A 57,671-nucleotide genomic window follows, 5' to 3' on the forward strand; every position below is an offset into this window, starting at 1 on the left:
AGCGCTTAAATACTATTTGTTCTTGGAGGATAACATGCGAGAAATAGATTATAGTCAATATTTTTGGCAGGATGAGGAGATTAGATTGCGAGCCATTCAGGCAGAAGATTGGGAAGGTCATTACATCAATCGATTCGATACCCCAGCGCGGCGTCTGTTAGAATGTACGGTTGAATTGCCGCCAACGATTGGTGAAGCGACAAATTTCGTAGAAACGTATGTTGGTTTTTCTACTGATAATCGACGAATTATGTTTACGATTGAAAATAGGAACGCTGAAAATGTTGGCGGCGTTAATCTGAACAGCATCGATGAGAAAAACGGTACGTTCAGTATTGGTATACAGATTGATAGAGACCACCGTGGCAAAGGGTATGGAACAAGAGCTATGACCATCCTATTAAAGTATGCTTTTTTTGAACGGCGCCTTAACAAATTCAATGACTATGTGCTTGAAGGAAACGAAGGTTCTGCCCAAATGATGAAAAAACTTGGCTGTGTGCAAGAAGGTGTACGACGAAAAGTAATATACACAGACGGGCAGTATAAAGATTTGATTTTATTTGGACTAACGAAGGATGAATTTGTGGAACAGCAGAAGCTTTAAGGAGGAGGAGCGAAAAATATGAATATTCGGCTCTTTGAAAACAAGGATCAACAAGAAGTAATCCGTATATTTATGGAGCATCCGCTGCAATTCCCAGATTTCGTTATTGAACGATATACTACTCGGTGGGAGGGATTTGTGAAAACTCCAGCGGGTAAAAGTCAATACTATGTTACCTTTAACGATTCTGATCAGATTATGGGTCACGCAGGATACCTATTCAATGAAGAAGTAGGCTTATATGAAATAGTAGGCGTAGTCGTGAAAAAGGAATTTCAACGTGAAGGTGTAGGAAAGGCTATAATCTCTACAATTTGCAGCAAAATTAACGAGTTGAATGAGAATAAAATCATACTTTATACGTTAGGACATTCAGAAAATAAAGATTCGCTAACTTTCTATCAACGGATAGGCTTTGAAGTAAGCAACAATGAAAAGGATTTTTTTATGAGCGGCTTTGATCGAGTGACATTTACGAAAGTATTGGGAAATGGTGATTGTTGAAGGTGTGATGCTGGAAGGGAAAAGTTTTCGACGAGTAATAATTGGGCGGTTTGGGTTCCAGACATAATGAACCAATATGAGCCTGACTCTATCCGTTACTTTCTAATCGCATGATTATTTTTAACGTTGTGGCTGATTTGGTTGGCAAATTGGCTGATGGCGGGAAGAGTTTGTTGTACAAAAATAGTAACGATGAATCATTGCAGTTAGTTTTTACGAAATTAGAAGATATTGATATTGAAGGCATTAGCAGTGTGAAAAGACAACTATTTAGGGATCAGCTAGAAAATAAAACGGAAATATTGAGAGGCTGATAGAATCAGTAAAATTCACCTGCTACATTGCACTTCCTGCAATGGAACTCGGATTAGAAGATGGCGAGTGCAGCTACGTTGTAGTTAATGCAATAGAAAACCCCTTTTTCAGCTAATATGATCTATTTTCGAGAGATTCAATTGCATTTTTACAATGTAGCTCCGCTGCCCGAGTGCCATGTTAGGTTTCTATTGTAGTTTCTGCAGCGTAGGAGAGGAGTAGAGTTTTCTAATATCCATTAAATCCAACATTTCAGACTTAGTAGGAATATGGAGGGACTACATCTGCCTAGAGTTGACTATTAAACGTTTTTTACCTTTAAACGATACAGCAGCGAAGCTAAAATGAATATATCACTGTTAAGGAGCTGCTGTATTGCCTAATAAAAACGATCTTATTTCTCCATTATTATCTATGGTCAATGAATGGGGTTTAACGAATATTACACCTCATGTGCTTAGTGAGGGTGGGAATCTAATTATTCACTTGGCTCCTTACCCTATTGTGGCACGAATAGCGATTGTCCTCTCCGAAGCAGATGAAGAGTTTGCACGCAAAATACTTGATCGAGAACTTCGGGTAGCACGTTATCTCCATTCCAAAGATGTCCCCGTGCTGCTGCCAACTAACCTTGTTGATGCAGGACCTCATAACGCGGCAGGTACATGGCTGACGCTGTGGACTTATGTTCCTCCTACAGCATTACAACCTCTACACCCAAGCGAAGCTGTTACGCTGATAAACAAACTTTCCATAGCAATGAAGGAATTCAAAGATGAGCTTCCTATATTAGGGGTATGGGAGCGCACTCGTCAGTCAGCACATAGATTAAGACAAAACCCAGATGAGCGAATAAAAGCTTTATTGCAGATGTTTCAGAAATTGGATGAGCAGATGCGGGAGGAACCAGACTTGTTACAACCAAGTCATGGAGATGCCCATGCAGGAAATTTGATACCGAGTCCAGAGGGCTGGCTCTGGATGGATTTTGAGGATGTATCCTTAATGCCCGCCTACTGGGATTTCGCCTCTTATGTCGCTAATCTTGTATTGTTCAGTGGAACAGATGAGCCCGTCTTCCAATACATGTTGAATCAATCTGATCTGATTTCTGATCAAAAAGCATTTGGATTTGCAGTTGCTGCACGCATACTGATGTCTACCTTAGGCAATCTAGATTTTGCTCTCAGAGGTCATGGTGATTTGGAGTTTGCTACGAGACAATTGGAAAAGGCTGAAATTACTTTGCGGCAGATCAAATGGACTTGATCATTCTGTAGTTGGATGTATGTTATTCTGATGCTTGTGAATTACTAGTTCAGGGGGGCTATGATGATTAAGTATCCGAGGTTTGAAGAAGGAGCCGCAATAGGCGTAACAGCACCATCGTATGGTGTATCTGCTCATATGCATGATGCGTTTAAGCTGGCATGCAATCGTATGGAGATGAAAGGATATTCGATCATTTGTGGGGAGACGGTTTGGTCGCAAAATAAAGCCAAATCATCGTCTGCCAAAAAACGAGCGAATGAGTTTAATGAAATGATGAACAGTGATCACATCGATATCATCATTCCTCCATGGGGAGGCGAGCTGTTGATTGAGATGCTTGAGTATATCGATTTCAACCACTTAAATGATAAATGGATAATGGGCTATTCAGATATAAGTGTGTTGTTATTAGCGATTACGTTAAAGACAGGGATAGCGACTGCGCATGGTGCTAATTTATTTGATTTAAGAGGCGAATATTCGGATGAGACGACTGCCATGTGGCAAACCGTATTGTCTACCAAGGCGGGAGAATCAGTTGTTCAGTATTCGTCTAATAATTATCAAAAAGAATGGCAGCACGATAACCCTACACCCTATGTGTTTCATTTGAACGACCCTACCTATTGGAAATCTACCTCTAAACAACAGGTGAAAGCCAAAGGACGTTTACTTGGAGGCTGCATTGACGTGATCAGACATTTAGTTGGCACACCGTATGGTGATGTGGCTGCTTTTCGGAAGCAATTTATCGATGGGGAGCCTATATTGTGGCACCTCGAAAATTGTGAGCTATCAACAGTAGATGTACGCAGATCATTGGTCCAAATGAAGCTAGCTGGATGGTTCGAACAAAGCCCTTGCATCTTATTTGGACGAAGCCCTGCGAATCAGCCTGTGAATGGTTATACCATTGAAGATGTGTATAATGAGCTCTCTGAGGAGCTTGGAATTCCGATTGTTTATGACATCGATTGCGGGCATGTGCCGCCACAAATTACTTTCATAAATGGTGCCTATGCAGAAGTGGAAGTTGATGAAGGGAAAGGTATAGTAAGGCAGCACTTTATTTAGCTGAGACTGAGGTAGATGATGTTGATTTATGTAAAAAGATGACTCTGAACGGCTAGGGGTTATCTAGATAAAACGGAATGCTTTTGCCGATGAATCTATTGTAAAATGGTTCTTAGATAAGGATGCATCGGTATTTACTACATAGTTATACCCGTCACCTGACAGCAACGGACTCGAGCTTTTTTTACGAGCGGAGGAGCAGCTCTGTTTCAAGAGATAAGCAATGATTAGATGAGAATTGATTTGGCATGATAAAAATGACGAGCGAGGATAGGTGAGCGGGTTGGGGAATACGACAAGCAAGCATGATGTTCATCAGGCTTTTATCGCAAAGGCTGATGAAGCGCTGAAAGTGAATGTGAAAACGATGGATAGTACGTACCGGCTTCATTATCACATGATGCCGCCCGCAGGCTGGATGAACGACCCGAACGGTATGATTTATTTTGACGGACATTATCATCTATTTTATCAACATGATCCTTATCAAGCGAAACAAGGGCCAATGCATTGGGGACATGCTAGAAGTAAGGATTTAGTTCACTGGGAGCATTTGCCGGTTGCGCTTGCACCATCTGAGGATTACGACAAAGGGGAGCATGGCGGACAAGGGTGTTGGTCAGGAAGCGCCGTGGATAACAACGGGGTATTAACGCTCATTTATACTGGACATGTTGATGGTAAAATACCAGAAGAAGTTCAATCTCTGGCGACTAGCACGGACGGTGTGACGTTCCATAAGTACGAAGCTAATCCGGTAATCGGCGATTCACCAGATGCGCAGCGGGTTGGCTTCCGTGATCCGAAGGTGTGGAAGCATGAAGACAAATGGTATATGGTTGTAGGTTATGGTAAAGACGGACTTGGCAAAGGAATCATCTACACGTCGAGTGATCTGCTGAGCTGGGAATATCAAGGTGCGGCGGCCCAGAGCGATGGTACGATGGGGGATATGTGGGAATGCCCAGACCTATTCCCGCTTGGAGAAGGAAATCAGCATACACTGATTATCTCCCCAATGAATATTGCGCCTATCAAAAACTTGTATTTGTCAGGTACTTTCGATTACGATAGCTGCCGCTTTGAGAAGCAACATGTTGGGCAAATCGACTACGGCTTCGATTTCTACGCGCCGCAGACACTTATAGATGCTCTAGGCAGAAGAATTATGATTGCTTGGATGAACATATGGGGGGCAACGATGCCGGAGCAGGCACATGGCTGGCTTGGCGGAATGACGCTTCCGCGCGAGTTGACGCTGGCAGCAGATGGTTCAGTGCTAAGCAATCCGGTGCCGGAACTCGCCGCGCTGCGTAGACAACATGTTACTGCTGCTGATGTAGCTCTAGCAGATGATAATCTCGTAATGATAGATGGCGTTCATGGAGATTCAATTGAAATGGATATCGTTTTTGATTTGGCTGGCACTGTTGCGACAGAGGTTGGCATTCGTGTTCGCAGCTCAGAGGATGGGACAGCTTATACGGAAATCATCTATTCCATAAGTGAGCAAAAGGTATATATGGACCGCAATCTTGGCGGAGAAGGCGATGGCGGAATTAGCGCAGCACCGCTGGAAATGGTGGAAGACGGACGCTTGCAGCTTAGGCTGTTCCTTGATCGTTCCTCCATTGAGCTATTTGCAGGGGAAGGTCGTATCGCGATCACAAATCGGATTTATCCGAGACCAGATGATGTGGGTATCTCCTTCTTCGCTCGGGGCGGTGCGGCGAAGATTGAAAAGTTAAATGTTTGGGAGTTGAGTTCGATTTGGTAACAAATACTAATGCTGAAATCGTTAAATTATTGGATGTTATTGCACTTGGTGAGCTGCTGATTGATTTCACGCCGCATGGTGTATCGGATCAGGGACAGCCGTTGTTTGAGCGCAATCCAGGCGGAGCACCAGCGAATGTGCTGGCTGCCTTGGCTAAGCTTGATCGCAGCACCGCTTTTATTGGAGCGGTAGGCGAAGATGCATTCGGCCATTATTTGAAAGATGTGCTGGAGCAAGGAGGTATTGGGACGGAAGGGCTTAAGCTTACGTCAGAGGCAAAAACGACACTTGCTTTTGTCCATTTGGATGCAAGCGGTGACCGTTCCTTCTCATTCTACCGTCAACCCGGTGCCGACCATATGCTGCGTGAGGAAGATGTAAACCGCGAGCTGATTGATTCCGCAAAGATCTTCCATTATGGCTCAATCTCGATGACGCATGAGCCGTCTCGGACAGCAACGCTTAGTACTGCTGCTTATGCGAGAAGCCAAGGGCTGCTCATCTCTTATGATCCCAACCTGCGTATGTCGCTTTGGGAAAATGAACAAATCGCGAAAGAACGTATCATAGAAGGGCTTCAGTATGCAGATGTAGTGAAGCTTTCGGAGGAGGAGCTTTTGTTCTTAACAGGAACGAGCGACCTTGATGCGGGAACGAAGCATCTGGCAGAGCAATTCCCATCACTGCGACTGCTGTTTGTTACACTTGGACCTGATGGGAGCTATTGTCGAGCAGGCGAAGCAACAGCTTCACATGGAGGCTATAAAGTTGAAGTACAGGATACAACGGGTGCTGGTGATGCCTTCTTGGGAGGTATTCTGTATACCCTTCTTAACGAGGGTGGAGCTGCACAAACCGAGTGGACGGCAGAGCAGTTGGAATCGATGCTCGCATTCGCCAACGCAATGGGCGCGCTAGCTGCGACCGGTAAAGGCGCAATCCCTTCCATGCCGTCACTGGAAGCAATAATGTCCCTCGCGAATGCATAAGTGATGGATTAGTCTAACTCCGAAACGCTATCGGTAACGAATCGCGGTTTGGCTTATATCGTATGTAGTTCATGTTTATACTATAATGATAGTCATGCGTGATTGAGTGAAATGGGATGAATTGTGATTCGGGATAGATAGAGTAAGAGGAGGTTTTTCGTTTGACGTTAATTGGTGAAATCAGTGGTATAAACCGTTATCCCATTAAATCATTTGCCGGGGAGAGCCTGGATATAGGTGAAATAGATACTTACGGTTTAGTCGGCGACCGCTGTTTTGCTTTTTTTGACGAAACCAAGGAAGGCTGGGATAGCTTCTTTACGGCAAGAGATATCCCGACAATGCTTGCATACAAAGCGGGGTTCGTTGAAGAGAATAAGGATTCAGAAAATCCCCAAGTCAAAGTGACTTCTCCAGAAGGTCAATCTTTTAGCTGGGATGATGATTTGTTAGTAGAAATGCAGAAGTATTCCAAGAAGAAGATGCGGATGCGCAGCTATCAAATAGAAAGTCCAGACCTTAAAGCAGTAGATGAAGCCAGCATCCTCATCATTACGAACACTAGCCTGAATAAGCTTGAAGAGCTATGGGGAAAGCAGCTCGATGAGCGGCGCTTTAGAGCCAATATACTAGTGACCGTAGACGAGAACGCTTTTGGCGAAAAGGATTGGATCGGTAAACGTATTGCTGTGGGCAGCGCGGAATTGCAAGTGGATAAGTACTGCGATCGCTGCTCTATGGTTACGCTTGATCCGGACACGCTTGAACGTGATGCTTCTTTGTTGAAGAAAATTAACACTGAGATGAATTTAAACTTTGGGGTTTATGCTTCTGTTAAGAAAACGGGGCAGATTCGTGTTGGCGAGAAGCTAGTTCTGATTGACTGACCGACATGCGAATATTGTAGACAGACAAAAGATCGCTAACTGAGTGCCTTAGGGCAAAAGTTAGCGATCTTTTTCAGTATTCGAATGTTTACAGCCGTTTGCGTTTGTAAAAGACGATGAATGCGCAGGAGAGAAGCAGGATGATAAGCATCATACTTGACCTCAAGAATGATCAGGTCATTATCGAGGGCGCGAATAGGCTCCAGGCTTTGGTCAAAAATATTGACAGCATGCAGCCCGGTTCGCAGCTCCTTGTCGAATGTGATCCGTACATTGCCATTATCGCAAACGTAAGGCTCCCGGACATAATCGACGATGACCTTCGGCCGCAGCAGATTATGGATCATTTCATTATGAATTTCGTTTAGTAGCGGTTTGTTCGGCCTTTTAAGCACATCGTAATCGCCGGCCATCAGCATGTCGTACATGTCTCTGGTAAGCGGCTCCTTCACTTTGGCGATGCAGTCTTTAAATTTAATTTTTTTCTCAAAGTGAATGACGTTATCTTGGCCGTTGTATATGCGGATGCGGTACTTGACCCGGTCCCGAACGCCGCCCAGCTTCTCATGGAGCGCCTTGTTATTAATATCATCAAAGTACAGGCTCCGAATATGGTACTCTCCAGTCGGGCCGACGTGCTTGTCTTGCAGCATCAGAGCTTTCAGCCGCTGTCGTATGATGAAGTATTGATGATAATTAATGAAAAATTTCAATTCGTTGCGATAGCTCAGATTTTTATTCATTTCACACCTCTTTTCTTGTTCAGGCCACTTGTTGCTTACAAATGCTATTGTACGGGCCTTTACTTATTCTTAACTTAAGGCTGGCTGAAAGATCGCTGAACGCAACGGTTCAGACGTTTTTGCAAAGAACATCGATAGGGGATTGACTTAATTTCAATTTTCCGTATACTGAAAATATGAAAAATTTAAACTCCAAATCAGCTGATTTAGTCAAAAGCATCGCTAGAGAGTTGATGACGTGCAAGGTAGGTACGAAGATTCCAACTACGCCTCAATTGGCGGCTAAGTTTTCCGTCGGCTTCGGCACTGTGGATAAAGCGATGAGCGCGCTTAAGGAAACGGGCGCGATCAAACTGCAGTCGAAAGGACAGCTTGGAACCCTTCTCTTGGAGAAGGATATGTCAGCGTTATGGGGCATGACGGAACAAGGACCGCTGGTCGGATCATCACCGCTTCCGAATACGATTGAATTCGCAGGTCTTGCATCCGGACTGATCGAGATGTTCATGGAACAGGGCATCACATGCAGTCTGACATACAAAAACGGCGGGACCATCAGAGTAAAGCAGTTGCTCGGAGGGCAGTGTGATTTTGTGATTATGTCGCATTTGTCTGCGGTGCAAGTTTGCGCGGAGCATCCGAATTTACGGATTGTGTCGATCATGGAAAACAACAGCTATTATATGGATCTGATTATTTTACGGAGAAAGGATGTAACTTCGGACATAACAAAATGGAGGATAGGCCTCGACCCGACTTCTTACGATCACATTACCTTGTCGGACGAAATATTCTCAGGCAACGAGAAAGCAAATGTTCATTACGGAAACATTCCTTATCTAATTGCGGACGGCGTTATCGATGCCGCCATTTGGCACAGCACCCAGCTCGTTCCGGCTGCTCTGATCGATATTCTTGCAGTCCAGCAGGTGGAAACGCCGAGAACGGAAAACGATAAAAATATGGCAGCTGCGTTTGTAGTCGACGGAGCTCGTGAGGAAATCATTGCGCTGTTCGAGGATCAGTGCGATGCCGTGAGGATCGGAAAGATCCAACAGGAGGTTATTACGCGCAAACGTTCCCCGGCGTATTGATCAGGCACCGTCAGATTCGGAACTTTAGAGAATCGGCAAACCTTTCATCAAGCGGAGAATAGAATGGAGGCATTCATGATTAGGCGACATACGGAAGAAGCTGACATTGTAGTTTTGGGCGGGGGTGCTGCGGGCGTTATGGCGGCGGCAGCGGCTGCGAGAAACGGCGCAAACGTATTGCTCGTGGAGAGTCAGAATTGTCTTGGAGGCTCCCGGACAGCAACGGGTGTAGATACCTTTTACGGATTTTATACGCCGGGCGAGAGCTCGAGAAAAGTCGTGGGCGGCATCCCCGACGAGATTGTGGAACGGCTGCGCGGGGAGAACAAGCTATTTGAGAGGCTGAATACATACGGCGCTGGAACGGGGCTGACCTACGATGTGGAGGCGCTGAAGATCGCTTACGAGGATCTGATTTTGCAATCTGGCAGCCGGCTTCTGTTTCATACGACGGCGTGTCATGTGGAAGCTTCGGATGGCCGGGTGAACAGCGTCTGGCTTGCTAACAAGGCTGGACTGACGGAAGTAAAAGCGACTGTTTTTGTAGACACGACGGGAGACGCTGATATTGTAGCCCGTGCGGGAGGAGGCTTCAACGCAGGATCGGAGTCCGAGCCGAACCAGTCACTGAGCACGATTTTTTTCATGGGCAACGTCGATCTGGAGCGTGCGGCTGCGATAAGCCATAACGAGTTGGCGGTGCGGATGCAGGAAGCGAATCGAAGCGGTAAGTTTACGCTCCCCCGTGAAGACGGCTCGTATCACCGGACGCCGAATCCTGGTGTCATTCAAGCGAATATGGTACGGGTGAAAAACATTGACGCCACCGATGCCTTTGCGCTGACGAAGGCCGAGATCGAAGGCAGGAAGCAGGTGCAGCAGTATGCCGCTTTCCTGAAGTCACAGATTCCGGGATTTGAAAGCGCCTTCTTGATCGGTACAAGCCAGTATATAGGCGTACGCGAAACGCGCAAAATCGAAGGACATTATACACTGACCGAGGAAGACGTCATCAACGGCCGCAAGTTCGCGGATTCCATCGCCTGCTGCGCTGCTCCGGTCGAGGATCATCATCCAGGCGAAGGCACACGTTGGGCTTATGTGTTGGACGGCGGGCATTATCATATTCCGTTCCGCTGCCTTGTCCCAACCGCGCTGCACAACGTTATTGTAGCTGGACGATGCCTCTCCGCAACACACGGCGCGCAGGCATCCGCGAGAAATTCAGCGCAGGCGATGGCCATGGGCCAAGCGGCGGGTACGGCAGCTGCGCTCGCAGCGAAGGCTAAATCCGATTTCGCCGATTTGGATATTGAGGCGGTCAGGCGCATCCTTAAAGAGCAGCATGCTATTATCGATTGAAGTTAATCAGGTGTTCGAGTGGGAGGGACAAAATTGGGAAAAGTCAGAACGGTGCTTGGCGATGTCGATTCCGCTAATCTGGGCATGGTGTATTCACATGAGCATCTTATTATTTCCGGTGGTCTGGGAGTGATGAAGAAAAGCGACTTGCTGCTAAACAGTGTAGAGGCGGCTTGCAAGGAAGTGGAGGAAGTAAAGCTGCACGGCATTAAAACCTTTGTCGACATGATGCCGCTCGATTGCGGGCGACATCCTGAGAAACTCGTTGAAATCGCTTCAAACACGAATACGCATGTCATAGCCGCAACGGGATTCCATAAGCCGATGTATTACGACGATATTCACTGGATTTACCACTACTCGGAACGTCAAATCTGCGACCTGCTGGTAGCAGAAGTGATGGAAGGGATGGACCGTCACAGCTACAACGGGCCGATCGTGGAGCGCATATCGGCGCGTGCAGGACTGCTAAAGGGTGCATCGGACTATAATCGGATCAGCACCGTATCGCAAAAATTATTCAATGCCGTCGCAGAAGCTCAGAGATTAACCGGGGCACCCATCTCGACCCATACGGAAGAAGGAACGATGGGGCTGGAACAGATTCGGCTTCTGACCGATCTGGGCGTTCCGGCGGACTCGATTATTATTTGCCATACGGACCGAAATCCGGATCTCGAGTATCACATCGCCATGCTGGAGAGCGGCGTCTTCCTGGAATACGACAATGCATCCCGGATCAAATATTGGCCGGATAGCATGATCATTGATTTGATCGTGAAAGTTGTAGAGGCCGGCTTCGGGAACCAGATCCTGCTCGGCACAGACTTTGCTCTTCGTTCCTATTGGAAAGCATACGGCGGAGGTCCAGGCATGGCACATCTGGCGGAATCCTTTATACCGCGCTTGATGAAGAACGGGCTTAACGCAGAAACGATTGCCAAGTTTATGGTTCATAATCCTGCACGGGCGTTTTCATTTTCGAAATAAGCGCAAAAGGAAAGATGCGGAGAGGACTAACGATGGATGAGGAAATTTTGCAATTAGACTATATTCCCGAGATGAGCGCGAACACCGATTACGGAATAGGCATTATTGGAAGCGGGTTTATTATTAAAGAATGTCATCTCCCCGCTTATCGGGAGGCGGGGTTCCGTGTTGAAGGAATCGCCTCGCGGACAAAAGCGAGAGCAGCGGCTGCGGCGGCCGAATTCGGCATCCCGAAGGTGTACGATTCGGTTCGAGAACTGCTTGAGGACCCTGCGATCGACATTGTTGATATTGCCGTTCCGCCTCATATTCAACCGGAATTGATCGTCATGGCGGCAAAAGCAGGCAAGCATATTCTGGCGCAAAAACCGCTCGCTTCGACTTATCAGGAAGCGGTTGATGTCGTGGGTATTTGCCATGAGGCGGGCGTTCGCCTGATCGTCAACCAGAACGGGCGGTTTGATCCGGCGGTTATGGCCACGAAAGATTTGCTTCAGAAAGGCTTTGTCGGCAAGCCGGTGTATGCCACGATCGAAATGCGCTATAAGCCGCATTGGCAGGAATATCAGAAGAAGTACGAACGATTGATGTTTCTGTTCATGAGCATTCATCATTTGGATCAATTTCGCTACTGGTTCGGGGCGCCGGAACGATTATTCGCCAGCGCGATTCCTCATCCGGAGGGCGGCTACCGCGGTGAATACGCATCTTCGTATATCTTGGAATACGACACCGGGATGCTGGCGTCGGCATGGGACGACGGGTTTACATGGGATAAGGAAGGGTTTGGTGTTTTCTATAAAATTGAAGGCACAGAAGGAGTTATCCGGCTTAACATGGGATGGCCTTCTGGCGGTCCAAGCCAGATTTCCTATCTATCCAGAAAACCGGATTCCAGTTGGCAATCGCCGAAGCTTGAGGGAAGCTGGTTCCCCGGAGCCTTCAAATATACGATGAACGAAATGTTCCGCTCGCTGTCGACAGGCGAGGAGTCGTTCATCAGTGGACGGAACAATCTGGTGACGATGGCTATGATGGAATCATGCTACATATCGCTTAAAGAAAAACGCTCGATTTCAATTGCGGAAACGGTTGCCTCCGCCGCATCGAATATAAGAAGGGGTGGGTATGATGCCTAAAAACGCCATAATCGTAGGGGGCACGAGCGGTATCGGTCTGGCGACGGCCAAGCTTTTTTTGGAAAAAGGTATAAATGTCGCCGTCATCGGAAGAGACGAGCAGAAAGCAAAAGCGGCCCAAGACGAACTGATGGCGCTTGCGCCTGAACACGCTTCCATCCGTGCGTTCAGCGGAGACGCCTCGGACTATGCTTCGATGGAAGCAATCTATGAACAATTGATGGAAAGCTGGGAGACACTGGACATTCTCGTTCACGTCGCCGGAATCAGCGGGCGAAGATGGGGGGACGGGCCGCTCCACGAGTGTACCGTAGAGGGCTGGAATGTGGTCATGAACAACAATGTGACCAGTGTGTACTACAGCAATCAGCTGGCTTTGCGAATTATGAAGAGACAGCAATTCGGATCGATCGTGAACATATCATCCATTCTCGGCATGCTGGGGACGCAGGATCATTTTACCACGCACGCTTACGCAGCGAGCCGAGGGGCGGTCATCTCGATGAGCCGCTCAGCAGCGGTCTATTATGCGAAGGACGGCATCCGAATCAACACGGTATGTCCGGGGCTTCTGGATACGCCAATGTCGCAACGAGCAGTCACGAATGATGAAATTCGGGATGCGCTGACGTATTACCAGCCGCTCGCCCCGCATGTGGGTTACCCGCAGGACGTTGCGGCGGCCATCGCGTTTCTCGCTTCGGACGAAGCGAAGTTCATTACAGGAATTGCACTTCCGGTGGACGGCGGATGGCTCGCCCAATAAGTTGATGTATATCCAGAAAGGGAGATGAAGAATGAGCAATACAAATCACGATTTTGAATATGTCACCAATTACTTGGACGGTGTTCGACAGGTCATCGAAAAAATCGAAACGTTTCAAATGGGCGCCATCGACCGGGCTGTCGACATTTGCATGAACAGTATGGTCAACGAAAATGTCGTCCATTTGTTCGGCAGCGGTCATTCCCGCATGGCAGTCGAAGAGATGTATCCACGGTACGGAAGCTTTGCCGGCTTTCATCCCATGGTGGAGCTGTCTCTTACGAATCATCATGCAGTCGTCGGATCTAATGGGCAGCGCCAGGCGATGTATTTGGAAAATGTGGAAGGCTTCGGGAAAGTGATTGCATCAAATTTTCATTATGGGAAGCATGACAGCATCATCGTGTTCTCCCACAGCGGGACGGGCAAAGTCGTCGTCGAAATAGCCCAGGAGATGAAAGATCGCGGCATTCCGATTATCGCCGTGACCTCCATGGCGCATAGTGAGTTGTCCCCGGCTAAACATTCTTCCGGAAAGAAGCTCTACGAATTGGCCGATGTCGTTATCGACAATTGTGCGATTCCCGGGGACGCCATGGTGAAGATCGAAAATCTGGAGACGCCGGTAGGCCCCGTTTCCACTATTGGCAACACCGTCATCGTCAATCTGATCAAATGCAAGATTGCAAGCAGGTTGACTGAGCTGGGCCAACCGCCGAAAGTGCTCACGAGCGCCCTTGTCGTCGGGGAAGAGAAGGCCAAGCAGTTGTTCGAAGGATCGTATGAAGATTATTGGGCGAAAACCCGCTATCTGTAAACGTAAGCGGGCTGGCGCAATCGGCGCAGCCATCTGAAGGCAAAACCACCGTTGTCAGTCATATTTAACGACACCATTCGAGGAGTGATGAAGGATGAAACTGGGTTGCATCAATTCGGCTTGGTTCGGATCGGACGTTGAATATTTTGAAGGAATCAACAGGATTAAGGAGATTGGCTTCGATACGATTGATATTTTTCCCAACTTTTCATTCAAGTCCTACGATTTGAAACGTATCAAGAAGATGTGCGAGGAGAGAAACATGCCGATTTCCTCGATGGTCTCTGCTTATCCGGAGCTGATCTCGCTGGAGGAGCATGTCCGCAGGTATGCGATCGATTCCTACAAGCGGCTGCTTGATATGGGCGTCTTTCTGGACGCCAAAAATCTACTGATCGTTCTCGGAGAATACATCTGGGAGAAAAATGTGATCAAACCCGAGCAGCAATGGCGGGAGGCCGTCGAGGCTGCGAAAGAATTGTCCGACTACGCGGCCAAATGTGAGATGAACGTGCTTGTCGAATTGGAGCCGTTTACCTATTCGCTGGTTAACGACATCGACACGATGGAGAAGTTTCTCCAGGACGTCGACAAGCCGAACTGCCTGGCCAATATTGATCTTGGCCATCTGCACGTTCGGGGCATTCCGGCTGCTGAGATCGCGCGGCTGAAAGGGAAAATCGGAGGCGTTCATCTGTCCGACAACGACGGCATCGTTCACAACGATTGGCCGACCGGACGAGGCAACGCGGATCTGGAAGGGTATTTGATGGTGCTGCACGAATGCGGATACGACGATGTGGTATCCATTGAGCTGGAATTTGCCGATGATCCAGATCGCATCATCGAATGGGTGACCGAAGCTTACGACCAGACGGCAGAATTAATGGATCAATTAGAGCTTCGATCGTTAGCAAAGATAAGGAAAGTAATGTGATGAAAAAATCATTTTACGTGTCGCTTGCATGGTCAGAACTACTATAAAAAATAAATGAGGTGCTTCATTATGCGTTTTTATTTGATTGGTGCGGGTGTAATTGGGCGTACCCATGCCGAAGCTATCCGTAAGCTTGCGCTCGAGGAGGGCTGCGAGATTAAAGTCGCAGACCCGAATCCACAGGCGCTGTCCGGTTTTGCCGAGCTTTATCCCGAGGCGCAGACCTTCTCGGATGCGCAGACGATGCTGGCAGAAGAAGCCTATGACGACGATATCGTCATTGTCGGCACGCCGCCTTTCACGCACTGCAAGCTGTCGCGGATGGGACTGGAATCCGGACGCCACGTCTTGTGCGAAAAGCCATTTGTAATGAATGCCGAGGAAGCGAATGAACTGTTGCAGGTGGCCAAGCAGCATAACCGGCTGATCGGATGCTGCAGCGTCCGTTTCCTCGGTCTGCCCAAGATGGACGAAGTCAAAAAGCTGCTGCATTCCCGCGCGCTGGGTGATATTTACAAAGTCACCTTCGTATACCGGGGCCAACGAGCACGATCAGGCGTTGAATACCAGTCGGAGAGCCGTTGGTTTCTCGACCGCTCAAAGAGCGCGGGAGGCGTTGGGATGGACTGGGGGCCTTATGATTTTACCGTCATTAATGATTTGTTGTCGCCCGCCTCCGTCGAGGTTGCTGCGGCTTGGACCAGCAAACCGCTGACCGAAGCCGATCCGATCGATACCATCTATGACGTGGAGGGCCATGTCGGAGCGATGCTGAGTTACCGCTTGAACGACTCCAGCAAAGTTATGGTTCAGTATGAACGGGCTTCTTGCACGCATGGTGAGGCTTACCATCACGTCGAGATCGAAGGCACGCTCGGAGCAGTAAGATGGTCGCCGTATTTCGAGTCGGACAACGTGGTGTATACATGCGATAAGAACGGAGAGCCGTTATCAAGCGAGAGCCTGGCCGCGAACGAAAGCGAATTCGGCTTTATGGATCATCCGGTCCTGTTCTTCGTCCGCAAGGTCAGAGGAGACGTCTCGCTGGCGGTCGTCAACGAGCAGGCGGTTTTCAATTTCTCCTGTTTGCATGCGATATACGATTGCGCCGAATCCGGCAAGCCACAGCGCATAGAGCGCGAAAAAATATGAGGCCTATACGTTGAAAGCGCTTACGCTTATGAAAAGGAGAGTGGTTTTCAGGTGGCTACATTTAAAAGCACGATGCATGACGGGATGCTAAATCAAAAAAAACGAAAAAGCTTAAAGGCACATAATATTCATGTGCTGTATTTGTTTCTGCTTCCCGCTATTGTCCTAACCGTTATATTTGCCTATTTGCCGATGTTCTCTAATTACATTGCTTTCTTAGACTATGATTTCAATAAGGGCTGGTTCGGCTTCGGAAGCAAATTTATTGGATTGGACAATTTCGAAAAGTTTTTGAATGACCCCGGTTTTTATCAGTTGATGGGAAGAACGCTGCTGTACAGCGTAACCATGATGGTTGCAACGTTTCCGGCCCCGCTTATTTTAGCGTTGATGCTGAATGAATTGCGGAATGAGCGCTTCAGGAAACTGGTGCAGACCTCGTCCTATATACCGCATTTTGTATCGTGGGTAACGGTTGCAGGTTTGTTCTACATGTTTCTAACCGTCGATCCTACCGGACTTGTCAATAATATTCGTCAATTGATCGACCCAGAGGCAACACGTATTTCTTATATGCAGGACTCAAATAACTTTCTTTCGGTTCTCGTGATTTCGGAGGTTTGGAAAGAAACGGGTTGGGGAACGATCCTCTATCTCGCAGCACTCACCGGCATTGACCCGCAGCAGTACGAGGCAGCGCAGGTGGATGGAGCAAGCCGGTTCCAGCGTTTGATGTATGTCACGCTCCCGGGATTAGTTCCAACGATGTGCATCCTTCTTATTTTCTCGTTGAGCGGACTGTTCGCAACAAATTTTGACCAAGTTTTTAATCTGCAAAATAAGATGATCCGATTAGATACGGATACGATAGGCGTATACACCTATTACCAAGGATTAGTGAGCGGACAGTATGCTTATTCCGCCGCGGTCGGTCTGTTTCAGGGGCTGATAGCCTTTATTCTAATTATGGTTACAAATTATACGACGAAGCGCCTTAGTAACGTAGGCATCATTTAAGGGCAGGGGGGCTTAAAAAAATGAAAGCGGTATCAGTTCCTTTTCTTAGAAAAAATAAGATTAAACGAACGTCATCTGAACGAGTATTCGATGCGTTTAACGTCTTCATTATGATTGTTTGGAGTTTATCTGCCATCTATCCGTTCTGGTATATCTTGATCATGTCATTTAATACGGGAGCGGACGCGGCTGCCGGGCCGATATGGTTTTTCCCTCGTGTGTTCACGCTTGAAAACTATGCTTTTGTTTTCCAGTATGACAGGCTGCAGACTGCATTTATCGTGACAACGCTTCGCTGCATAGTTGGTCCGATTCTTTCTGTCTTTGTAACCGTGCTGGCGGCATTTGCGTTATCCAAACGATTTTTGCCGGGACGCAGGACGTTGCTCTTTTTCTTCATGATGCCGATGTTTATTGGCGGTACGATCATTTCGAATTATGTTGTCATGGTAAAGCTCGGCCTAATTAACAACTTTTTGGTATACGTATTGCCAGCAGCATTTGGATTTTTCAGTATGATCATTATGCGAACGCATATTGAGGAGCTGCCGATAGAATTGCAGGAATCGGCTACAATTGACGGCGCAGGGTATCCGCGCATATTTCTACAAATTATACTGCCTTTATGCAAGCCGATTCTTGCCGCATTTTTGTTTTTCTCAGTAGTAGGCAATTGGCTGGATTACTATACCAACTTGCTTTATGTAACAGATAGGAGCTTAAGCACATTACAGTTTGTGCTCTATGAAATAATAAATCGCGCTGAAGCCAGTACATTGATTGATTTTACCAAGACATCAGCTGCTTCGCAGCGCCGAATCATGTCAATGGCTAACAATACCGTACCTACTCCTGAAGTAATCAAGATGACTGTAATGGTAGTCGTAACGTTCCCAATACTTTTTGTCTACCCGTTCTTCCAGAAATATTTCGTAAAGGGTATGTTGACGGGCGCGGTTAAGGCGTAAAGCTTCTGTTATTGATAAGTAATATAAAAAGGGAGGATTTATATATGTTTATGAAGCGTAAGACTATGACAATGATGCTCGCTTTTGTTCTAACGTTTACTCTATTTGGATGCAGCAACAATAATGAGGAAACAATCAATTCGGAAAGTGCAACTCCCACTGACGGCGAATCTACTACTGCTTTTAAAGAAATACGTTTGGACGTATTGGGAGAATTATCAACAAATCCGCGTAAACCAGTAGAAGACCGCTTAACTCCTATCTGGCGCGAAAAAACGAAAGTTATACCTAACATCATAGAAATACCCGCAGGTTCAGACTATAAAAGCTGGCTGCAAATGCAAATATTAGCCAATACCGTGCCGGCTGTTATAGCAAATCAAAACGGTATAGCCGATAACGGAGATAATATGGTTATGCTTAAAAAGGCTGGAATGGCTCGTGAATTCACATTGGATGAATTGAAAAAATATATGCCATATACGACTGAAAGGTTGACAGATTTAGGCGTTACCATGGAACAGTGGTATCAAGCAAGCGTTGACCCGAGTGATGGCAAGTTGTGGGCCATACCTTCGTTGCCAAGTCCACTGCTCAAAGAAGAATATCGCAAATCACCTTACGGTGACTCGAGCCTCGGAAACGGCGGTTATGCGGTTTGGATTAGGGATGATATTTTGAAAAAAATATATCCGGAAGCCATGAATGCAGCCGAACTCAAAGCTTTGACAATAGCAAACGGAGGTAAATTAGCGCTAGAGCAAATTATGGATATTCCAATCAGAAATCTTGATGAGTTATCCGATTATCTCAAAAAGGTACAAGACCTTAAAATAACAGAGAATGGCCGAGAAATTACGCCGGGCCACCTTCAATTTGAGAATTCCAGGGGAGCGCTGCATTGGTCATTGTTCTCAGCAACAGGATTGAGCTTAAGCAACGCATATCCGCTTATTATCAATGAATCTAAAAATACGTACGAGGACTACCAGTTGACGCCAGAGTGGAAAAACTATATTTCCTTTATGAACAAAGGCTTTAATCAAGGTCTGTTTGGCAAAGAATTTTACATTCAGAAAAACGAACAACGTGATGCTAAAATTATTAATGGCGAGTATGCTGTCGTAAATATGTGGCATCCTATTTCAGCAAATCTAGAAAAGATCCGCAAAGAAGGCAAGACATATGACTGGAGATACTATCCTATTTTTGCTAATGATTTAGATCCTAGCTATCAAGATGCGGCTAATCAATACTTTCCATTAACTACAAAGTGGAATTCTAAGGTAATTAACCCTAAAAAAGTGACTGAAGATATGATACCTCAAATCCTTGGCTGGATTGATTGGAATTATTCTACTGAAGCTGCTCTCCTGCGTGAATGGGGTACACCGGACATGTATACAGGCGAAGGAATGGACCGACGCTACAAACCGGAATACAAAAAGGTTGAACAATACAAATTAGTCGGCACACAAGATGAAACAGGCGATGGATGGTACTACGGTATTAAAGGCCAAGATGGCACAATGAATAATCCCGAAGTATATGGCCTTGTTCAGGCGGGAGAAATGGGTTATGTATATAGTCCGTCTGTTGTGTATCCATTCAGCGAAAGCAATTACGATCAATTAAATGTCGTTAGCACGGCATGGCAGAAACATAACTTAAAAGCAATGACGTTATATGCAGAGTTAGCACTTGATGAAGCAGCACTTGAAGCGAAAGCTGAATATGAAGCTGTAACAACTGATTTAAATAACAATCTTCTTGCGCCGCACAATGATTTGTTGGATAACCTTATCGTAAAGGCAATTACCGGCCCTGTAGATAAATTTGACAGCAACTATAAAGACTACACAGATATTTTATCGAGAGCGGATATTGTGGATGGCGAAGTCAAGCAAGCGGAAGCTTGGAAGAAGTATTACGAGCTGAGGGCTGGTTTCTTACAGAAGCTGAATTAAGGCTTAAAATAATTTTTCTATGTCATTATTAGTAGTCATTTGGAATTAAGATTTCATTATGGGATGAAGCACCCTCTTTAGCGTAGACATTGGTTAATACCACGAGTGGTCAAACCAATGTATATTGCAGGGGGTGCTTTTCTTCATCATCACAGCCCGGAATCGGGATTAATCGATAAATAGGCATGCCGCATCCTGTAATCAAACGGAGAAATCGCCTGACTTACCTTGAATGCCTTGGAGAAATGGGCACCGTCATAGAAGCCGGTTACAACTGCAATCTCGGTAACCGGCATGGATGTCGTTTCCAGCAAGCGCTTGGCCCACTCGATCCGAAATGAGAGAATATACTGCCCAATCGTAGTTCCCGTTATCGTTTTAAATATATGATTCAAATACCTTTCATTGAGAGAGTGTCTTGCGGCCACCTCAGGCAATAAAATTTTCAGACCGTTGTCAAGACGCTCCTGGATGTCTTCAATAACTTGACGGACGATTCGCTCGTTCTTATTCCGTTGCCCGGTGCTCTGCATCAGAACTATGTGCATCTTAACGAAAATATGAAGAAAATAATGTTTGGCCAGCACGGAACCTTGACGATTCATGCGAAGCTCGGTGATCAGCGCGTGAAGATCGGATTGCGAACCGGGTACGGACAGCGGCTCTGTCTCGAGCTTCAACTGTGAGAACAGACTCCGCATACGTGAATTTAATTCCGGCCGATCGAAATGAAACAATAAATAATACAAATCGAACGACCCCTCCGGACAATAGCTGTGATGAACGGAGTCCGAAACTAGAAACAGGTCCCCCTGTTTGAATGTCAGCGTGCGCTTATCCTGCACGACCGTGTTTTCTCCCCGAGTGTAGTAGTTCAATTCGAACCCGGAGCCTGCCCCGTCCCATCCTCTGTTCCGCCAGAGGCCAAACGAATGAATCGAAAACTGGTTCCACTCCGAGTCGAATAATTCAATAAGCGCCTTGAGAGGCGAAGCCGAATGGTGCTCTCGCATATTTATAACCTCATTTTTTTCTGACAATTTTACAAATATGATTTGATTATACAATACGGAATTCGGAATGAATACTACAATACAGGTATGGAAACGCCGCTGCAAAGAAAATGAAGGATGTGAAGCCATGAAGGATATGTTTGAACTTGTAACCCAGGACGATAAGCAATTTTACAAGCAAAATGGCTACTGGATCAGTCCTGTCCTATTCGATGAGGAAGAAATCGAGGCCATGCGCAAAGCCCATGACCGCGTATGGTCTTCCGATTACGACGGTGACGGTTATCCGCTGGGAGAATGGGTGCCGAACGGCAATCCCAATCAGCTTAGAAAAATCGATAATACCTGGTGGATCAACGATGTGATCCGGGGGACAGTGACGGATCCCGTGCTCGGTCGAATCGCCGCCGGTTTGATGGACAGCACTGAAGCGCGGTTGTGGTATGATCAGATTATTTACAAACCGGGTACAGGCACCGGCGAGAAGGGCTCTGTTTCGCTGGGGAATGTCGGATGGCATCAGGACTATGTATACTGGCAATGTACGAATACGGACAATCTGGTCACAGCATGGATCGCTCTTCAGGATACTGATCTGACGAATGGCTGCATGTCCGTTATCCCAGGTTCCCATAAATGGGGATTGCTTGAAGGGAGTGACGGTTTCTTCAACCGGGATCTCGACGCTGTCAAGTCAAAGCTTGAGGGCGAGGGGAGAGAGTGGAAGGAAGTGCCTATGACACTGAAGGCCGGTCAGGCCAGTTTCCATCATTCCTTGACGATTCACGGCTCGGGCCAGAACTATTCCGAGCATCCGCGGTTGTCTGTTGTCGCTCATCTGATGCCCCGCGGCACAGCCTACCAGAACCGCGGCCATAACGTAGACAATATCCGTCTGCTAGGTCCCCGTCCCAAAGAGGGGCAATTATTCGACAGTAACTATTTCCCAGTCGCTTATTCTAAATGACAGTCCAGTTCATAAAACTACAATTAACGGAGGTACACTATGAAAATCAAATTGACACCCGAGGAAATTAAAAATGGCCGCCTCAACCCGGAAACGCTCGCAATTGCGATCGAGCAAGTGAAAGCAAACGGCTATATCGTGTTCGACAAAGTATACAGTGACGAGCAAATGGATGAGCTGCGCGGCGCTTTCGATCCGATGTTCGACGAATACATCACTAAGAAAGGATTCAACACCGGTACTAATCGGGCGCAGATGCATCTGCCGTTCCAACAACCTTTCAGCGATTCCTCTATCATTGAGCATCCGATCGCGATGTCCGTAATCGACGGACTGCTCGGTGAATACAGCAAGCTGAGCTACTTCGCATCCGATACACCGATGCCTGGTTCGGACTATCAAGCCGTTCATTGCGACATTAATCCGCTGTTCCCGGACATGTCTGTTGCCCTGCCCCCGTTCTGTCTCGTCATGAATATTCCGCTCGTTGATACGACGGAGGAGAACGGACCGCTGGAGATATGGCCGGGCGGAACACATCTGCATGGGGACCGCGCGAACCAGGATACGCTGGGCGGCGTGATCAATCCGCATATGCATATTGTGAGAGCTGCCGAGCACATGCTTTCCGAGAAAGTATATATGTCCGCCGGCTCCATCGTCATCCGCGACATCCGTATGTGGCACCGCGGCACGCCGAACCGTTCGGATTACCGCCGGACAAACATCGCGCTGATCTACAACCGAGACTGGTACGGCAGCGGCTACCAAATTCAAGTTCCAACGGAGGTTTACGAGAATCTTCCGGAACGCTCGAAGCAGCTGCTTCGCACCGAAAAAATCGGCTACCCGGTGAAGATGCCCTGGGAATGGTAAGAACCAGCTCACGGGAAGATTGATTATTCAATCTTCCCGTGAGCAGTTATGTGAGGTAAAACAATGAAGATCGCTATCCATCCCCCATAGGGGCGAGATGGAGCGATCTTCTTTTATTGCACGGGCTTTTACTAATGATAAACTTAAGGCATGCTGAAAGATTGCTTAATGCATGGGATCCAAGGTTTTTTGTTAAAATGAGATTAAGTTGATGAATAGCGGGATGAGTTTGTGATTCAGCACTAGTGAGGGGGATGGGCATGGAAGATACGATCTTGGTCGTCGAGGATGAACGGAAAATCGCCAGACTGCTGCAAATCGAGCTGGAGAGTGAGGGGTATCGCGTGCTGCTGGCTGAAAGTGGAAACGAGGGATGGTCTGTCTTTCGCGAGGGAGGGATCGATCTCATTCTATTGGACGTTATGCTGCCGGGCATTAGCGGCATCGAGCTGCTGCGGCGCATACGCGCACTTGACAACCATACTCCGATTCTACTGTTGACCGCCAAAAGCTCTGTCGAGGATAAAGTATCGGGTCTTGATCTCGGCGCCAATGATTATGTAACCAAACCGTTCGAGATCGAGGAGCTGCTTGCTCGAATACGCACAGCATTCAGAACATCGACGCGCTCGAATATCGGGGGAACTGCTCAAGATATATCAGAGGGCTGGCTTGAAGCTGATGATCTGCGGCTTAATCCGCTGACGAGAGAAGTTCTGCGCGGCGATCGCAGCATCGAGTTAACGCATCGTGAGTTTGATTTGTTAACGTACTTGCTCCGCAACAAAAAGCTGGTGCTAAATCGCGATCAAATTTTAGCTGAGGTATGGGGTTATGAATACGCTGGCAATACGAATGTCGTTGATGTCTACATAAGGTATGTTCGTAAAAAAGTCGATGAAGGCTTTGGTCATGAGCTTATTCATACGGTCAGAGGTATCGGATATGTTCTGAAAGATAAGCCATGAAACTGAGAAGTAAAATATATTTGTATTCGTCAGTCTTATTCGCGGGGCTTCTAATTGCTGCCAACGTTTCGGTATATTTTGTTTTTTACAAAGTGACGATCAATCGGGAGCTGGGACAATTGGCCGCGGAGACGACTCAAGCAGCTGATGTAATCCGGACTTCGGATAATCGTTTGACGACGGTGGAGCTGCTCCGTGCCTACGTTCCGCTTGATGGAATGATTAATGTTATAACGGAAGCGAATTCTGGCAACGAGCCGATGGTAACCTCAGCTTCCGAGACAGAGCTGAGCTTGCGAAAGCCCGTTTTTTATTCAGAGCGTCAGGTTGAATGGATAACCATCGAAGGCAAAAGCTATGGGTTCGTTTCTATTCCAGTCCTTGCTTCGGATGGCGGGGTTATAAATGTGCAAGTTGTGCAGAGCATGGAAGAACAGATCGCTTTGCTGCGCATGCTGCGGCTTGTTCTAGTTGTCGTGTCCGCGGTTGTTGTAGTCATCGCTTTGTTATCCAGCGGGCTGCTTGGGAGCTTGATTATGAGGCCGATCGCAGCGATGACCGGCACGATGAAGGAAGTTGCACGCAGCGGCCGATTCGTCAAGCTAGAGCAGAATGGTCGCTCCAAGGATGAACTGATGCAAATGGGTGAAACCTTTAACGAGATGATCGGGTTATTGGAGAACAGCTTTGCAAGGCAGGAAATGTTTGTCGCAGGGGCTTCCCATGAACTAAAGACGCCGCTTACGATTATTGAAAGCTATTCCAGCTTGCTGAAACGCAGAGGCCTCGATCGTCCCGATCTGTTTCTGGAGTCGGTGGAGGCTATCCACTCGGAGGCTGTAAGAATGAAAGGAATGACCGAGCAATTGCTGCTGCTTGCGATCCCGCATCGGCAATGGAAGCTGGCTATGGAGGAGACGGATTTGCTGCCGTTCGCGGAGCAAGCGGTTTCCAGCTTTAGGCTCGCTTATGATCGTGAGGTTGTGGTGCAAGATTTCGCAGAAGCACAAGTAACCATCATGACGGACGCTGACAAATTGAAGCAGCTATTATTTATATTGCTCGATAACGCACGCAAATATAGCAGCGGCACAATATTCGTCCAAATAGATGTCGACACAAAAGGTGCCGGTTGTATTCGGGTCGTTGATAGCGGCATCGGCATTTCGCAGGAACAATTGCCGCATGTGTTTGAGCAATTTTACAGAGTAGATGAAGCGCGGAATAGAGGTACGGAAACTGTAGGAGGAGCGGGTCTTGGATTGTCACTGGCCAAAGAAATCACACATGCGTTAGGAGCCCAGATCTCGCTTGAAAGTGTTGAAGGCAAAGGGACTTCAGCTGTCGTATCCTTTCCTAAGACAAGCTCAGCAGCGAGGTGAATATTCTAACTTTCTCATTATATTGTAATGTTAAACATGTAAGCTATGGCAAAAAGGGATTGGAGGGGAAATATGACTGCTCGAAAGAACAGATGGACTAGGTGGGCGGCGGCGCTGTTACTGCTTGCAGCGGTACTGGTGATTACCGCATTATGGAAGTGGGATGCCAATAAAGATAGCCACGTCTCGGAAGAAGCTGCACGCCAAACTGTACTCAATTATTATAAAGGGGATATCTTGGACGTTACCGAGCAGGGAGATGGCTATGTGATCCAATTGAAAAACAAGCAAGGACTCTATGAGATGAAGGTTGATCGGGATCAAGCGGTAATCGCCTCTATCCGAATGCTGGAGAGGTATCCGGATTCGAATCAAGCCGGTACAGAGCAAGATCCTACTCCTGCTCCGCCGCTAGTTGAAGCAACACCTTCACCAAATCCGTCGCCAACGTCTAATCCTTCTGTAATATTGACGGAAAAAGAGGCTTCCGATACGGCACTCAAAAAGGTGAAAGGCAGCGTAAAGGAAGTCGAACTGGAGGACTCGAGGGGGAAGTGGTATTATTTCGTTGAAATAGAAACCGTAGACGGACGGGAAGCGACCGTACAGCTGCATGCAGCATCTGGTTCTGTCGTATCTGTTACTTGGGATGATGACGATCCCTCTAATGATGATTAACTTATTTTATCATCAAATTCTAATGTTGCTGTAATGCTTCTCTTAGATTACACGGGTAAAGTGTAGAAGTAAGAAGAGAATAGCCATTAGAGAGGATGGATTTGAATGAAAAAGAAAAGCATCATTATAGGATTAGCAGTCATCGCTGTACTTGGAGGAGCGGGAGCAGCAGTAGCTGCGGAATCGGCTGGAACCTACATTGGCAAAGAGAAGGCTGCGGCGATTGCACTCAAAGCTGTACCTGGTCATATAACGGAAGTGGAGCTGGATCGCGAACATGGGACAGCTATTTATGAAATTGAAGTTCGCAAGTCAGACGGTAAGGGGAGAGAGGTCGATATCGACGTGGATGCCGTAACAGGCAAGGTTGTTTCGATACATGAAGATGACGATGATAGTAGTAAACAAACTTCATCGACTCCATCCAATCCTACTGATACTTCAACTGGCAGTGGAAAAGAAATAACGGCTGAGCAAGCGAAAAAAATGGCAGTTGCTGAGGTTCAAGGCGACATCGTGAGCACGAAAACCGAATGGGACGATGACATAAAGCAAATCGAAGTAAAGATTAGAACAAGCAAGGGGATTGCCGAGGTGGAACTCGCTGCGTCAGGCGGCAAGCTGATCTCGATCGAATATGATGATGACTTAAATGACGATGATAACGATGATAACGATGATAACGATGATGACCAAGATGATCAAGATGATCATGATGACAGGGATTAATGCTGAGCTTGGACACGATAGTGGAATCATGTGTTGTAGAACATATATTTGAAAAATTGAAGGGGCTGTCCCAAAAGGAGTAAACTTTTTAAGTTATTACGATTGAGTCGCCTTGAACTATCACGAAAACGGCCCTGCAGGTCTAAGCCCGCATGGCCGTTTTTAATCGATCGCTAATTTCTTTAGCAGATTGTGGGCAAGGGAAAGCCCCCCAGCGATCGGAAGAACATTCGACTGCCTAGTGAATTTGGGAACCACATTTGTTCGATTCTTTTCTTTGCTCAAAAATTCTGTTATTATCAGGTTGACTTATTGAACATGTTTAATAAGTATGGTGCTATGAGGCGGTGAACATGTTGAATGAGTTACTTGCAACTCCGAAAGAATTGAAGAAAGTGATCCTACATGGTATTCGTACAGCGCTTCTAGCTGAGGGGAGCGCAACGAAGGTTGAATTGAGTCAAAGATTAGGGATAAGTTTCCCTACGATTAGCAAGTTCCTGACACAAATGGAGAAGAACGGGGAGCTGCTATTAGTCGGTCTAGATCACTCTAGCGGTGGCAGAAGAGCAAAAAGGTATGTATACAATTCAGAGTATATGCTCGGATTAGCTATTTTTTTGGAAAAAACAGAAACAAACTATACCATTTTTAATTGTGTAGGAGAAGTGAAAGAGCAAGGTCATACTTCGAGTGTCCTTATGGATGATATTTTAAGCTTAACTAATCATATTGAAACCATCATTTTAAAATATCCTAAAATCAGTTCGATTGCCATTGGTGTTCCTGGTTCGGTTAATAATGGTCGAATTATATATATTCCGAGCTACGAGCGCTTTCATAATTTTGATTTGAAGGGATACTTCGAAGGGCGTTTATCCATACCTGTAGTCGTAGAGAACGATATGAATGCAGCAGTCCTTGGATACAATAATAGCCATAATCAAGACAATCCCTCCTTGGTCTACTTGTATTTAGGTCAAAATGGTCCCGGAGCCGGCATTATGATTAATGGAAATGTGGTGCGAGGAAGTACCTTTTTCTCTGGGGAAGTCGCATTCGTTCCTCAGTATGATGACAAAAACTTTCTGCAAGCTTTGGATAGTGCGAGCGGTGCGGAAACAGCAAATCAGTATGAAGAGAAAAAGATTGATGCTATTAGTCGGTTGGTAGCTTCTTTTACAGCGACAATAAACCCCCACACGATTATTTTTTGCAACGATGAAATGAACACGTCATTTAAAGACCAAGTAGCACGAAGAAGCGCAGCTTACGTCCCGAAAGAACATTTGCCGGAGCTTACAATAAGCGATTTGAAACAAGATTATTTACACGGATTACAGCATCTCGGACTAGATCTAATGATTTCTGGAGCGAAGATTTAGAGCGGACTATCCTTGGGTAATGAGTGAAATTCGAAATGGAGTGGTACGGAATGAAATCGGAAAAAGAGAAAATGTTGAATGGTGAGCTTTATCTCGGAAGCGATCCGGAATTACGAAAAGAATTTATAAACGCTCGTAGATTAACACGGTTATTCAATCAAACACTTGAAACAGAAGTTGACAAAAGAACAGAGCTGCTTAAAGAGTTATTCGGTTCAACAGGGGAAAATTTATTCATTGAACCAACCTTTCGTTGTGATTATGGCTACAACACGCATATAGGTGAAAACTTTTATGCGAATTTTGATTGTGTATTTTTGGATGTGTGTGAAATACGAATCGGTGATAATTGTTTCCTTGCGCCAGGGGTACACATTTATACAGCTACTCACCCGTTGAATGCAAAGGTGCGGATAACGGGATTAGAATATGGAAAACCGGTAAAGATTGGTCACAATGTCTGGATTGGCGGAAGATCCGTCATCAACCCTGGCGTTACTATAGGCAATAATGTTGTGGTCGCCTCCGGTTCTGTCGTTACAAAAGACGTTCCAGACAACGTTTTAGTTGGCGGAAACCCTGCCAGAATCATTAAACAGATTGAGGAATAGATGACCTTATGAACAAAGACCCGAAAGAATGTCACTTTGAAAAAAGTGTCCATCTTTCGGGTCTTTTACGTTTATAATCAGAAATATAAGTAGCTTTCATAAAACGATTAATTCATCCATGGAGGAATGAAAATGGAACGGATACATGCGTTTAACGGCTATGACCTTTCGGATATTGAAGAAAACAAGAGAAACATGTTTGTCTTTGCTCTTCGTGGAGATCTCGCATCTTTGAAAGAACAGCTGAATGAAGATTCGGAGCTTGCTAACTGCGTTTGGGGATATTTTTCGCCGATACACTTTGCCGTTAGGTCAGGGCACACAGAAGCAGTCCAACTTTTATTGGAGCATGGAGCGGAATTAACAAAGAGTCCAATAGGATGGTCGGACGATCCTTTAACAAAGGCAAAAGATCGAGGCTACGAAGAAATCGTAAATATTATAAATCAGCAACTTACGCACAATTATAATGTGTCACTTGGTGGAAGCGAACTTATGAAATTGATCATTAAAGGGCAGAAAGAGGAAGCTTTGAGGGTATTGGACACATCGCCGGAAATGATACATTCAAGTGATGAGCGGGGAAATACCCCACTCCACTGGGCAGTGCTTACTCGAGATCTTCCGCTTATCGACAGCCTGATTCATCGAGGTGCGGATCTGTCTGCAAAGAGAATGGATGGGGCTACACCTTTACAAGTTGTTTTCGAAGGGGATTACTGGTTTAGAAGCAATCGGGACTTAAGTGAAAAGGCTATGCGTAATGAATGGTTCCTCGGTGGATATTTGGTAGCTCGCGGGGCGGCATATGATATATGGATGGCCTCCTCAATTGGAGATACCGAGCAGGTAGCTTCCTTTCTACAAAAGGACCCATCGCTGGTTAATGCAAAAAACTCGGTAGGCAAAAGGCCCTTGGGCTATGCGTCCAAATATGGGCATACCGTTACGGTTAATCTATTGCTTAATCAGGGAGCCGACCCGAATGCGGAAGAAAAGGATGCTCCGCATGGCAGCGCGCTATGGGCTGCCGCTAAGGGCAATTATGAGGATTGTGCCAAGCTGCTGCTAGAGTATGGAGCGGATCCGAACGGCGTAGTAGAATCTAGTGGTAATTGTCTATACATAGCTACAAGTAGAGGCAACCATTCATTGGCCAAATTGCTCTATTCTTATGGAGCATCGATGAGTTTGGATTCGGCCTGTTCTATGGGAAGAGTGGATTTGGTAGGAGAGATCATTGCCGCTAATCCAGCCTTGGTTAATACAGGCGGTGACTACGGTCCATTGTGTATGGCTGCGGGGGAGGGCTATTTGGAAATTGTCAAAATGCTTATTCGCAGCGGAGCGGAATTAAACGGCCCGTGGTACGCGAATAATTATATGGGATATGCCATTGATTCAGGAGCCGAAATGGTTAAGTTTCTATTAAAGTCGGGAGCTAATCCCAATCATTCCAATTGGCTAGGTGTTACCTATCTCCATAAAGCTGCTTATCTAGGAAACTTAGCGTTTGCTCAATTGCTTATTGAGTTCGGAGCAGACCTAAATACGATCGATGAAGAATACAATTCTACGCCGCTCGGTTGGGCAGCGAAATATGGGAGAGTGGAGATGTTCCAGTATTTACTGAACCAAGGCGCAAATCCAAGCCTGCCAGTAGATCAACTGTGGGCACAACCGCTTGCATGGGCTAAACGGAGAGGGCACACGGCCATAATTGATATTTTGGAAAGAAGAGTGTAAACAAATAGAAACGATTTCGATATATTTGTGAACATCGGGATTGGAGGTGTGACAGTCATATGTATTTGATAGGACAAATGGATCGGTTCGTTCGCAATGAACGGGATGCTGCGATCGTCGCAACTGCGGACCAATTGGCGAGCATGTTTGCGGAGAGATCGGAGAAGCACGATAGGGAGGGCTCCTTTCCTCATGACAACTTTGCAAATATGCGGGAGCTCGGGTATTTGAAACTTACTGTGCCGAAGGAATACGGCGGGGATGAGGCTTCTTTATATGAATTCGTGCTTGCACAGGATCATTTGGCACGCGGTGATGGTTCTACGGCACTTGCCGCTGGCTGGCATTTAGGACGGGTAATGCAGCTTCGGATAAAACGTTCATGGCCGGAAGACTTATATGCGAGCTTTTGCAAGGAGGTTGTCAGTAAAGGCGCTACGATCAATCATTTTGCCAGCGAGCGTGCAACGGGCAGTCCTAGCAGAGGCGGGAAGCCGGAAACGACAGCTATAAAAGCGGCTGGAGGCTTCTTAATCAACGGACGTAAGACATATAGCACGCTCAGTCCGGATGTAACCTATTTCACTGTGTCTGCATGGATGGAAGAAGAAAATCGTGTAGGCGAGTTTTTAATTCCAATGGGTACAGGAATAACTATTGAAGAATCATGGGATACGCTCGGCATGCGAGCGACGGGAAGCCATGACCTTGTTCTGAATCAAGTGTTTGTGCCCGATGGGGACACCCTCATTGGAGCGGTAATTAAACGAAACGGCGAGACTCCTTTCGATGGCGGTACGCTCCTGCATATTCCTGCATGCTATATCGGAATCGCGCATGCGGCTCGTGATTTTGCTATAAACTTTGCGAAGAATTACCGACCGAACAGCTTACCTGGTCCGATTTCTGAGCTGCCAACGATTCAGCGGCAAATTGGAGAGATGGAAGCGGAGCTTATAACAGCGCGTACCCTTCTCTACAGCGTGGCAGATCGTTGGGATCAGGAACCGGAGGGACGAAGTGGATTAAAGCCGGAGCTCAGTCTAGTTAAATATGTGGCGACTAATTCAGCGGTTCGAATTGTTGACCTTGCAATGAGAATTGTCGGCGGAGCTAGCTTGTCTCGCAAGCTGCCGCTTGAGAGAATGTATCGTGATGTTCGTGCCGGCTTACATAATCCGCCGATGGATGATATCACGCTAAACGGACTTGCTCAGCGGGCGTTAGCAGAGCAGTAGCCTGCCCAATAAAAAGCTAATTGACTTAAATGAAGAAAGGACACAGGGACTTATTCCTGTGTCGCCTTTCTTCTAGTTTGGTCTATAGTTGCTTGCTTAAGATAATTGTGGGTAAGCAAATTTCGGTGTCTGCTCACGGTAAAAAAAGAGCTGTAAGCACGTATATGTTCTTACAGCACCAAAACTAACTAGTCTGAGCACCTGTAAGAACGTATGCGTTCTTACAGAGCCCGCCAACCCACCTGCCTCCGTCCGCATGATCGCTGTAAGCGCAAATATGTTCTTACAGCCACAAAACTAACTAGTCTGAGCACCTGTAAGAACGTATGCGTTCTTACAGAGCCTTCAAACCCACCTGCCTACATCCAAATGATCGCTGTAAGCACGTATATGTTCTTAAAGCACCAAAACTAACCTATCTGAGCACCTGTAAGAACGTATGCGTTCTTACAGAGCCCGCCACCCAACCTGCCTACATCCAAATGATGGCTGTAAGCACGTATGCGTTCTTACAGAGCCTTCGAACCCATCTGCCTACATCCAAATGATCGCTGTAAGCACGTATATGTTCTTAAAGCACCAAAACTAACCTATCTGAGTACCTGTAAGAACGCATGCGTTCTTACAGAGCCTTCAAACCCACCTGCCTACATCCAAATGATCGCTGTAAGCACGTATATGTTCTTACAGCGTAAGAAAAGGCTAGGTTTGTTGTCTGTAAGCACATCTATGTGCTTACAGAGTTGCTGCGGCGTATGAACGAAGTAGGAAATGGAGCTGTAAGCACGTATATGTTCTTACAGCGTAAGAAACGGCTTAGTTTGTTGTCTGTAAGCACATCTATGTGCTTACAGAGTTGCTGCGGCGTCTGCTCACGGTGAAAAAAGAGCTGTAAGCACGCATATGTTCTAACAGCGTATTAAAGTGGGGCATAAAATACCGGAAGTGACTTTAAGTACAGCATCTTACAGCTGTTTCTAGGGTTAATATTGCATATTGCTCGGATTTAGCGGACTAGTAGGAAGCAAAATTCGGAATGTTGTGCCTGCTCCGAGTTGACTTTCCACTGTAATTGTCCCTCTATGAGCATCTATAATCGATTTTGTAATGGCAAGACCAAGACCGGCACCGCCATTTTTCCGTGTTCTAGAAGTTTCACTTCGGTAAAAGCGTTCGAATAAATGGGGTAAATGTGTAGCTTGAATGCCTGAACCATTGTCAGAAATGATTAATTCAGCTTGATTATTGTGCTGGGCAAGCGAGATGCGGATCAACCCTGATTCTGAATCGGTATGTTGTACAGCGTTTAGAAATAAATTCAATATGACCTGTTTGAGCTTGTCTGCGTGGAATTGGCCTCTGATATGAGGAGCGAGATCAAACAAAATCTTACGGCTGCCTGCGAGCAATTGCAATTGCGGCTCCATCTCTATCAGAAGCTCATCTAGCTTAGTGTCAGCGAGCTGCAGCTGCGGGTCTTGATCCAGCTTCGCCAGTACGAGTAAATCTTCAACAAGCTTGTTAATGCGATTAGATTCGAGAAACATGCTGTTGAGAGCACGATAAAGCTGATCAGAATTTGCAGCAGCTCCGCGCAGCAGCACTTCAAGAAACCCGTGGATTGAAGTAAGCGGCGTGCGAAGCTCATGTGAGGCGTCCGCCACGAAACGACGCATCTTTGCAGTTGTTTTTCGTTCGAATTCGAATGAATGCTCCAATCGCTCAAGCATTCCATTAAATGCATCGGATAATCGATCAATTTCCTCTTGTCCTTGGCTAGTTGGAATTCGCTTGGTTAAGCTGTCCGCATCGGTATGCTCTGCGGCTGTAACAACGCGTGACAAGGGGCGAAGTGTACGGCGAAGCAGAGGCAAATAGAGTGCGAGTCCAGCTGCAAGTGCGAGTATGGACAGTCCAGCGAATAGGGCTAGCTGAGTCAAAAGCAGCTGTTTAAGGGAGTCTGTAACGGTACTCACTTGAATGATGCTCGGAGTTTTGTTTGGCGGTCCAGCCATTCGGTAGACGACGAGCTGCTCAATTCCTTCTGCGTTGCTCATTATTTTATACTCGATTTTTTTATGCGCTTGAAGTTGAGTTCTAATCTGCTCATATTCCTCTGCGGATAGAAGCGGTGCGTTCACCTCGGTATCCTTGGATAAGTCAGTCGTGACACCGCTTGGATCGATAAGGACGATAGATAAGCCCGGTTGGTAGAACATTGGTGAATCTCGCGGGCCGCGCTGCGGTCTATCCGGCGGGACAGTGCCGTCAGTAAACCATTCCATCGGCATTGCCATAATTTGTGATTGCAAAGACTCTGCTTTATTCTGAAAAACAAAATCCTTCATAAAAATGTACTGAAGAACGCCGATCAACAGAAATAAGACCGCTAATATGAGCAGGGAGCGGAATAATAATTGATAACGGAGCGAGTGAGGGGCAAAAATCTGAGACATTGAAGCTAATCTATATTTGCTCATGGCAAGTCCAACCGATAGCCAGCACCCCGAAGTGTTCGAATAAGTCGATGCTCTTTGTCATTTAATTTCTCACGAAGCGAGCGGATATATACTTCGACGATATTTTCTTCCCCGCCGAATTGATAGCCCCACACCTTGTCCAAAATCAGTGATTTGCTGAGCACGACACCATTGTTCAAAATGATAAAACGCAGCAGCTCATATTCGGTAGGTGAAAGCTCAAGCACCTGTTCCATATAGACGAGCTCCTTACGGCGGTCATCTAGTCGAAAAAGTCCATAAACGGCTTCTCCAAGCAAATTAGGGAACTGGTTACGAAGCCTTGCGCCTATTCGTGCAAGCAGCTCACTGAAGCTGAATGGCTTTACGAGATAGTCGTCTGCCCCCAGCGTTAAACCTTTTACGCGATCTTCAACCTCATCCTTTGCAGTCAGCATGATGATAGCCATATTATCTCCTGCTGCCCTAAGTGCTTCGCACACTTCAAATCCGTTTAGTCCAGGCATCATCACATCAAGAATGACGACATGGGGCTGGAATGCAATTGCTTCCTGAAGTGCGGAGTCTCCATCCAAAGCGACTCGAATTTCAAACCCTTCATTGATCAATCCAAGCTCTAGAAACTGCACGATATTCGGTTCATCATCAACAAGCAATATTTTAATTCCTCTAAAGGATGTCATGTTCAAACCCCCTTTCAAAGTATACCCATCTATTATTGATCTTTTAGGCAAAGGATGCACCTTTTTTACAGTAATTTCAGCAAACTTTCAGCGTGGTTACAGCAATGGCTTCTTCAGTAATCTGATTTTTTTTTTGAATGAGTATGGGATGAAATCAAATAATTGGGGATAGTAAGTGGGTGTTAAAATTAATAAATAAAAAGGATGGTGTATTTTGCATGCAACAAAAGAAAGATGCAATAGGAACGAATGAAAAAAGCAATAAGATTGGGAGGCTTGCTGCAAGGTACATAGGTGCAGCGCTGCTCGCAATTACTGTAATGTTCAGTATGGCCAATGTTGGACATGCAATTGGTAAAAATGCAAAAGGTCCGGACGTTTATGTAATTCAGGGCATGCTGAAATCACTTGGCAGCTATTCAGGCAAGATTGATGGTCGTTATGGGCCATCTACGGTCCGCGGCGTAAAATATTATCAAAAAACACATGGCTTGCCTTCAACAGGGGCTGTAGATATAAAAACTCTTCAATCGATTTCCTATTCCTATACTGAGAAGAAAACAGGAACGAAAGCTAAGAGCAAAGCGAAATCTAATGTGAAAGCAAAAGGAATTGGTAATGGTGCAGGTACCGGTTCAGGTAACGGTGCAGGCGGCGGAGCTGGTGGCGGAGCAGGTGGCGGAGCTGGTGGCGGAGCAGGCGGCGGAGCTGGTGGCGGAGCAGGCGGCGGAGCAGGTGGCGGCGGAGCAGGTGGCGGAGCTGGTGGCGGTGCAGGCGGCGGAGCAGGTGGCGGTGCAGGCGGCGGAGCAGGTGGCGGTGCAGGCGGCGGAGCTGGTGGCGGTGCAGGTGGCGGAGCAGGCGGCGGAGCAGGTGGCGGTGCAGGCGGAGGCGCAGGTCAAGGCCAAGGCAAAGGCGGCGGATTTGGCGGAGGCCAAGAAGAAAACCGTGGCAAAGGCGGCGGATTTGGCGGAGGCCAAGAAGAAAACCGTGGCAAAGGCGGCGGATTTGGCGGAGGCCAAGAAGAAAACCGTGGCAAAGGCGGCGGCATTGGTGGTGGCCAAGGAGAAAACCGTGGTAAAGGCGGCGGCATTGGCGGAGGCCAAGGAGAAAACCGTGGTAAAGGCGGCGGCATTGGCGGTGGCCAAAACAACAATCAAGGAATCGGTGGAGGCAACTCCAACAACCAAGGCAACAGCGGTCCTTCTGAGAATCAAGGCAAAGGCGGCGCTCAAAAGGAAAACCAAGGTCCAAATGGAAGTCAACAGTAAGCAGCTCGTTGAATTGAATTAGATGCAAAAAGGACCTCACTCGGTGTGGTCCTTTTTGCTTTGCCGAACCCACCATAACTTGGGTCTGTTAGACTTTTTATGGGATATAGGATATGATTCTATCGAATAATTAAATAGAGTAGCAGCTATACTCTTAAAGGGAGAGGGATGTCGTGAGATTACGGGGAAAAACGACAATGCTTATTGGAATTTTAATGTTGTTCATGATGGGAACAGTGATGCAGGCGTTTGCTTATGATGCGCAATTAAAACCTTATCGCGATGTGCCGGAGAAAGATTGGGCGGCCGAATCTATTTATCGGTTAGTCGCTCTAGGCGTCGTTTCTGGATATGCGGACGGATCGTTTCGGCCGAATGCTGAGCTTACGAGAGAGGCGTTCGTTAAGCTGTTAGTAGAATCTGTTAAACCAGTGATAGATAAAGAGAAGCGAGCACAGCTCTCTGATGTAGCCAAAGATCGCTGGTCCTATAGCTTTATTAAGTCGGCATATGATGCTGGCTGGTTGGATTTGCTTATCGTTAATGGGAAATTCAGTCCTAGTCAAAGCATCAAGCGTGAGGAAGTAGCGGCTTTAACTGCCTTTGCGCTGCTGCAAGGAAAAACCGCAGAAGAGAAGCAGCAGTGGTTAGAAACTGGCTGGCAGGAAGCTAGCAAGCAAGCCTCCTTTGGAGATATGAATCAAATGGATAAGGTGCTCGCTCCTTACGTACTAAGGACGTATGCGGATTCCATTATGCAAGGTGACAATAAAGGCTTATTTCTTCCGAAAAAATCATTATCGCGCCGCGAAGCAGCAGCCATTGTGGATCGAATGATAGGCTACCGCAGTGAAGAACATCAGCTTGAGGTTTCAGTTTTTTATGCTGCGGGCGGACCTTACAAAAAACAGGAACGATTCGCATCGACTGATGAAATTATCTTTGATTGGGCGAAGCTTAACTACCAAGGAGAAGGTAAAGCATCCGTTGCCTTCTCGCCGCCGAGTGATTGGAAGCAGACCATTACTGCAGCAGAAGCAAGCAAGTCTACGAAGACGTTAATGATCTTTGGGAATACTACACTGTCAAAACTAGGCGAATTTTTGTTGGACGCTGAAGCTCGCAAAGTATTTGCTGCTTCTGTAGGTGAGGTTATGGCTAATCCTTTGTACGGTTTTGACAGGGTAGCAATTGACTTTGAGGGTCTTATACCTGCAACGTACAAAGAGCCGCTCATGGAGCTGCTCCGTGGCATTAAGGAAAACCTAAGCAATGAAGTATCACTGACCGTTGTCGTTCCGCCATCCTATTATTATAATGGCTATGATTATAAGCAAATAGGCGAGCTAGCGGATCAGGTTGTCCTAATGGCCTATGAGTTTACCTATGCAGAAGACGGGCTTCCATCTGCTCCGCTTACACTAGTGGGCGATTCTGTACGTGATATACTTTCGTATATCCCAGCAGATAAGCTGCTGCTAGGTATATCCAAACAGGCTAACCAATGGACAACAAAGGCAGACGGAACCGTTGAATTTTTCCGCTCACCGTCGATTGCCGCAGTAGAAAGCCGATTAGAGGCTGCCGGTACAAAATCTGTCATGGCGCTGCCGTACTTTTTGAATCAAATCACGTTTACTGATGATAGAGGCTCGCACCTGCTTTGGTATGAGAATGAGCAAAGCATTCAAGCCAAAATGCGTTTAGCGAAAGATTTTGGACTGCGCGGTGTTGCGGTTTGGCAGATCAATCAGCTAACGGATAAAGATTGGACAGTGATCTCTTCCTTTTATAAGTAGACTCCACGTTAAATGAATGAAATACATGAGCAAATGAAAATAGGACTGAGCGGAGCTTTATGGCTGCTCTGTCCTATTTTTTTGTAACTGGATTAATGTATTATTTCGCGATGTTGGAACTCCATTGTTTCACACCCTATAGATATGGGATAATTAGTGTGAACGATCATCAGGAATGGAGCTTGTGTATGAACAAATTCAGTATTAAGAAGAAAGCGGATTTAGCGCTGCTTTTCTCAGCTATCGGAATATTAGCGGCGTTTCCCTTTCACGATACGTTTGTCGGAGGACTGTTATTTTCTCTATTTAGCGCAGCAACGATTGGCGGGCTGGCTGATTCCTTCGCGGTCAGCGCATTGTTTGGAAATCCATTGAGCATCAAATGGCCTGTCTGGATGGGGACAAACATTATTTCTCGGAATCGGGAGCGCTTGATTGGTGAGCTCGTTCAGATGGTTCAAAATGAACTGCTGACCATCCCGAACATCAGGGAAAGGCTGGACGAATACAACATCGCAGACGTTCTCGTTACTTATTTGAAGCAGCATGGCGGCGAAGAAGGCGTGAATGACATTTTGCAGCAGGTGGCTGACGATGTAATTACGACGATTGATTTGCAGGAGCTGGCTAGAACCGTACAGACCTTCCTGCTTGAGCATGCCGATGCCATACCTGTTGGGGATATTGCTGCCGATGCCGGCGATTGGACAATCAAGAACGGTTACGATGATCGCATCATCGAGTTTATTATTCCGGAGCTTATAAAAATTGTAAAATCAGCACCGTTTGGCGCTGTCATTGATCAAATTGTGAATTCTGCCATTCGTTCCTATGAGGGTGATAAGTTTAGAAGAAAACTGATTGATTTCACCGCTGGGCTGGAATCAGCGAATATTAGCGGAAGATTGCAGGAATGGCTGGTTTCTTTTTTACAGAAATTCCATTACGAAGAGCATCCGCAGCGCAAGCAAATTAAAGCTTATATCGAGCAGTTTGTAATGAGGCTTCGTACGGACGAATCATTGCGGAACAAGATAGAAGAGGGCAAAACAAGTCTGCTTAATTCGATAAAGGATGATCTTAAGTTGGATGCTTTCATACAGCGAGGACTAGAGTCCATTCGGATTACAGCGGCAGAGAACGCGGAAGGGCAGCAGGTTCGCTATCCATGGATCAAAGACAAAGTACGCGAAGGCATAAACTTTGTTGAAGGAAATACAGAGCTGCTTACACGACTTGATCAATACGTGAAGTCGACCGTGCTGAAGTGGATGGAAAATAAGCATTCTTACATTGGCCATATGGTAACCGACAAGCTGAACAGCTTCTCGGAGGAAGAGCTTATCGAGCTCGTTAAAGATAAAGCGGGACGTGACTTGCAATATATTCGAATAAATGGAATCGGAGTCGGTGCAATGATTGGCGTTGTCCTTCATCTAGCGACTTTTTGGATTGGAGGGCTTGCTTAAATGGCTATGAGAAAAAAAGCAAACCGCAGCTTAATACTGCTCGCCGCCTTGTTCATTATTGCAGCCTGTTGTTTATATGTCTTCCCAGATCAGTGGTGGACTCGAATGTTGCTTTACACGACGGAAGCAGGACTTGTAGGAGCATTGGCGGATTTATTCGCTGTAACGGTGTTGTTCCGCCATCCTTTTGGATGGAAGTGGATTCCGCATACTGCGATTATTCCCAAAAACCGAGATAAGCTGATTGAAGGCGTCGCGAATATGGTCGAGCAGCAGTTGCTTAGCAAGGATTTATTAAAAGATAAGGTGAAGCAAATTTCGCTTGTGGAGATCGGTATTTCATGGATCGACCGGCGTCCAAGCGGTATGCTTGCGGAGCAGGGCTGGAAGCTGGTATCGGGACTGCTTGTTAAGCTGGACATTAAAGGGCTTTCTATTCTTTTAGATGAGAGAGCTCGAAAAAGCTTAGGAAAGGTCAGTTTGTCTCCTTACGCTGGCAAGGCGCTCAAGTGGGTTATGAGCAAAGGTAATTTCCAAAGCTGGATCAGTCAAATCGTTGAGTTTGCAGCGGTTCGTGCAGCAGATGAACAAACGAAGGTCGTTATTCGAGAGCTGCTTGGAAAGGAAAAAGAAAAGTTCGTTAACCAAGGAAGCATTTTCTCTAAGTGGCTCAAGAAAATGGCAGTAGAAGTCGCAGAATCAACGAATGCGCTAAATCTCGACGATGCTGCAAATGTGTTATTTGACGATTTGCAGCTGCTTATTAATGATTTGCGTAATCCTCAGCATGAGCTTCGCGTTTTACTTGAGGAAATGGTATTGCAGCTGGCGGATAATTTGCAAAATCGCGAGGACGTATCGGCTGCTGTTAATGAGTGGAGAGATGAAGTCATCGAGAAAATCTCATTGCTGCCCTCCATTGAAGCGTTATTAGGTAATTTGAGACAGCTGCTAGTTAGTGAACCGGGATTGCAGCTTGCAGTACAGCAGAAACATTCCGTTAATAAATCGGATATTAAAGAACTGATCAATCAGTTTATTTTATCTTATTGGGAATGGTTCAAGGCAAATGATGAAACAAAGGGCTGGCTGGAGCAATATGTGCAAAAGTTTGTTCATAAGATGATCGATACGGAACATGCGATTATTGGGATCATCGTTCGCAAGACACTCGACAGCTTCACCGAGCAGAAGCTTGTACATTTTATCGAAAGCAAAGTCGAGACTGATTTACAGCGTATTCGTTTGAATGGAGCATATATCGGTGCGGCACTAGGTGCGGCATTTTATATTTTGCTATATGGCGTGTATGAACCGCTTTTGAATTTGTTGTAATGAGAAGCAGCTGTCCTCGAAATCACTCTATGTCGCTTTGTATGCGGCAGCAGGGTGATTTTTTTTCTATGCTTGATATGAAATAAATGAGGGTTAGGCTAGGTATTTTGTATGATTATTAATGTAAAAATTTAAAAAAATAATTATATAAATATGTATTTATTAAGGAGTTTTGATCTAATAGATTTAAAACGCATAACAATTTAGTTAAAATGGTTTAATATAGCTTAATTAACAATGGGGGCTGGAAAGATGAAGATGGGATTACGCTCGTTAACGAATAAATTTATGCTAGTGATGGCTGTTGCATTAGCTGTAATCGTAAGTGTGATATTAGTTTATGAATGGAACGCTGCACGTATAGTAATAGAAGAGCGGCTCCGCGATAAAGGTCGCGATCTTGCTTTATCTTTAGCCCGCACCCTTGAGAATGTAACCGAGCAGGACTTGAGCACGGGCATCGTGTTTCAGGATGGAACGAAATGGGATAGTGGAAAACTTAAACAAATTTTTTTTAACGATAAATTGACTGTAAATCCGTTAAGCACGGAGGTGGCTGAGAAAAGGCGGCAGGACTCAACCTACGCGGAGAAAACTGCGGTTTTGTACAATGGGGAATCTATTCCGCTCTATCAATACGAGCTGAAATATGATAGTGCATATGATCGCTATACGGATGAACGCTGGCAAGGCATTATGGATAGTTTTATGACTGATGATAATGTTATTTATGCAATGGCGACGGCCTACTCAGACAATCCATCATTCACTGGCTATATTGCAACGCATAACAGTGTTTATAGCGCTGTAGGAGAACAATCTGCGGATGCTTGGGGAGATGTAGGCTTATTAAGCCAAAATTATCGAGCCAATCGGATTTTTAATGATGAAACGGGCTACAATGCTGCCAAGAACACAAATGAGGACGATATATTTTTGCAGAAATATAACCGGCTTATTGACGGGAAAACGGTGGAAGCGTGGGATATTTCCTATCCTTTAATGATTGATGGCAAGCATTGGGGAGCCGTACGTGTCGCATTATCGAAAGAAAAGGAAGATGCGCTGATTGCAGCTGAAAGAACGAAAGTAATGATGCAATTTGGCGGATTAATGGCAGTAGTATTAGTCGTTTTATTTTTCCTGTCACAATTCATGGTGGGAAGAAAGCTTCGTAAAATCGTCCACGCTTCTGTCAATCTCAATTCCAGCGAAGCGGATCTCACTTACCGAATCGAAAACAAAGGTAATGATGAAATTACTCGTTTGGGAGAAGAAATCAATCATTTTATCGCCCATATGCAAAGCTTGATGCGGACCATTCGTAACAATGCAGCTTCGGTCTCAGATTTTGCGGGCAGGCTTGGGGTTGGTTCAAAGCAGAGCAGAGAGCTTGCTTCTCAGCTTGCTTCATCCGTAAATGAGATGGCAGCAGGCGCTGGAAACCAAGCGGATGGAGCAGTTGAGGCGGCTAGGTCAATGGAGGATATGGCGACGAGTGTTGGAAGAATTGCCTATTCTTCAAGCGTAATGTCAGAAGCATCCGGCGACATGCTGATTGCAGCGGAGCAAGGTTATTCGAAGGTTGATCATGCTGTGGGTCAAATGGAACGACTAGGCGCGGCAACTGCTTCGATATCACGAGTGATCGGCCAGCTAAATGAGCGCTCTTCAGAAATTCAAGAAATGGCAGGCACAATAGCTGCTATTGCTAATCAAACAAATTTGCTCGCTCTCAATGCTGCGATCGAGGCAGCTCACGCAGGAGAATATGGTCGAGGGTTTGCGGTTGTATCGAGTGAGATTAGAAAGCTGGCGGAGCAGGCTTCGGCTCATGCTGGTCAAATTGCAGAAACGATTGATGATGTGCTTGCGTTAACAAATAACGCCGTCAGCGCAGTAAATACGGGTGAGCAAGAAATGGAGCAAGGCTTGCACATTGTTCATAAGCTGAAGGAGTCTTTTGATACCATATGGAAGGAGTCCAGCAAGGTTGCATCACAAATCGAGGACGTGTCGGCTTCAACAGAGGAGATGGCGGCAGGCAGCGAAGAAGTAAGTGCCTCAGTCGAGACGATGGCACAAGTAGCCAAGGATACTTCAAACCATGCTGCTCAATCGGCAGTAGATACCGAACGCCAGAATCAGCTTGCTGCGGAGACGCTGCAGCTTGCATCGTCCGTAAATGAGCTTTCGGAGGAGCTTCAGCGGTCTATTAAGAGATTTAAAATCGATTAGAATACAGCTGTGAAATTCACAACTGAAAGAAAAACGTACAGAACCTTTGTCTAATCCATTCAAATTTGTTACAATGCACAAATCAAGCATTTACAATTTCATAGAATAGCTAATATGGTGCTGCCGTGAATGGTTTATTCACAAGCAGCTTAATAGGGAAGTTCGGTCAAAGTCCGACGCGGTCCCGCCACTGTATCGCTGAGCTGACTATCATGTTATCCACTGTCCAATTGTGACGGGAAGGAGATAGTCTAGCAATGAAGCGAAGCCAGGAGACCTGCCATAGGAGCGCTCTATATTTCTCACGAGGATGGGAGGGGGATGTTTATTCGTGCTTCAGCAGTAGGTGGATTCCTATGCTTTCTTGCACACGTGTCAGCCCAAACATCTTTCCACAAACGGAAAGATGTTTTTTTGTTGCTAGAAATGAGAAAAAGGGAGAGAAAACATTGCTTACATTGAAGAGATTTATGAAAAAGAGCTTGCCTGCTATTTTAAGTTTTGTATTGTTGTTTACTTTATTTTTACCTCAAGTAGGTAAAGCGGCAGATCATTCTGCGAATGCTTCATTAACAGGAATGATCGATAAGACGGTTCAATATTATAAAAATAGAAATTGGACCTTGGGTTCTTGGTGGGAAATTGTTGGCCTATGGGGTGCGGGAGAAAATTTGCAGGATGGCAGTTGGAAGCTGCCTAGTTGGAAGACCGTGGATCCTGGGCTGAAGCCTGATGATTACGACACAACTCATATCCGCTATATATTTGGATTGCTCGCTATGGGTGAAGACCCTGCGCATGCGTGGGAAACGGATCGAAATCTTTATGCGGAGCTGGCAGCGCAGCAAAATACAGATACCGGAGAAATTGGTGGAATATACAAACATGTGTGGGCGATGCTTGCACTCGACACGGGCGAAAAGCTTGGAAGTGATGTTGGCGGCTGGGATGCAACTGCCAAGAATAAGGCATTGAATTATATATTAGGCAAGGAGTCTAATGGGAAAATCGGGTATGACGCAGATTCTACGGGAATGGCTCTGCTCGCTCTTGGAAACTACCAGAGCGATAGCGCTGTTCAACAAGCAATTGTTAGAGTCAAAGCTTACTTGAAAGGAATCGCATTAAACAAAGAACAAGTTGTTTTTGGAGACAACTCCAACACTATGTCTGCTGTTGTATCGGGTTTGACAGCTATAAATGAGGATGTATTATCCAATGAATGGACCTTTAATGATAAGACGGTTCTGAATTCCTACCAAATGTTCGAAATTGGAGACGGTTCTTTTAAATGGAATATTAATTATGGCAATATTGGTATAGGTATGGCCACGGAGCAAGCACTAATTGCTCTACTTGATATTAAATATCAGAAATCAGTATGGTATCGTATTGGTGAAATTAAACTGCCTACTTCTGTTAATGTAAAGGTTAAGGTCGATGGCATTTCACAGAGCATTTATGAACAGAAAACCGTTGAACTAAAACAAAATAACGAGCCTGTGACTGCTCTCGATGCACTTAAAAAGGCGCTTACTACAGCAGCTCCACCGATCTCCTATAATATCGTAGAAAGCAGTTATGGTCCTTATGTCCAAGGTATTGCTGGACAGGAAGCGGGTTATTTTGGCGGCTGGGATGGCTGGATGTTCGAGGTTAATGGAACTGCGCCAAATGTAGGTGCAGGTGATTACGAGCTTAAGGAAAATGATGTTGTCCGCTTCTATTACAGCAGATATCCGGCTCTTTCTACGCAATTAACAATTGAGAACGGTGCTGCTAATCCAACGATTGATGTAAATCTTGTTGGCGATGAGTTCACTAATGCAGCGAACAAAATCGAAAACTGGACAATTGATACAGGGAATACGGAGCTGAAAGTAGCTTCATTAGTTCAAGATAAGAATACAGTAACGATTTCTTTCGAAGGAACAGCAACAGGCGGAGCAATTACGATTCAAGCGTTAGGCGCTGCGTTAGTAGGCAACAAAGAAAGTGATCCAATTTCTGTTGTAATTCCACGCGAAGTGAGTGATACAGCGGATCAAACAATTGATATTAATAAGAATGAAACGGTTGTTTCACTCGGAGCAGCAAGTGATGCACCGATCACGAATAATATCATTGTTACATTCCCATCAACTGCATTGCCAAAGGTAACGGCTATACGCGGCACAACTACACTGGACATTCCAGCGAATACAACTGTTACATCGACATGGGATAACAAGCTTCAGCTTCCAAAAAACTTAAGCACAGATGATAGCGGCCTAACTTCTAAGCTGAATACCGCTTTGTCTGCAGATAATAAGAAAGTGGATGCAATCGCAGTTCGAATTCAAGCAGGCGGCAACGAAAAAATACAATTCAATCAACATGTTATCCTTACCCTAAAAGGACAAGGCGATAAGGAAGCCGGCTTCGTTGATCAAGCGGGCAAATTTACTGCGATTAAGAAGTATCCAGATTCGTCGGTACGTACTGACGAGGTTTATGCCTATAACGATAACGGAAATCTTGTTATTAAAACGAAACATTTCACTGAGTTTCTAGCTTACACAACTGCAGCATTGACAGGTGGCGGCGATGGCGGCGGAACTATTCCAGATGCAGATACGATTAAATTATCCGTTGAAAAACGGTCGATAAATGCCGGGGATATTGTTGCTCCATATGCTGTAACACTTAAAGCAGGTGACACGGCCTTCACCGCCATCAAACGTGCTCTTGATGAAAAAGGTATTTCAATCGACTATACAGGCTCAGAATCAAGCATCTACGTGAAAGCGATTGGCGGACTTGCTGAGCGTGATCATGGCGACGTTAGCGGCTGGATGTATTCCGTTAATGGTGTTTTCCCTAACTACAGCGCAGGTTCATATGTATTGAAAAAAGGTGATGTGCTTCGCTGGCAATATACGAAGGATGGTGGTGCTGACCTTGGGGTTCCTATACCAGGTGGACCAGGATCAGGCGGAGGGCTTCCGGGAACAGGGCCAGAAGTGAAGCCAGATCCTTCAACACCTAAATATACCGATGCTGATAAAATTTCTAGCTGGGCGCTTGAAGCTGTAACGAAAGCAACTGCATTAGGCTTCATGCAGGGCACGAGCACAGACAATCCAAAATTCGAGCCTAAGCGTCAGTTAACTCGTGCGGAATTTGCTGCATTGATCGTGAAGTATGCAGGAGAAAAGCCGTTGCTTACGGATGCAGGATTTAAAGATGTGAACGAGCAGGATTGGTATTACGGTTATGTTGGAGCAGCAAAGGAAAAAGGATTGATGTCTGGTGTAACCGCGACCTCCTTTGCTCCAAATCAACCGATAACGAGACAAGAAATGGCTGCCGTTCTCGTTAGACTGAAAGGTCTTGCTGATGCTAACGCACCTCAAGCTGCGATTAAAGATCGTAATGACGTGTCAGCGTGGGCAGTTCCATATGTGAATGTAGCTTATCAAAAAGGCCTAATGACAGGCGATAACGGATTATTTAATCCGCAAGCGCTCGTTACGAGAGAAATGGCTGCAGTTGTCATCATTCGTTTGAATGAATTGAAATTATAATATAGGATGAAGCTGTCTCATCAGCTATGTGAATTCTGATAGCGATGAGGCAGCTTTTTTTCTCGAAAGGAGCGTGTTTTGAAGAGATGGAGGGTATATTCTTATCTGAAAAACGGCTAAAACGTATAGCTGGACTTTGTCTGCTTTTGGTCATGTTATGTTCACTTTATTTGTCTGCCGAGCAAGTATCAGCAGCTGAAAGTATTGATGTCAGTAAGGAGATTAACGCAGCCGCAGAGCAAATAATGAACAACGATTTGTTGAGCGATTGGGAGGCACTTGCTCTTATTCGCTCAGGCAAACCAGCATCTGCAACCTACCTGAAGCAGTTGGCAGAGTATTTGAAAGAAAACAATGGTGAATTTCGTAAGGTCACTGATCTGGAGCGGATTGCCATTACGTTAAGAGCTGCTGGTGAAGATCCAATTATATTTGCAGGTTTTAATCTCATCGAAAGCATCTATAACCATTCGAAAATGACGAATCAAGGTACGAATGGTCCGATATTCGCCCTAATCGCTTTGAATAGCGGAAGCTATGAGGTGCCTGCGAGTGCGGTATGGACGCGTGAGAAGTTAATAAACTGGCTGCTCAGCCAGCAAAACGTCAGCGGCGCATTTCCGCTTTCGGTGAAATCCGAGGATAATTTGGATATAACAGCGATGGCAGTAAGCGCGCTTGCACCTTATAAGGAGCAAGCAAACGTGATGAGCGCAATCGACAAAGCTGTCAAATGGCTGTCTTCCGAGCAGCAGGTAAACGGAGGCTTCTCTGCTTTTGGCGAAGAAAACAGCGAGAGTGTGGCTCAGGTCATTATTGCTGTGACAGCTGTAGGCATTAATCCTCACGACACAGTCTTTATGAAGAAGAATGGAAGTCTCGTGACTAGCTTGCTCCGTTTTCAGCAAGCAGATGGAGGTTTTGCTCACGCACTTGGCCAGTCCTCCAATAACATGGCGACAGAGCAAGCGTTGATGGCGTTAGTCGCTTACGACCGTTATATTAAGCAGAAGCCATCCTTGTTCAACATTTCGGCAGATACAAGCTTATCTAATGGAAAGCAGCAATTTGTCGATAACAACGTCATATCATTATGGGCATATGATGCGGTCTATCGTGTATTTGATGCAAAGATCATGGTGGGAGTAAGCGGCTCGGAGCTGCGCTTTGATCCGAAGAAGCAGATGACAAGAGCCGAATTTGCAACCTTGCTCATCAATTTGCTGAAGGAAACACCGTCGAGTGATGCGGCACAAATATTCAAGGATGTTCAGCCGAGCGCTTGGTATTTCGGAGCGATTATGCGTGCCAAGGAGATCGGCATCATTCAAGGCGTTACAACCGATTCGTTCAAACCAAATCAAGCCGTATCTAGGCAGGAAATGGCGATTATGATCGCTAAAGCATTTAAGCTGACAGGCAGCACGGAGCCGCTTCCTTTCAACGATGCATCCAGCATTCATGAAAGCGCAGTAGCATACGTCAATGCCGTTTACACGAACGGCTTGATGCAAGGCTCGAATGGCAGCTTCAATCCGAAAGCAGTCGTAACGAGAGAAATGGCGGCAGTCGTTGCTGATAAGCTTATGCTGCTGCAGGCAGCATAAATTTTAAAAAAAGCGAAAGCAAAGAGCGAGCTGCTCCTTGCTTTCGCTTTTTTTGTGTGTGCAGTGTACCGATTCGACGCGGGGGTAGGTATATAAGTTATAATAAGGAATAGAAGCTGCTAATATCTTCCTTAGGTGTGCTTTTTGCTTATCCATACAAAGAATAGGATGAATGTTCATGCTTAAACGGCTTGGTAGAAGTATACGAGACTTTCGTGAAACGTATAAACAACATTTGTTGTTTGAATATTTATTTATGCTGCTGACTAGCTTTGTCATCATTCCGATTATTTCCTTTATTTTCAACAGAATGCTTCGTGTGCTTGGAGCTGGCTCGATGCTGAATGGCGAGGTTTACAAAATTGGACTCAGCTATACCGGGGTTGCTGGCTTAATCGCCATTTGTATTGTGGCAGTACTGGTGCTTTTTATCGAGTTTGGCGTGGTTATTACCATTTCACAACAGCATTATTTTCGGAAAGAGGTACTGATCTCAGATGCGGTTCTAACGACGCTGCGTCAAACCCCTAAAATCTTTGGTTTCGGTATGATCCAGCTGTTGTTCTTTCTCTTGTTTCTAGTGCCATTTATTGATTCGCCGCTTTCTGCATCCTTATTTGCGCAGTTTAACGTCCCTATTTTTTTCAATAGCCGCGTATTGAACTTGTCTATGCTTATGCTCGTCGTATACGGTTTATTATTTTTGGCGGGATTGTACATCATTTTGCGCTGGATATTTGTATTGCATTTTATTCTAATCGAGGACAAAACGGTTCGTGGAGCGATCAGAAGCAGTCTTATGTTGACGAAGGGGAAACGATTGTCTATCTTCGTTAATCTGTTTTTGCTTAATGCGATTGTATTTGCGCTTGGTTTTGTCGTTATTTCCTCCATCGCCTATTTGCCCTCATGGCTCGACAGCAATGTGCTTAAAACAGTGACTAACAACTACTCATTAACCTTAACTACTGTTCTTACCTATATGTTTACACTTCTTCTCGTGCCGATTAATATGATTTTTTTGACAAGACTCTTTTATTACTTTAAACGTTTGCATGGCGTAATGCCGAAAGATCAGATGCGTATGTACACAAATGGTTGGCTCAGTCCATTAGAGAAACGTTTGATGACATTTCTAAAGAGCAGCACCCGGAAACGAGTGTTGTACAGTTCTATATTGGTTATTTATTTTGCGCTGGCACTATTTGTAAGCTATGCGGCGAATGATCAATTGGTATATGTCAAATGGGGTGTGCTTTTGTCTGCTCATCGCGGGGATACGCTCGTTGCACCTGAAAACTCGCTTGCTGCCGTTCGCAGCTCTGTGGAGCAAGGTGTCGATGCCGTTGAAATTGACGTTCAACTGACGAAGGACGGTGTTGTTGTCCTCCATCATGATTATAATTTGCAGCGGATGGCAGGCGTAACAAAACGGGTTAGTGAGCTGAACTATGACACAATTGCTAAGCTGAACATTGGAAAACTCGGTGGTGAGCCCGATGAAATTGTTCGAATTCCGATGTTATCTGAAGTGCTTGCTGAGGTGAAGGGGAAGTCGAAGCTTATCATCGATCTCAAACCATATGGTTCTGGCGAGGAATTGGCCAAGCAAGTCGTATCTCTTATTGAGCAGTTTGAGATGACTGAACAGTGTTATATCCAGTCCTTCGATCGGCTTACTCTGCAGCAAATTCGGATGCTGAACCCTGACATCAAAATTGGTCAAATTCTATATATTGCCCTCGGTGATCTCTCGCTCCTTGACGTTGATTTCTATACGATTGAACAAATAATGCTGACGGAGCAGCTTGTCGAGCGTGCACATAAAGAAGGGCGCGAGGTGTGGGTTTGGACAGTCAACAGCGAACGCAACCTGAAAGAGGTGCTCAAGTTCGAAATCGATGGCATCATCACTGATTACCCTGCGCGTGCGCACAATATGGTTGAGCTTAACTATTAAAACAATAGGGAGAGAGCGGTTAAGTATGACACAGATTGAAAAGTATAAATCGTTTATTGCGTCTCTCCCGCCGGGCAGCTTGACCAAAGAACAGCTGTTTGTCGATGAATTGCGTATCTGCGAGCAGTATGACATGTCCATCTATTATGTCCCTTACGAATATGTGAATGATGAAGCAAAAGTAATGATTATCGGTATAACACCTGGCTTTACCCAAATGGAGGTGGCGATACGAAGTGCTAGAGAGGATCTATTAAATGGAGTACCTCATACGCTAATTGATCAGCGCGCGAAGAAGCTTGCCAGCTTTGCAGGGTCCATGAGGAAAAATCTAATTGAGATGCTGGATCAAATCGGATTGCCAGCTACCCTGCGCATAGATAGCAGCAATTTATTGTTTGAAGAGCGCAGAGATTTGCTGCACACAACGTCAGTTGTTCGTTATCCGGTATTCATTAAAGGTAGTAATTATACAGGGCACAGTCCCGGTATTTTAAAATCAGAGACGCTGTATCACTATGCAGAAAGCATCTTCCTTCCAGAATTGCTGGCAGTGAAGGATGCCCTTGTCATCCCGCTTGGCAAGTCGGTATCAGATGTCGTACAAGCTTTTGCAAATAAAGGGTGGATAGATAAAGAGCGGTGTTTGTTTGAAATGCCTCATCCCTCGGGAGCGAACGGTCACCGAAAAAAACAGTTTGAGCAGAACAAGGCAAGCATGCAGCAGCAAGTGTTGAAATGGTTCAATCGCGAGTAGCAGCTATAGAAATGGAAATGGAATGGGGAGTGGGAGTGAGGATGCATAGCAAAAAGGTACGTGTTATTACTGGATTTGCGGTTCTTGCCAGTCTCTTATGGATATTTGCGCTGGGCTGGTCGATAAAGGACTATCTTGTTGGAGCAACAAGTAATGTGGCTGTGCAGGATGACACGGAACAAGAAACGGGAACTTCTTCTGAGCTGAAGATTATCGCACTTGGTGATTCGTTAACAAGAGGGACGGGAGATATAGAGGGGAAAGGATATGTCGGTTATGTCAGTGATCAGTTGAAGGAGGCTGGGAAAGAGGTTTCTTTAATTAATTTAGGTATTAAGGGACTGACCTCTTCGCAGTTGGCGGAGCAAATGAAACAGAAGGAAATCGAGCGTCAAATTGGGCAAGCAGATGTTATTATGATGACCATTGGCGGCAATGATCTGTTTCTTGGCGGTCAGTCGCTTTCGGATCTCTCTGAGGCGAGTATAGCGGGATTAGAGGAAGTGTATTTGATACATTTGAAAACCATCCTAACGAATATCCGAGCAGTAAATACGGAAGCAACTATATACGTGCTTGGTCTATATAATCCGTTCAGCGAATTTCAGGATGGAGAGCTAATGTCGACTGTGGTTAGGAATTGGAACAACAAAACAGCGGATATGCTTGCTAAGTATTCGAAGGCGGTATTTGTACCGACCTATGATCTGTTTCAGCTGAATGTGGGTGAACTCTTATTCACGGACCATTTTCACCCAAATGAGATAGGGTATCGCTTAATGGCTGAGCGGGTAGCTGCTTTAGTCATTGGATTGGGGGACAATCATGAGTGAGATCACTTTAGCGGTTCAGGGACTGCGGAAGGTCATTGGCAAGCGGACGATTATAAAAGATTTAAGCTTTGAGCTGAAGCGCGGTGAGGTATTTGGTTTTCTAGGTCCCAACGGTGCAGGGAAAACAACGACAATACGTATGCTTGTTGGCTTAATAAAACCGACTTCAGGCACCATTCATATATGCGGAATAGATATAGCGAAGCATTTTACGAAAGCGATGAGACATTTAGGTTGTATCGTTGAGAATCCGGAGCTGTATCCGTTCTTAAGCGGAATGGACAATCTTCGTCACTTTGCTGTTATGATTAATGGCATTTCGCAGGAGCGGATCAATGAGGTTATTCAGCTTGTCGGCATGCAGGATAGGGTGAATGACAAAGTAAGCACTTATTCACTCGGCATGCGGCAGCGGCTAGGGATTGCACAGGCTTTGCTCGGCAAGCCTGATGTCCTTATTCTGGACGAGCCAACGAATGGGCTTGATCCCTCGGGCATTAGAGAAATGCGTACGTTTATACGGTTTTTGGCGGAGAAAGAAGGTTTAACCGTGCTCGTCTCCAGTCATCTACTGCATGAAATTCAACTAATGTGCGACCGAGTAGCGATCATTTCCAAGGGTGAAATCATTCGAGTGGATTCGGTCAAAACGTTGTTGTCCAGTGAAGAACGACTAGAATGGCGTTTAAAGCCGCTAGCTTTAGGAAAAACAATATTAAGTGATCTTACAGCTGTTATTAGCGAGACGGAGGATACGGTTACGACCGCTTTTGTGGAGCATGAGGTTGGAGACTGGAATCGCAAACTCGTGGGAGGCGGAGTGAATGTACTGGAGATGAATCGCAAGCTCCCGGCGCTTGAAGATTTATTTCTGGAGCTGACAGGAGGCGAGTCGATTGATTAATCTTGTTCAGAATGAAATTACGAAGCTGGTCGGCAAGCGTCGCTTTGTCGTAATCTCAGTCATTATTATTGTCCTTCTCTCCATGTTTACTTATGCACAGGCGAAACAGTCAGAGTCGGTCAAGGAAAGGTTAGGCAATGTGGATTGGCGCACCGAATTGCAGCAGCAAATTGTTGATATGCAAAATAGGCTGAGCAGCGCAGGACAATGGCGTGAGCAGATCCAAATTCAAATCAAGCAGTCTCAGTACTATTTGGACAATGATGTCAATCCATCTGAACCAGGTGCTCCGACCTTTATTAGAGGTTTTGTTCAAAATTCTGCAGAGCTGTTCCTGCCATTGCTAATTATGATTATAGCTGTTGATATCGTTTCTTCAGAGCGGGCGATGGGAACGATAAAGCTGCTGCTGACACGCCCAGTGAGTCGTTTTAAAATATTGCTTAGTAAATATATTGCACTTATTTTGTCCGTCTCCTTAGTTATCTTTATATTCGGTTTGTTGTCTTACATCATCTCAGCGATTATGTTCGGCAATCAGGGGTGGTCTGCTCCAGTATTGACAGGCTTCTCGACACAAGGAGGCGAGCTGAACATTTCTAGTGTGCGCCTTGTATCGCAATGGCAGTATATTATTCAGCAATTTGGACTTGCATGGTTTATTTCGCTGGTGGTTGGAACATTATCCTTCATGCTGTCTATCCTGATGAGAAGCAGTGCCGCGGGCATGGGAACGATGCTTGCGTGCTTAATCGCGGGTGCAATTCTTAGCAATATGGTATCCTCATGGGAATCGGCTAAATATTTATTTATGGTCAATCTTGGCTTGATGGACTATGTGAGCGGATCGGCTCCACCAATTGAGGGCATGACGTTAGGTTTCTCGCTTGCCGTGCTGGCAGCTTGGATGATCTGTTCGCTGCTCGTTTCATTTACGGTGTTTATGAGAAAAGACATTTATTAATCGTTATGCAGACTGTCTGTCTCGTCCTAAACTCCTTCTTCTATGCATAAGCATGTAATAGAAAAGGAGCGTGATAAGGTTGGACAAAACGGTTCGCAGATATTATCAGCAAAAACAAAAGCAAAAAGAAATAGAGCAGGAGCTAAGCGAATTACGACAATCGATAATGAACTATTTGACGGAGCAGGATGCTAGTGAGCTGGAAATCGGGAGTCATAAAGTAAAGGTTGTCGTGCAGGAGCGGAAGGAATACGATGATAACAAGCTGTTCGAGGCACTGCCAGACCCGGAATTATGGCGGATGTTATCGAAGCCAGATGGCACGAAAATTGCAAGCTTGGTTAAGCTGAACGTCATCACGGAGGAAAAGCTAAAGGATACCTTTTCTACGAAGACGGTTAAGCTGCTTCAGGTGGATAAGAAGTAAATGCGCGGGGGAACGATTCGGTTAAACGAATCGTTCTTTTTTTACTTTGTGGAGGAGTGATAGCTGATGCCTTGCTGAGCAAATAACTCTTTTGAAGTAAATTCGCAGTTCGTCCCGTTAATGCGCTATAGAAATGAGATATCTGCGGCGGAAATAGGTCTAGAAAGTAGATCTATTTTCTTCAAAATGACCAAGATTGCAGAAATAGATCTAGAAAGTAGACTTAATTAGAAATATACCTCGCCAATAGGCCTCAAAAGTATGATTTTCGCGGAAATAGGTCTAGAAACTAGATCTATTTTCTTCAAAATGACCAAGTTTGCACAAATAGATCTAGAAAGTAGACGTATACCTAAAGTGCGCAACATTTTCACAACACTTATCGTCATACTTACCAAATAAAGTAAAACAAAGGGCGCATTCCGTTTCTTGATGCGTGATGGAGGTCATGGATTTGATTTTCAAAAAATATCAAACGTCAGCACTCATTTTGCTGATTGCGCTGACAGTTGGGTGCGAGTCGAATGCTGGAAATCACACTGTTTCTGACCGCCCTGTCTCTGAAGTTACACTTGAAAGTATTGTACAACCCAACAAGGCAGCAGAAGTTATAACTCCATTGCCATTGACACTCGAACGGGTCGAGCGTGATTTTCGAGAAGTTTTGACTCGTGATCAAGTTCGAGCACTTTTTGGAGAGCCAGCATCGTCTGCGGAGACATACATAATGATGAATGGCGCAATGAGCGTTGTGGATCAGGACAGCTATGAATCTGGTCACTCCAAGCTCATTATTCAGAGGTCCAAAGAAGGGGATATGCTTCATGCAGTCCTCTACGCTACAGATGCTAAAGGAAAGCGCCGTAGTTACCTTCCAACGATTGATAAAATGCAGGCTTCTTCATCAGAAGACAATATAATAGCGCGAGACCATACAATTGAGCTAGATAAACCGGTGACATTATATACAAGTGTGAATGCGTACGAGTGGTGGGGCGGAACACGGTCAGTTAGAAATCAGTCAGTAAATGCTCAGACGAAGTATAAGGCCATTACATTGTCAGATGATTTTGCAGAAATTCAGGATGAATCGGGTTATGGCGGATGGATACCTGTATGGTATCTGACGAAGGAAGCCGCTCGAATAGAGGAGATAGCGCCAATTGCATTAAAAGCTAGTGCGGGCACCGAGGTGAGGTGGTATCCGGATTCCCAAGGCATCGCCGTATTAATGAAGGAGGCTGATCCTCTTTATGCATATAAACAATCTGGCGAATGGTATGGGGTTGCAGTACCTAACGATAAGCAAGGAGATAAAAGCTTCGGTCTGTTATGGGTTCGAAAGGATCAAGTGACTTTTGATGGTACTGCTGCGGCATTGTTTGGCAGTAATAATAATCCAGCCCAAATTAATGCTAATGCAATTTCTGCTGCAGTACGCAGCATGCTCGTGCCTGGCGTTACGCAAGTACGTGTCAGAGCTATTTTCGGAGAACCAACGTTCGAAGAGTCATCGGAAAATGTAGCTACCTTGGATGAGAAAGCTAGAACACTACCATTATGGCGCTATGAGAATGGTCAAAGCGAGCTGATCGTAGCTTGGTCGGAAACAGATACACTAAGGTATACGGGCTACCGGGACTCGTCCGAAACAAATGCTCTTTTCGATTGGTCAGGAACGTCTAATAAGCAGGGTCCTCTTGTACCTTCACAACACGCGGAGTGGGATTGGCGGTTCCAATCCGACCTTGCATTCAACTTCTTGCTCGAGAAGGTCGGCAACGTGTTGTTGATTGCAGGTGAGGATGGCGGTTTCAGCGGCATGCACAATAATTCGAACGTATATGCTCTGGACTCTAGTACAGGACGCAAGAAATGGCAGTTTGATTTTGGATTTGATGGTCACTATTATGGCTTGTCAGCGGATAAAAAGCGGATTGCTTTCTTGAAGAGGTCCGTGAAGGAGGATCGTCCGGTCCATACGCTGCAGACATTAAAAACGGGTACGGGACAGAAGATATGGGAAAATAAGTTAGATAACGGACAGGATATTTCCTCTCTCGCAGTATCGAACAATGTCATTGCCACGGTGCAGAACAAGCGAATGAGCAGCACGGAAGAAAAGTTTAATTATTATCTCGTTGGTTGGAGTTTCGAAACGGGTAAGCAGCTTTGGAGTATTGATTTGCCAGTTGCTTCAGAATTGGTAAAGGACAGTGGTAACCAAGAGGTTCTGCTTGTACAATCGGGTACGGAAATGAGCCCTATTATTATGAAGGAATTGCAAGCGTACGATCCTTTGTCAGCGAAGCTGCTCTGGAAGAAGCCTGAGCGTCAGGCAGCTTCGGAGCAGGAAGTGATTGACAGCGTTCGGTATGCGGAGCATGCTAATGCTTTTTGGACGAGGACGGTCGATGAATTGGTATTAATGGATGCGAAGACCGGCAAGGATCAGCTTCGTCTACCTCTAGCAGTGAATAGCCGTTACGATATTATTGATGAAAGATATGTTTTTTTACAACAGTCACCGGATTCGAACATGTATAGTTCAAACGTGAAGAGCTCACTGATAGAAGTTCAGACTGGAAAGAAGCTTTTTACAGAAGACGGAAGAGCCGAATTTGGGAACATAGAAGGAGATTTTCTATATTATCAACTGAACGGAAAAGCGATGTCATTTGATTTGAAGAAGGAAGATCAGCGCTGGACCATATCCGATATTTCTAACGAATTGACTATTGGCGCTTCAATTGTGCAATATGGAGGCAAACGCGTAGGTGTATCTCCGGGGATAGGAAATATGTATGTGTTAGATGAAGCCACTGGAAAAGCCATTTACAGAATTTCAGATGCAAAGTTTGGCAGTTACGACTTCACTTCCAATCTGCTGCTTAACGGATATTTATCGGTTATCGATGATGAGCTTTATGTAGGCTCCTCAAATGGGTACTTTAGCAAAATGAAATAGAAGGACATATGTCTATAGATCATGAAGGAAGAGGGATAGAGAAATGGAATTGAAGTGGCTGGAATGGGCGAAACAGATGCGACCCCAAAGGTCGATATTCGCGGTGTAGTCTTTAAGGATAATAAAATACTTCTCGTCCGTGAGAAGCTTGACGGGGCTTGGGCATTGCCAGGCGGCTGGGCAGATATCGGTTATGATGCGAAATTGTTGGCGGAGCAGCTGAAAGCGGGGTAGAAACGAGTGCAGTTGATTTTTTTGCGTATAATCAATTGCCAGAGCTTTCTGCTGAGAGAAATACAGTAAAGCAAGTGCAAACGATGTTTGAGTTTCTTAGTGATCCGGATAGAGAGATTATTGTTGATTGATCTATCACGCAGTGAAGTAGTATTAGTAAGGTTCATTACAATCGATTTATAATCAGCATTATCGGCAGCTATATTTTC

The 57,671-nt window shown here is 45.7% G+C and carries 46 protein-coding genes, 2 pseudogenes and 1 riboswitch; of the genes and pseudogenes, 44 read left to right on the forward strand and 4 right to left on the reverse strand.

Features of this window, described 5'->3' with window-relative positions; all coding sequences use genetic code 11:
* Window positions 1-34 precede the first annotated feature (34 nt).
* The 8 genes and pseudogenes from AC0YN6_RS10730 (at window position 35) to AC0YN6_RS10765 (ending at window position 7,425) form a co-directional block, all read left to right on the forward strand.
* Window positions 35-607 (forward strand): GNAT family N-acetyltransferase, encoded by a 573-nt coding sequence (locus AC0YN6_RS10730; protein ID WP_475746772.1) that lies wholly within the window; start codon window positions 35-37, stop codon window positions 605-607.
* 18 nt (window positions 608-625) lie between these two features.
* On the forward strand, window positions 626-1,111 hold the full coding sequence (locus tag AC0YN6_RS10735; RefSeq protein WP_475746773.1) for a GNAT family N-acetyltransferase: 486 nt from the start codon (window positions 626-628) through the stop codon (window positions 1,109-1,111).
* Between the two features lie 15 nt (window positions 1,112-1,126).
* Window positions 1,127-1,216 (forward strand): annotated as a pseudogene (locus AC0YN6_RS10740) (class I tRNA ligase family protein); the annotation flags it as partial.
* 585 nt (window positions 1,217-1,801) lie between these two features.
* On the forward strand, window positions 1,802-2,695 hold the full coding sequence (locus tag AC0YN6_RS10745; RefSeq protein ID WP_475746774.1) for a phosphotransferase: 894 nt from the start codon (window positions 1,802-1,804) through the stop codon (window positions 2,693-2,695).
* Between the two features lie 63 nt (window positions 2,696-2,758).
* Window positions 2,759-3,772, forward strand: coding sequence for a S66 family peptidase (locus AC0YN6_RS10750; protein ID WP_475746866.1), 1,014 nt, complete (start codon window positions 2,759-2,761; stop codon window positions 3,770-3,772).
* A 274-nt stretch (window positions 3,773-4,046) separates the two neighbouring features.
* The gene (locus AC0YN6_RS10755) at window positions 4,047-5,549 is read left to right on the forward strand and encodes a glycoside hydrolase family 32 protein (protein WP_475746775.1); all 1,503 of its coding nucleotides are present in this window, start codon (window positions 4,047-4,049) and stop codon (window positions 5,547-5,549) included.
* Window positions 5,543-6,538, forward strand: coding sequence for a PfkB family carbohydrate kinase (locus tag AC0YN6_RS10760; protein WP_475746776.1), 996 nt, complete (start codon window positions 5,543-5,545; stop codon window positions 6,536-6,538). Before AC0YN6_RS10755 ends, AC0YN6_RS10760 begins: the two co-directional genes overlap by 7 nt.
* 161 nt (window positions 6,539-6,699) lie before the next feature.
* On the forward strand, window positions 6,700-7,425 hold the full coding sequence (locus AC0YN6_RS10765; RefSeq protein ID WP_475746778.1) for an MOSC domain-containing protein: 726 nt from the start codon (window positions 6,700-6,702) through the stop codon (window positions 7,423-7,425).
* Between the two features lie 35 nt (window positions 7,426-7,460).
* Here the strand turns inward: AC0YN6_RS10765 and AC0YN6_RS10770 are convergent, their stop codons facing one another.
* A complete protein-coding gene (locus AC0YN6_RS10770; RefSeq protein ID WP_475746779.1) occupies window positions 7,461-8,168 on the reverse strand; it encodes a polyphosphate polymerase domain-containing protein in 708 nt (235 codons plus the stop codon).
* 176 nt (window positions 8,169-8,344) lie between these two features.
* On the opposite strand from AC0YN6_RS10770, the gene AC0YN6_RS10775 reads away from it, so the two are divergent.
* From AC0YN6_RS10775 to AC0YN6_RS10825, 11 genes are all read left to right on the forward strand, one after another.
* Window positions 8,345-9,262, forward strand: a complete 918-nt coding sequence (locus AC0YN6_RS10775; RefSeq protein ID WP_475746781.1) for a YhfZ family protein — start codon at window positions 8,345-8,347, stop codon at window positions 9,260-9,262.
* A 63-nt stretch (window positions 9,263-9,325) separates the two neighbouring features.
* Complete coding sequence (locus AC0YN6_RS10780; RefSeq protein ID WP_475746782.1) at window positions 9,326-10,624, forward strand: FAD-dependent oxidoreductase; 1,299 nt, start codon at window positions 9,326-9,328, stop codon at window positions 10,622-10,624.
* Window positions 10,625-10,657: 33 nt separating this feature from the next.
* Entirely contained in the window at window positions 10,658-11,614 is a 957-nt protein-coding gene (locus tag AC0YN6_RS10785; protein WP_475746783.1) for a phosphotriesterase family protein, read from the forward strand.
* 14 nt (window positions 11,615-11,628) lie between these two features.
* A complete protein-coding gene (locus AC0YN6_RS10790) occupies window positions 11,629-12,753 on the forward strand; it encodes a Gfo/Idh/MocA family protein (protein WP_475746785.1) in 1,125 nt (374 codons plus the stop codon).
* Window positions 12,743-13,519: an SDR family NAD(P)-dependent oxidoreductase gene (locus AC0YN6_RS10795; protein ID WP_475746786.1), complete on the forward strand. Its 777-nt coding sequence runs from the start codon at window positions 12,743-12,745 to the stop codon at window positions 13,517-13,519. Before AC0YN6_RS10790 ends, AC0YN6_RS10795 begins: the two co-directional genes overlap by 11 nt.
* Before the next feature lie 31 nt (window positions 13,520-13,550).
* The gene (locus tag AC0YN6_RS10800) at window positions 13,551-14,336 is read left to right on the forward strand and encodes a sugar isomerase domain-containing protein (protein WP_475746787.1); all 786 of its coding nucleotides are present in this window, start codon (window positions 13,551-13,553) and stop codon (window positions 14,334-14,336) included.
* Between the two features lie 94 nt (window positions 14,337-14,430).
* The gene (locus AC0YN6_RS10805) at window positions 14,431-15,273 is read left to right on the forward strand and encodes a sugar phosphate isomerase/epimerase family protein (RefSeq protein WP_475746788.1); all 843 of its coding nucleotides are present in this window, start codon (window positions 14,431-14,433) and stop codon (window positions 15,271-15,273) included.
* A gap of 69 nt (window positions 15,274-15,342) precedes the next feature.
* Window positions 15,343-16,425 carry a Gfo/Idh/MocA family protein gene (locus tag AC0YN6_RS10810; protein WP_475746789.1) on the forward strand — a complete coding sequence of 361 codons (1,083 nt, stop codon included), beginning with the start codon at window positions 15,343-15,345 and terminating at the stop codon, window positions 16,423-16,425.
* A gap of 51 nt (window positions 16,426-16,476) precedes the next feature.
* On the forward strand, window positions 16,477-17,442 hold the full coding sequence (locus tag AC0YN6_RS10815) for an ABC transporter permease (RefSeq protein WP_475746790.1): 966 nt from the start codon (window positions 16,477-16,479) through the stop codon (window positions 17,440-17,442).
* A gap of 20 nt (window positions 17,443-17,462) precedes the next feature.
* Window positions 17,463-18,410, forward strand: coding sequence for a carbohydrate ABC transporter permease (locus tag AC0YN6_RS10820; RefSeq protein WP_475746791.1), 948 nt, complete (start codon window positions 17,463-17,465; stop codon window positions 18,408-18,410).
* Window positions 18,411-18,454: 44 nt separating this feature from the next.
* Window positions 18,455-20,377 (forward strand): type 2 periplasmic-binding domain-containing protein, encoded by a 1,923-nt coding sequence (locus tag AC0YN6_RS10825; RefSeq protein ID WP_475746792.1) that lies wholly within the window; start codon window positions 18,455-18,457, stop codon window positions 20,375-20,377.
* Window positions 20,378-20,526: 149 nt separating this feature from the next.
* Here the strand turns inward: AC0YN6_RS10825 and AC0YN6_RS10830 are convergent, their stop codons facing one another.
* A complete protein-coding gene (locus AC0YN6_RS10830) occupies window positions 20,527-21,390 on the reverse strand; it encodes a helix-turn-helix domain-containing protein (protein WP_475746793.1) in 864 nt (287 codons plus the stop codon).
* Between the two features lie 67 nt (window positions 21,391-21,457).
* On the opposite strand from AC0YN6_RS10830, the gene AC0YN6_RS10835 reads away from it, so the two are divergent.
* The 10 genes from AC0YN6_RS10835 to AC0YN6_RS10880 all read left to right on the forward strand — a co-directional run bounded on the left by AC0YN6_RS10835 (window position 21,458) and on the right by AC0YN6_RS10880 (window position 31,970).
* Window positions 21,458-22,357, forward strand: coding sequence for a phytanoyl-CoA dioxygenase family protein (locus tag AC0YN6_RS10835; RefSeq protein WP_475746794.1), 900 nt, complete (start codon window positions 21,458-21,460; stop codon window positions 22,355-22,357).
* Window positions 22,358-22,396: 39 nt separating this feature from the next.
* Window positions 22,397-23,233 (forward strand): phytanoyl-CoA dioxygenase family protein, encoded by an 837-nt coding sequence (locus tag AC0YN6_RS10840; RefSeq protein WP_475746795.1) that lies wholly within the window; start codon window positions 22,397-22,399, stop codon window positions 23,231-23,233.
* A 260-nt stretch (window positions 23,234-23,493) separates the two neighbouring features.
* Complete coding sequence (locus tag AC0YN6_RS10845) at window positions 23,494-24,201, forward strand: response regulator transcription factor (protein ID WP_475746796.1); 708 nt, start codon at window positions 23,494-23,496, stop codon at window positions 24,199-24,201.
* Window positions 24,198-25,583, forward strand: coding sequence for a HAMP domain-containing sensor histidine kinase (locus tag AC0YN6_RS10850; RefSeq protein WP_475746798.1), 1,386 nt, complete (start codon window positions 24,198-24,200; stop codon window positions 25,581-25,583). Before AC0YN6_RS10845 ends, AC0YN6_RS10850 begins: the two co-directional genes overlap by 4 nt.
* 72 nt (window positions 25,584-25,655) lie before the next feature.
* Complete coding sequence (locus AC0YN6_RS10855) at window positions 25,656-26,261, forward strand: PepSY domain-containing protein (protein WP_475746799.1); 606 nt, start codon at window positions 25,656-25,658, stop codon at window positions 26,259-26,261.
* A gap of 105 nt (window positions 26,262-26,366) precedes the next feature.
* Window positions 26,367-26,990 (forward strand): PepSY domain-containing protein, encoded by a 624-nt coding sequence (locus AC0YN6_RS10860; RefSeq protein ID WP_475746800.1) that lies wholly within the window; start codon window positions 26,367-26,369, stop codon window positions 26,988-26,990.
* Between the two features lie 356 nt (window positions 26,991-27,346).
* On the forward strand, window positions 27,347-28,375 hold the full coding sequence (locus AC0YN6_RS10865; RefSeq protein WP_475746867.1) for an ROK family transcriptional regulator: 1,029 nt from the start codon (window positions 27,347-27,349) through the stop codon (window positions 28,373-28,375).
* A 50-nt stretch (window positions 28,376-28,425) separates the two neighbouring features.
* Window positions 28,426-28,986: a maltose acetyltransferase domain-containing protein gene (locus AC0YN6_RS10870; RefSeq protein WP_475746801.1), complete on the forward strand. Its 561-nt coding sequence runs from the start codon at window positions 28,426-28,428 to the stop codon at window positions 28,984-28,986.
* A gap of 132 nt (window positions 28,987-29,118) precedes the next feature.
* Window positions 29,119-30,732 carry an ankyrin repeat domain-containing protein gene (locus tag AC0YN6_RS10875; RefSeq protein WP_475746803.1) on the forward strand — a complete coding sequence of 538 codons (1,614 nt, stop codon included), beginning with the start codon at window positions 29,119-29,121 and terminating at the stop codon, window positions 30,730-30,732.
* Window positions 30,733-30,791: 59 nt separating this feature from the next.
* Entirely contained in the window at window positions 30,792-31,970 is a 1,179-nt protein-coding gene (locus AC0YN6_RS10880) for an acyl-CoA dehydrogenase family protein (RefSeq protein WP_475746804.1), read from the forward strand.
* 983 nt (window positions 31,971-32,953) lie between these two features.
* On the opposite strand, the gene AC0YN6_RS10885 is transcribed toward AC0YN6_RS10880, so the two are convergent.
* Both AC0YN6_RS10885 and AC0YN6_RS10890 read right to left on the reverse strand, forming a co-directional pair.
* Window positions 32,954-34,450, reverse strand: a complete 1,497-nt coding sequence (locus AC0YN6_RS10885) for a sensor histidine kinase (RefSeq protein WP_475746805.1) — start codon at window positions 34,448-34,450, stop codon at window positions 32,954-32,956.
* Window positions 34,447-35,133, reverse strand: a complete 687-nt coding sequence (locus tag AC0YN6_RS10890; protein WP_475746806.1) for a response regulator transcription factor — start codon at window positions 35,131-35,133, stop codon at window positions 34,447-34,449. Before AC0YN6_RS10890 ends, AC0YN6_RS10885 begins: the two co-directional genes overlap by 4 nt.
* A gap of 218 nt (window positions 35,134-35,351) precedes the next feature.
* Here AC0YN6_RS10890 and AC0YN6_RS10895 point away from each other — a divergent pair, with 218 nt between their 5' ends.
* The 15 genes and pseudogenes from AC0YN6_RS10895 to AC0YN6_RS10965 all read left to right on the forward strand — a co-directional run.
* Window positions 35,352-36,401, forward strand: a complete 1,050-nt coding sequence (locus AC0YN6_RS10895) for a peptidoglycan-binding domain-containing protein (RefSeq protein ID WP_475746807.1) — start codon at window positions 35,352-35,354, stop codon at window positions 36,399-36,401.
* Window positions 36,402-36,574: 173 nt separating this feature from the next.
* A complete protein-coding gene (locus AC0YN6_RS10900) occupies window positions 36,575-38,200 on the forward strand; it encodes a glycosyl hydrolase family 18 protein (RefSeq protein ID WP_475746808.1) in 1,626 nt (541 codons plus the stop codon).
* 188 nt (window positions 38,201-38,388) lie between these two features.
* Window positions 38,389-39,669, forward strand: coding sequence for a DUF445 domain-containing protein (locus AC0YN6_RS10905; RefSeq protein WP_475746809.1), 1,281 nt, complete (start codon window positions 38,389-38,391; stop codon window positions 39,667-39,669).
* Window positions 39,670-41,004, forward strand: coding sequence for a DUF445 domain-containing protein (locus tag AC0YN6_RS10910; protein WP_475746811.1), 1,335 nt, complete (start codon window positions 39,670-39,672; stop codon window positions 41,002-41,004). It abuts the gene before it with no gap.
* Window positions 41,005-41,256: 252 nt separating this feature from the next.
* Complete coding sequence (locus tag AC0YN6_RS10915; protein ID WP_475746813.1) at window positions 41,257-43,242, forward strand: methyl-accepting chemotaxis protein; 1,986 nt, start codon at window positions 41,257-41,259, stop codon at window positions 43,240-43,242.
* 98 nt (window positions 43,243-43,340) lie between these two features.
* A riboswitch (cobalamin riboswitch) is annotated at window positions 43,341-43,541 on the forward strand.
* Window positions 43,542-43,691: 150 nt separating this feature from the next.
* Window positions 43,692-46,808 carry an S-layer homology domain-containing protein gene (locus AC0YN6_RS10920; protein ID WP_475746815.1) on the forward strand — a complete coding sequence of 1,039 codons (3,117 nt, stop codon included), beginning with the start codon at window positions 43,692-43,694 and terminating at the stop codon, window positions 46,806-46,808.
* Between the two features lie 86 nt (window positions 46,809-46,894).
* Window positions 46,895-48,415 carry an S-layer homology domain-containing protein gene (locus AC0YN6_RS10925; RefSeq protein WP_475746817.1) on the forward strand — a complete coding sequence of 507 codons (1,521 nt, stop codon included), beginning with the start codon at window positions 46,895-46,897 and terminating at the stop codon, window positions 48,413-48,415.
* 178 nt (window positions 48,416-48,593) lie between these two features.
* Window positions 48,594-50,375, forward strand: coding sequence for a glycerophosphoryl diester phosphodiesterase membrane domain-containing protein (locus AC0YN6_RS10930; protein WP_475746818.1), 1,782 nt, complete (start codon window positions 48,594-48,596; stop codon window positions 50,373-50,375).
* Between the two features lie 25 nt (window positions 50,376-50,400).
* Window positions 50,401-51,132 carry a uracil-DNA glycosylase family protein gene (locus tag AC0YN6_RS10935; RefSeq protein ID WP_475746820.1) on the forward strand — a complete coding sequence of 244 codons (732 nt, stop codon included), beginning with the start codon at window positions 50,401-50,403 and terminating at the stop codon, window positions 51,130-51,132.
* 41 nt (window positions 51,133-51,173) lie between these two features.
* Entirely contained in the window at window positions 51,174-51,965 is a 792-nt protein-coding gene (locus tag AC0YN6_RS10940; protein ID WP_475746822.1) for an SGNH/GDSL hydrolase family protein, read from the forward strand.
* The gene (locus AC0YN6_RS10945; RefSeq protein WP_475746823.1) at window positions 51,958-52,869 is read left to right on the forward strand and encodes an ABC transporter ATP-binding protein; all 912 of its coding nucleotides are present in this window, start codon (window positions 51,958-51,960) and stop codon (window positions 52,867-52,869) included. Before AC0YN6_RS10940 ends, AC0YN6_RS10945 begins: the two co-directional genes overlap by 8 nt.
* Window positions 52,862-53,833: an ABC transporter permease gene (locus tag AC0YN6_RS10950; protein ID WP_475746824.1), complete on the forward strand. Its 972-nt coding sequence runs from the start codon at window positions 52,862-52,864 to the stop codon at window positions 53,831-53,833. The genes AC0YN6_RS10945 and AC0YN6_RS10950 overlap by 8 nt, the downstream gene beginning before the upstream one ends.
* A gap of 73 nt (window positions 53,834-53,906) precedes the next feature.
* Window positions 53,907-54,260 carry a hypothetical protein gene (locus tag AC0YN6_RS10955; protein WP_475746868.1) on the forward strand — a complete coding sequence of 118 codons (354 nt, stop codon included), beginning with the start codon at window positions 53,907-53,909 and terminating at the stop codon, window positions 54,258-54,260.
* 454 nt (window positions 54,261-54,714) lie between these two features.
* On the forward strand, window positions 54,715-57,228 hold the full coding sequence (locus AC0YN6_RS10960; RefSeq protein WP_475746826.1) for an outer membrane protein assembly factor BamB family protein: 2,514 nt from the start codon (window positions 54,715-54,717) through the stop codon (window positions 57,226-57,228).
* A 78-nt stretch (window positions 57,229-57,306) separates the two neighbouring features.
* Window positions 57,307-57,593, forward strand: a pseudogene (locus AC0YN6_RS10965) (NUDIX hydrolase); the annotation flags it as partial.
* Window positions 57,594-57,671: the final 78 nt, after the last annotated feature.

The organism is Paenibacillus sp. J22P15 (assembly GCF_056269345.1).

What these genes read in the sequence shown, in the direction of transcription:
- AC0YN6_RS10730 (WP_475746772.1), top strand. Translation starts at nt 35, where the DNA reads ATGCGAGAAATAGATTATAGTCAATATTTTTGGCAGGATGAGGAGATT.
- AC0YN6_RS10735 (WP_475746773.1), top strand. Translation starts at nt 626, where the DNA reads ATGAATATTCGGCTCTTTGAAAACAAGGATCAACAAGAAGTAATCCGT.
- AC0YN6_RS10750 (WP_475746866.1), top strand. Translation starts at nt 2,759, where the DNA reads ATGATTAAGTATCCGAGGTTTGAAGAAGGAGCCGCAATAGGCGTAACA.
- AC0YN6_RS10770 (WP_475746779.1), bottom strand. Translation starts at nt 8,168, where the DNA reads ATGAATAAAAATCTGAGCTATCGCAACGAATTGAAATTTTTCATTAAT.
- AC0YN6_RS10775 (WP_475746781.1), top strand. Translation starts at nt 8,345, where the DNA reads ATGAAAAATTTAAACTCCAAATCAGCTGATTTAGTCAAAAGCATCGCT.
- AC0YN6_RS10780 (WP_475746782.1), top strand. Translation starts at nt 9,326, where the DNA reads ATGGAGGCATTCATGATTAGGCGACATACGGAAGAAGCTGACATTGTA.
- AC0YN6_RS10790 (WP_475746785.1), top strand. Translation starts at nt 11,629, where the DNA reads ATGCGGAGAGGACTAACGATGGATGAGGAAATTTTGCAATTAGACTAT.
- AC0YN6_RS10795 (WP_475746786.1), top strand. Translation starts at nt 12,743, where the DNA reads ATGATGCCTAAAAACGCCATAATCGTAGGGGGCACGAGCGGTATCGGT.
- AC0YN6_RS10800 (WP_475746787.1), top strand. Translation starts at nt 13,551, where the DNA reads ATGAGCAATACAAATCACGATTTTGAATATGTCACCAATTACTTGGAC.
- AC0YN6_RS10805 (WP_475746788.1), top strand. Translation starts at nt 14,431, where the DNA reads ATGAAACTGGGTTGCATCAATTCGGCTTGGTTCGGATCGGACGTTGAA.
- AC0YN6_RS10810 (WP_475746789.1), top strand. Translation starts at nt 15,343, where the DNA reads ATGCGTTTTTATTTGATTGGTGCGGGTGTAATTGGGCGTACCCATGCC.
- AC0YN6_RS10820 (WP_475746791.1), top strand. Translation starts at nt 17,463, where the DNA reads ATGAAAGCGGTATCAGTTCCTTTTCTTAGAAAAAATAAGATTAAACGA.
- AC0YN6_RS10825 (WP_475746792.1), top strand. Translation starts at nt 18,455, where the DNA reads ATGTTTATGAAGCGTAAGACTATGACAATGATGCTCGCTTTTGTTCTA.
- AC0YN6_RS10830 (WP_475746793.1), bottom strand. Translation starts at nt 21,390, where the DNA reads ATGCGAGAGCACCATTCGGCTTCGCCTCTCAAGGCGCTTATTGAATTA.
- AC0YN6_RS10835 (WP_475746794.1), top strand. Translation starts at nt 21,458, where the DNA reads ATGAATACTACAATACAGGTATGGAAACGCCGCTGCAAAGAAAATGAA.
- AC0YN6_RS10840 (WP_475746795.1), top strand. Translation starts at nt 22,397, where the DNA reads ATGAAAATCAAATTGACACCCGAGGAAATTAAAAATGGCCGCCTCAAC.
- AC0YN6_RS10845 (WP_475746796.1), top strand. Translation starts at nt 23,494, where the DNA reads ATGGAAGATACGATCTTGGTCGTCGAGGATGAACGGAAAATCGCCAGA.
- AC0YN6_RS10850 (WP_475746798.1), top strand. Translation starts at nt 24,198, where the DNA reads ATGAAACTGAGAAGTAAAATATATTTGTATTCGTCAGTCTTATTCGCG.
- AC0YN6_RS10855 (WP_475746799.1), top strand. Translation starts at nt 25,656, where the DNA reads ATGACTGCTCGAAAGAACAGATGGACTAGGTGGGCGGCGGCGCTGTTA.
- AC0YN6_RS10860 (WP_475746800.1), top strand. Translation starts at nt 26,367, where the DNA reads ATGAAAAAGAAAAGCATCATTATAGGATTAGCAGTCATCGCTGTACTT.
- AC0YN6_RS10870 (WP_475746801.1), top strand. Translation starts at nt 28,426, where the DNA reads ATGAAATCGGAAAAAGAGAAAATGTTGAATGGTGAGCTTTATCTCGGA.
- AC0YN6_RS10875 (WP_475746803.1), top strand. Translation starts at nt 29,119, where the DNA reads ATGGAACGGATACATGCGTTTAACGGCTATGACCTTTCGGATATTGAA.
- AC0YN6_RS10880 (WP_475746804.1), top strand. Translation starts at nt 30,792, where the DNA reads ATGTATTTGATAGGACAAATGGATCGGTTCGTTCGCAATGAACGGGAT.
- AC0YN6_RS10885 (WP_475746805.1), bottom strand. Translation starts at nt 34,450, where the DNA reads ATGAGCAAATATAGATTAGCTTCAATGTCTCAGATTTTTGCCCCTCAC.
- AC0YN6_RS10890 (WP_475746806.1), bottom strand. Translation starts at nt 35,133, where the DNA reads ATGACATCCTTTAGAGGAATTAAAATATTGCTTGTTGATGATGAACCG.
- AC0YN6_RS10895 (WP_475746807.1), top strand. Translation starts at nt 35,352, where the DNA reads ATGCAACAAAAGAAAGATGCAATAGGAACGAATGAAAAAAGCAATAAG.
- AC0YN6_RS10905 (WP_475746809.1), top strand. Translation starts at nt 38,389, where the DNA reads ATGAACAAATTCAGTATTAAGAAGAAAGCGGATTTAGCGCTGCTTTTC.
- AC0YN6_RS10910 (WP_475746811.1), top strand. Translation starts at nt 39,670, where the DNA reads ATGGCTATGAGAAAAAAAGCAAACCGCAGCTTAATACTGCTCGCCGCC.
- AC0YN6_RS10915 (WP_475746813.1), top strand. Translation starts at nt 41,257, where the DNA reads ATGAAGATGGGATTACGCTCGTTAACGAATAAATTTATGCTAGTGATG.
- AC0YN6_RS10925 (WP_475746817.1), top strand. Translation starts at nt 46,895, where the DNA reads ATGGAGGGTATATTCTTATCTGAAAAACGGCTAAAACGTATAGCTGGA.
- AC0YN6_RS10930 (WP_475746818.1), top strand. Translation starts at nt 48,594, where the DNA reads ATGCTTAAACGGCTTGGTAGAAGTATACGAGACTTTCGTGAAACGTAT.
- AC0YN6_RS10935 (WP_475746820.1), top strand. Translation starts at nt 50,401, where the DNA reads ATGACACAGATTGAAAAGTATAAATCGTTTATTGCGTCTCTCCCGCCG.
- AC0YN6_RS10940 (WP_475746822.1), top strand. Translation starts at nt 51,174, where the DNA reads ATGCATAGCAAAAAGGTACGTGTTATTACTGGATTTGCGGTTCTTGCC.
- AC0YN6_RS10945 (WP_475746823.1), top strand. Translation starts at nt 51,958, where the DNA reads ATGAGTGAGATCACTTTAGCGGTTCAGGGACTGCGGAAGGTCATTGGC.